The organism is Terrabacter sp. 2YAF2, from assembly GCF_052114705.1.
Taxonomy (GTDB): Bacteria; Actinomycetota; Actinomycetes; order Actinomycetales; family Dermatophilaceae; genus Terrabacter.
In genome coordinates this window covers 1-56,033 of sequence record NZ_JBFRFG010000010.1, presented here as the reverse complement: position 1 = coordinate 56,033, position 56,033 = coordinate 1, and the positions used below count along the sequence as shown (strand labels likewise).

At 71.9% G+C, this 56,033-nt stretch carries 53 protein-coding genes and 2 tRNA genes (1 of these 55 running past the window's edge); 27 read left to right on the top strand and 28 right to left on the bottom strand.

Features of this window, described 5'->3' with window-relative positions:
- From AB4030_RS13000 to AB4030_RS12970, 7 genes are all read right to left on the bottom strand, one after another.
- On the bottom strand, window positions 1-909 hold the 5' portion of the coding sequence (locus tag AB4030_RS13000; protein WP_442279642.1) for a UDP-N-acetylmuramate dehydrogenase. 165 nt of this gene lie to the left of the window's left edge; 909 of the gene's 1,074 nt are visible here — the first part of the coding sequence; its start codon is at window positions 907-909; the stop codon falls past the left edge of the window.
- Between the two features lie 17 nt (window positions 910-926).
- Window positions 927-1,382 (bottom strand): MaoC/PaaZ C-terminal domain-containing protein, encoded by a 456-nt coding sequence (locus AB4030_RS12995; RefSeq protein WP_442279641.1) that lies wholly within the window; start codon window positions 1,380-1,382, stop codon window positions 927-929.
- Entirely contained in the window at window positions 1,382-1,828 is a 447-nt protein-coding gene (locus AB4030_RS12990; RefSeq protein ID WP_442279640.1) for an FAS1-like dehydratase domain-containing protein, read from the bottom strand. Before AB4030_RS12990 ends, AB4030_RS12995 begins: the two co-directional genes overlap by 1 nt.
- Before the next feature lie 122 nt (window positions 1,829-1,950).
- Window positions 1,951-2,121 (bottom strand): 50S ribosomal protein L33, encoded by a 171-nt coding sequence (gene rpmG / locus AB4030_RS12985; protein ID WP_020143294.1) that lies wholly within the window; start codon window positions 2,119-2,121, stop codon window positions 1,951-1,953.
- 165 nt (window positions 2,122-2,286) lie between these two features.
- Window positions 2,287-2,363: transfer RNA gene (locus AB4030_RS12980), tRNA-Met, on the bottom strand.
- Between the two features lie 61 nt (window positions 2,364-2,424).
- Window positions 2,425-2,497, bottom strand: a tRNA-Thr gene (locus AB4030_RS12975).
- A 192-nt stretch (window positions 2,498-2,689) separates the two neighbouring features.
- A complete protein-coding gene (locus AB4030_RS12970) occupies window positions 2,690-3,571 on the bottom strand; it encodes a hypothetical protein (RefSeq protein WP_442279639.1) in 882 nt (293 codons plus the stop codon).
- Between the two features lie 59 nt (window positions 3,572-3,630).
- Here AB4030_RS12970 and AB4030_RS12965 point away from each other — a divergent pair, with 59 nt between their 5' ends.
- Window positions 3,631-4,452, top strand: a complete 822-nt coding sequence (locus AB4030_RS12965; protein ID WP_442279638.1) for a hydrolase — start codon at window positions 3,631-3,633, stop codon at window positions 4,450-4,452.
- A 9-nt stretch (window positions 4,453-4,461) separates the two neighbouring features.
- Here the strand turns inward: AB4030_RS12965 and AB4030_RS12960 are convergent, their stop codons facing one another.
- A complete protein-coding gene (locus AB4030_RS12960; RefSeq protein WP_442279637.1) occupies window positions 4,462-4,665 on the bottom strand; it encodes a DUF2945 domain-containing protein in 204 nt (67 codons plus the stop codon).
- Between the two features lie 111 nt (window positions 4,666-4,776).
- On the opposite strand from AB4030_RS12960, the gene AB4030_RS12955 reads away from it, so the two are divergent.
- Window positions 4,777-4,980: a BatC protein gene (locus tag AB4030_RS12955; RefSeq protein ID WP_442279636.1), complete on the top strand. Its 204-nt coding sequence runs from the start codon at window positions 4,777-4,779 to the stop codon at window positions 4,978-4,980.
- Window positions 4,981-5,003: 23 nt separating this feature from the next.
- Window positions 5,004-6,227, top strand: a complete 1,224-nt coding sequence (locus AB4030_RS12950; protein WP_442279635.1) for a cupin domain-containing protein — start codon at window positions 5,004-5,006, stop codon at window positions 6,225-6,227.
- A gap of 182 nt (window positions 6,228-6,409) precedes the next feature.
- Here the strand turns inward: AB4030_RS12950 and AB4030_RS12945 are convergent, their stop codons facing one another.
- Together AB4030_RS12945 and icmF are read right to left on the bottom strand one after the other, a co-directional pair.
- Window positions 6,410-7,165 carry a helical backbone metal receptor gene (locus AB4030_RS12945; protein ID WP_442279634.1) on the bottom strand — a complete coding sequence of 252 codons (756 nt, stop codon included), beginning with the start codon at window positions 7,163-7,165 and terminating at the stop codon, window positions 6,410-6,412.
- A gap of 106 nt (window positions 7,166-7,271) precedes the next feature.
- Complete coding sequence (gene icmF, locus AB4030_RS12940; protein ID WP_442279633.1) at window positions 7,272-10,541, bottom strand: fused isobutyryl-CoA mutase/GTPase IcmF; 3,270 nt, start codon at window positions 10,539-10,541, stop codon at window positions 7,272-7,274.
- A 62-nt stretch (window positions 10,542-10,603) separates the two neighbouring features.
- Between icmF and AB4030_RS12935 the strand changes: the two genes are divergently transcribed.
- Window positions 10,604-11,164 carry a MarR family winged helix-turn-helix transcriptional regulator gene (locus tag AB4030_RS12935; RefSeq protein ID WP_442279632.1) on the top strand — a complete coding sequence of 187 codons (561 nt, stop codon included), beginning with the start codon at window positions 10,604-10,606 and terminating at the stop codon, window positions 11,162-11,164.
- Between the two features lie 47 nt (window positions 11,165-11,211).
- Here the strand turns inward: AB4030_RS12935 and AB4030_RS12930 are convergent, their stop codons facing one another.
- A complete protein-coding gene (locus tag AB4030_RS12930; RefSeq protein ID WP_442279631.1) occupies window positions 11,212-11,406 on the bottom strand; it encodes a BldC family transcriptional regulator in 195 nt (64 codons plus the stop codon).
- A gap of 194 nt (window positions 11,407-11,600) precedes the next feature.
- Between AB4030_RS12930 and AB4030_RS12925 the strand changes: the two genes are divergently transcribed.
- Window positions 11,601-12,080: a MarR family winged helix-turn-helix transcriptional regulator gene (locus AB4030_RS12925; RefSeq protein ID WP_442279630.1), complete on the top strand. Its 480-nt coding sequence runs from the start codon at window positions 11,601-11,603 to the stop codon at window positions 12,078-12,080.
- A 24-nt stretch (window positions 12,081-12,104) separates the two neighbouring features.
- On the opposite strand, the gene AB4030_RS12920 is transcribed toward AB4030_RS12925, so the two are convergent.
- The 4 genes from AB4030_RS12920 to AB4030_RS12905 all read right to left on the bottom strand — a co-directional run bounded on the left by AB4030_RS12920 (window position 12,105) and on the right by AB4030_RS12905 (window position 14,549).
- The gene (locus tag AB4030_RS12920) at window positions 12,105-13,349 is read right to left on the bottom strand and encodes a D-arabinono-1,4-lactone oxidase (protein WP_442279629.1); all 1,245 of its coding nucleotides are present in this window, start codon (window positions 13,347-13,349) and stop codon (window positions 12,105-12,107) included.
- A 199-nt stretch (window positions 13,350-13,548) separates the two neighbouring features.
- On the bottom strand, window positions 13,549-13,875 hold the full coding sequence (locus tag AB4030_RS12915) for a hypothetical protein (protein WP_442279628.1): 327 nt from the start codon (window positions 13,873-13,875) through the stop codon (window positions 13,549-13,551).
- 75 nt (window positions 13,876-13,950) lie between these two features.
- The gene (locus tag AB4030_RS12910) at window positions 13,951-14,274 is read right to left on the bottom strand and encodes a hypothetical protein (RefSeq protein ID WP_442279627.1); all 324 of its coding nucleotides are present in this window, start codon (window positions 14,272-14,274) and stop codon (window positions 13,951-13,953) included.
- Between the two features lie 59 nt (window positions 14,275-14,333).
- Window positions 14,334-14,549, bottom strand: coding sequence for a hypothetical protein (locus tag AB4030_RS12905; protein ID WP_442279626.1), 216 nt, complete (start codon window positions 14,547-14,549; stop codon window positions 14,334-14,336).
- Between the two features lie 75 nt (window positions 14,550-14,624).
- Between AB4030_RS12905 and AB4030_RS12900 the strand changes: the two genes are divergently transcribed.
- Complete coding sequence (locus AB4030_RS12900; RefSeq protein WP_442279625.1) at window positions 14,625-15,116, top strand: MarR family winged helix-turn-helix transcriptional regulator; 492 nt, start codon at window positions 14,625-14,627, stop codon at window positions 15,114-15,116.
- A 3-nt stretch (window positions 15,117-15,119) separates the two neighbouring features.
- Here the strand turns inward: AB4030_RS12900 and AB4030_RS12895 are convergent, their stop codons facing one another.
- Complete coding sequence (locus AB4030_RS12895) at window positions 15,120-16,841, bottom strand: thiamine pyrophosphate-dependent enzyme (protein WP_442279624.1); 1,722 nt, start codon at window positions 16,839-16,841, stop codon at window positions 15,120-15,122.
- Complete coding sequence (locus tag AB4030_RS12890; protein ID WP_442279623.1) at window positions 16,838-18,361, bottom strand: FMN-binding glutamate synthase family protein; 1,524 nt, start codon at window positions 18,359-18,361, stop codon at window positions 16,838-16,840. Before AB4030_RS12890 ends, AB4030_RS12895 begins: the two co-directional genes overlap by 4 nt.
- 244 nt (window positions 18,362-18,605) lie before the next feature.
- Between AB4030_RS12890 and lysX the strand changes: the two genes are divergently transcribed.
- The 3 genes from lysX to AB4030_RS12875 are packed head-to-tail and all read left to right on the top strand — an operon-like array spanning window position 18,606 to window position 24,176.
- The gene (gene lysX / locus AB4030_RS12885; RefSeq protein ID WP_442279622.1) at window positions 18,606-22,010 is read left to right on the top strand and encodes a bifunctional lysylphosphatidylglycerol synthetase/lysine--tRNA ligase LysX; all 3,405 of its coding nucleotides are present in this window, start codon (window positions 18,606-18,608) and stop codon (window positions 22,008-22,010) included.
- Window positions 22,001-23,116, top strand: coding sequence for an alpha/beta hydrolase (locus AB4030_RS12880; protein WP_442279621.1), 1,116 nt, complete (start codon window positions 22,001-22,003; stop codon window positions 23,114-23,116). The genes lysX and AB4030_RS12880 overlap by 10 nt, the downstream gene beginning before the upstream one ends.
- A gap of 13 nt (window positions 23,117-23,129) precedes the next feature.
- Window positions 23,130-24,176, top strand: a complete 1,047-nt coding sequence (locus AB4030_RS12875; RefSeq protein ID WP_442279620.1) for an SGNH/GDSL hydrolase family protein — start codon at window positions 23,130-23,132, stop codon at window positions 24,174-24,176.
- A gap of 12 nt (window positions 24,177-24,188) precedes the next feature.
- Here the strand turns inward: AB4030_RS12875 and AB4030_RS12870 are convergent, their stop codons facing one another.
- Window positions 24,189-25,265: an SDR family NAD(P)-dependent oxidoreductase gene (locus tag AB4030_RS12870; protein ID WP_442279619.1), complete on the bottom strand. Its 1,077-nt coding sequence runs from the start codon at window positions 25,263-25,265 to the stop codon at window positions 24,189-24,191.
- A 53-nt stretch (window positions 25,266-25,318) separates the two neighbouring features.
- Between AB4030_RS12870 and AB4030_RS12865 the strand changes: the two genes are divergently transcribed.
- Entirely contained in the window at window positions 25,319-26,500 is a 1,182-nt protein-coding gene (locus AB4030_RS12865) for a zinc-dependent alcohol dehydrogenase (protein ID WP_442279618.1), read from the top strand.
- A 52-nt stretch (window positions 26,501-26,552) separates the two neighbouring features.
- Window positions 26,553-26,921, top strand: a complete 369-nt coding sequence (locus AB4030_RS12860) for a hypothetical protein (protein WP_442279617.1) — start codon at window positions 26,553-26,555, stop codon at window positions 26,919-26,921.
- A 9-nt stretch (window positions 26,922-26,930) separates the two neighbouring features.
- Here AB4030_RS12860 and AB4030_RS12855 read toward each other — a convergent pair whose 3' ends face one another.
- Window positions 26,931-27,692, bottom strand: coding sequence for an ANTAR domain-containing protein (locus AB4030_RS12855; protein WP_442279616.1), 762 nt, complete (start codon window positions 27,690-27,692; stop codon window positions 26,931-26,933).
- 126 nt (window positions 27,693-27,818) lie between these two features.
- On the opposite strand from AB4030_RS12855, the gene AB4030_RS12850 reads away from it, so the two are divergent.
- From AB4030_RS12850 to AB4030_RS12830, 5 genes are all read left to right on the top strand, one after another.
- A complete protein-coding gene (locus AB4030_RS12850; RefSeq protein ID WP_442279615.1) occupies window positions 27,819-29,210 on the top strand; it encodes a cation:proton antiporter in 1,392 nt (463 codons plus the stop codon).
- Window positions 29,211-29,390: 180 nt separating this feature from the next.
- Window positions 29,391-30,494 carry a glycosyltransferase family 1 protein gene (locus AB4030_RS12845; protein ID WP_442279614.1) on the top strand — a complete coding sequence of 368 codons (1,104 nt, stop codon included), beginning with the start codon at window positions 29,391-29,393 and terminating at the stop codon, window positions 30,492-30,494.
- On the top strand, window positions 30,482-31,564 hold the full coding sequence (locus AB4030_RS12840; protein WP_442279613.1) for a glycosyltransferase family 4 protein: 1,083 nt from the start codon (window positions 30,482-30,484) through the stop codon (window positions 31,562-31,564). The genes AB4030_RS12845 and AB4030_RS12840 overlap by 13 nt, the downstream gene beginning before the upstream one ends.
- Window positions 31,561-32,655 carry a glycosyltransferase gene (locus AB4030_RS12835; RefSeq protein ID WP_442279612.1) on the top strand — a complete coding sequence of 365 codons (1,095 nt, stop codon included), beginning with the start codon at window positions 31,561-31,563 and terminating at the stop codon, window positions 32,653-32,655. Before AB4030_RS12840 ends, AB4030_RS12835 begins: the two co-directional genes overlap by 4 nt.
- Complete coding sequence (locus tag AB4030_RS12830) at window positions 32,652-33,611, top strand: glycosyltransferase family 2 protein (protein ID WP_442279611.1); 960 nt, start codon at window positions 32,652-32,654, stop codon at window positions 33,609-33,611. Before AB4030_RS12835 ends, AB4030_RS12830 begins: the two co-directional genes overlap by 4 nt.
- Before the next feature lie 7 nt (window positions 33,612-33,618).
- Here AB4030_RS12830 and AB4030_RS12825 read toward each other — a convergent pair whose 3' ends face one another.
- The gene (locus tag AB4030_RS12825) at window positions 33,619-34,119 is read right to left on the bottom strand and encodes a universal stress protein (RefSeq protein WP_442279610.1); all 501 of its coding nucleotides are present in this window, start codon (window positions 34,117-34,119) and stop codon (window positions 33,619-33,621) included.
- 193 nt (window positions 34,120-34,312) lie between these two features.
- Between AB4030_RS12825 and AB4030_RS12820 the strand changes: the two genes are divergently transcribed.
- The 6 genes from AB4030_RS12820 (at window position 34,313) to AB4030_RS12795 (ending at window position 41,046) form a co-directional block, all read left to right on the top strand.
- Complete coding sequence (locus AB4030_RS12820; RefSeq protein ID WP_442279609.1) at window positions 34,313-34,987, top strand: hypothetical protein; 675 nt, start codon at window positions 34,313-34,315, stop codon at window positions 34,985-34,987.
- Between the two features lies 1 nt (window position 34,988).
- On the top strand, window positions 34,989-35,492 hold the full coding sequence (locus AB4030_RS12815; RefSeq protein ID WP_442279608.1) for a pyridoxamine 5'-phosphate oxidase family protein: 504 nt from the start codon (window positions 34,989-34,991) through the stop codon (window positions 35,490-35,492).
- 53 nt (window positions 35,493-35,545) lie between these two features.
- Window positions 35,546-37,336: a GAF domain-containing sensor histidine kinase gene (locus AB4030_RS12810; RefSeq protein ID WP_442279607.1), complete on the top strand. Its 1,791-nt coding sequence runs from the start codon at window positions 35,546-35,548 to the stop codon at window positions 37,334-37,336.
- On the top strand, window positions 37,312-38,097 hold the full coding sequence (locus AB4030_RS12805; RefSeq protein ID WP_442279606.1) for a response regulator: 786 nt from the start codon (window positions 37,312-37,314) through the stop codon (window positions 38,095-38,097). Before AB4030_RS12810 ends, AB4030_RS12805 begins: the two co-directional genes overlap by 25 nt.
- A 316-nt stretch (window positions 38,098-38,413) precedes the next feature.
- On the top strand, window positions 38,414-38,998 hold the full coding sequence (locus tag AB4030_RS12800) for a copper chaperone PCu(A)C (protein ID WP_442279605.1): 585 nt from the start codon (window positions 38,414-38,416) through the stop codon (window positions 38,996-38,998).
- A gap of 242 nt (window positions 38,999-39,240) precedes the next feature.
- Complete coding sequence (locus tag AB4030_RS12795; RefSeq protein WP_442279604.1) at window positions 39,241-41,046, top strand: SLC13 family permease; 1,806 nt, start codon at window positions 39,241-39,243, stop codon at window positions 41,044-41,046.
- A gap of 53 nt (window positions 41,047-41,099) precedes the next feature.
- Here the strand turns inward: AB4030_RS12795 and AB4030_RS12790 are convergent, their stop codons facing one another.
- The 3 genes from AB4030_RS12790 to AB4030_RS12780 form a co-directional block, all read right to left on the bottom strand.
- Window positions 41,100-41,306 carry a hypothetical protein gene (locus tag AB4030_RS12790; RefSeq protein ID WP_442279603.1) on the bottom strand — a complete coding sequence of 69 codons (207 nt, stop codon included), beginning with the start codon at window positions 41,304-41,306 and terminating at the stop codon, window positions 41,100-41,102.
- A gap of 95 nt (window positions 41,307-41,401) precedes the next feature.
- Window positions 41,402-44,305 carry a LuxR C-terminal-related transcriptional regulator gene (locus AB4030_RS12785; protein ID WP_442279602.1) on the bottom strand — a complete coding sequence of 968 codons (2,904 nt, stop codon included), beginning with the start codon at window positions 44,303-44,305 and terminating at the stop codon, window positions 41,402-41,404.
- A 408-nt stretch (window positions 44,306-44,713) separates the two neighbouring features.
- Entirely contained in the window at window positions 44,714-45,553 is an 840-nt protein-coding gene (locus AB4030_RS12780; RefSeq protein WP_442279601.1) for an aldo/keto reductase, read from the bottom strand.
- 114 nt (window positions 45,554-45,667) lie between these two features.
- Between AB4030_RS12780 and AB4030_RS12775 the strand changes: the two genes are divergently transcribed.
- The 3 genes from AB4030_RS12775 (at window position 45,668) to AB4030_RS12765 (ending at window position 47,484) form a co-directional block, all read left to right on the top strand.
- Window positions 45,668-46,636 carry an aldo/keto reductase gene (locus AB4030_RS12775; RefSeq protein ID WP_442279600.1) on the top strand — a complete coding sequence of 323 codons (969 nt, stop codon included), beginning with the start codon at window positions 45,668-45,670 and terminating at the stop codon, window positions 46,634-46,636.
- A 141-nt stretch (window positions 46,637-46,777) separates the two neighbouring features.
- Entirely contained in the window at window positions 46,778-47,146 is a 369-nt protein-coding gene (locus AB4030_RS12770) for a YidH family protein (RefSeq protein WP_442279599.1), read from the top strand.
- Window positions 47,143-47,484 (top strand): DUF202 domain-containing protein, encoded by a 342-nt coding sequence (locus AB4030_RS12765; RefSeq protein WP_442279598.1) that lies wholly within the window; start codon window positions 47,143-47,145, stop codon window positions 47,482-47,484. The genes AB4030_RS12770 and AB4030_RS12765 overlap by 4 nt, the downstream gene beginning before the upstream one ends.
- An 18-nt stretch (window positions 47,485-47,502) precedes the next feature.
- Here the strand turns inward: AB4030_RS12765 and AB4030_RS12760 are convergent, their stop codons facing one another.
- Both AB4030_RS12760 and AB4030_RS12755 read right to left on the bottom strand, forming a co-directional pair.
- Window positions 47,503-47,913 carry a DUF7144 family membrane protein gene (locus tag AB4030_RS12760; protein WP_442279597.1) on the bottom strand — a complete coding sequence of 137 codons (411 nt, stop codon included), beginning with the start codon at window positions 47,911-47,913 and terminating at the stop codon, window positions 47,503-47,505.
- A 103-nt stretch (window positions 47,914-48,016) separates the two neighbouring features.
- Window positions 48,017-49,993, bottom strand: a complete 1,977-nt coding sequence (locus tag AB4030_RS12755) for an alpha/beta-hydrolase family protein (RefSeq protein WP_442279596.1) — start codon at window positions 49,991-49,993, stop codon at window positions 48,017-48,019.
- Window positions 49,994-50,172: 179 nt separating this feature from the next.
- On the opposite strand from AB4030_RS12755, the gene AB4030_RS12750 reads away from it, so the two are divergent.
- Entirely contained in the window at window positions 50,173-51,594 is a 1,422-nt protein-coding gene (locus AB4030_RS12750) for an ATP-binding protein (RefSeq protein ID WP_442279595.1), read from the top strand.
- 4 nt (window positions 51,595-51,598) lie between these two features.
- On the opposite strand, the gene AB4030_RS12745 is transcribed toward AB4030_RS12750, so the two are convergent.
- Genes AB4030_RS12745 through AB4030_RS12735 form a run of 3 tightly spaced genes read right to left on the bottom strand, consistent with a single transcriptional unit; the run spans window position 51,599 to window position 55,351 of the window.
- Complete coding sequence (locus AB4030_RS12745) at window positions 51,599-52,759, bottom strand: ABC transporter ATP-binding protein (RefSeq protein WP_442279594.1); 1,161 nt, start codon at window positions 52,757-52,759, stop codon at window positions 51,599-51,601.
- Entirely contained in the window at window positions 52,756-54,303 is a 1,548-nt protein-coding gene (locus AB4030_RS12740) for an ABC transporter permease (protein WP_442279593.1), read from the bottom strand. The genes AB4030_RS12745 and AB4030_RS12740 overlap by 4 nt, the downstream gene beginning before the upstream one ends.
- A 7-nt stretch (window positions 54,304-54,310) precedes the next feature.
- Window positions 54,311-55,351, bottom strand: a complete 1,041-nt coding sequence (locus AB4030_RS12735) for an iron ABC transporter substrate-binding protein (RefSeq protein WP_442279592.1) — start codon at window positions 55,349-55,351, stop codon at window positions 54,311-54,313.
- 174 nt (window positions 55,352-55,525) lie between these two features.
- On the opposite strand from AB4030_RS12735, the gene AB4030_RS12730 reads away from it, so the two are divergent.
- On the top strand, window positions 55,526-55,891 hold the full coding sequence (locus AB4030_RS12730) for a histone-like nucleoid-structuring protein Lsr2 (RefSeq protein ID WP_442279591.1): 366 nt from the start codon (window positions 55,526-55,528) through the stop codon (window positions 55,889-55,891).
- The last annotated feature ends 142 nt before the right edge of the window (window positions 55,892-56,033 follow it).

Here is a 56,033-nt window from a genome sequence, read left to right as displayed (position 1 = left end):
GGGCAGGCCGAAGCCCTTGGCGAACCCGGCGTGCTCGATGAGCCAGGCCGCGCTCGTCTTGACCCGACCGTCGGGCTCGGGGAAGCGCGGCGCGGTCGGCCCCTCCCACCCGAGCCGCTCGCCGACCCGCTCGTCGAGCCCGTCGAACTCCCGGCGGGTGAGGATCGGGTTGGTGAAGAACGACCCGCAGGACCACGTGTCGGGGTCGGCGTCGTCGATCACCATGCCGCGGGCCCGACGCTGCTCGAGGACCGCGTCGCGGGCGTCCGAGAGGGGGACGCGCGTACCGAGCTCGACGCCCAGACCCTTCGCCAGGGCGGCATACGCCACCGGGCGGCTGAGGTCGGCCACCTCGAACTGGAAGAGCACGTCGAGCACGACGTAGCGCGAGTGCCCCTTGAAGCGCGAGTGCCGGTAGGTGAAGGCGCAGTCGGCGTTCATGAAGGTGCGCACGGCCTGCTCCTGCCGGTCCCACGTGCGCACCTGGGCGATCGTCTGTGAGACGTCCTGGCCGTAGGCGCCGACGTTCTGGACGGGGGTGGCGCCCGTGCACCCGGGAATCCCGCTGAGCGCCTCGACACCGGCCCAGCCCTCAGCGACCGCGCGGGCCACGACGTCGTCCCACACCTCGCCGGCGGCGACCCGGACCACCGCACCGCCGCAGTAGTCGGCGGACTCGGGCGTGATGCCGGAGGTGGCGACGTGCACGACCGTGCCGTCGAAGCCGTCGTCGGACACGACGAGGTTGGAGCCGCCGGAGAGGACGAGCAGGGGCTCGTCGGCATCGTCGACCTCGCGGACGGCGTCGACGAGCTCGTCGGTGGTCTCGACGGTCACGAGCCGGGCCGCCGGGCCGCCGACCCGCATCGTCGTCAGCGTGGAGAGGGGGACGTCGTGTTGCTCGCGCACGAGGTGGACCTGCCGGCTCAGTCGAGGACGGCGACGGCCAGGGCGCGGCCGAGGACCTTCTCGCCGCCGCTGGTCGCGGTCAGTTCGACCGTGACGCGCTTCGTCTCCGGGTCGGCGGCCTTGACGACGCCGGCGACCTCGATGTCGGCGCCGGTCTCGTAGGGCACGACGACCGGCTTGGTGAAGCGGACGCCGTACTCGACGACGCGCCCGGCGTCGCCGACCCAGTCGGTGACGAGGGTGACCGCCGAACCCATCGTGAACATCCCGTGGGCGATGACGTCGGGCAGACCGACCTGCGTGGCGAACCGCTCGTCCCAGTGGATGCGGTTGCGGTCGAGCGAAGCTCCGGCGTACTGCACGAGGCGGGCACGGTCGACATGAACGGTCATCGGGGGCAGCGCCTCGCCGACCGTGACCTCGGAGAAGGCCCGGACTGTCGCGGGCCTCGGGGTGCTCTGCTGGGTGCTCATCACTCGCCTCCCCGGATGACGATGGTCGACGTGGCCGTGCAGACGGCCTCGCCCTGCTCGGTGGCGAGCTCGGTGCGGGTCGTGACCATGGCGTGGCCACCGGCCTCGCGCACCGTGTCGACGTGCAGCGTGCCGACGACGGCGTCGCCGGCCGTCAGGGGCCGGTGGTGGGTGAACCGCTGCTCACCGTGGACGACGCGGGAGAAGTCGATGCCGGCCTCGGGGTCGCGGATCAGCTGCGCGTCGCACTGCTGGGCGATGAGCACCGCGAACGTCGGCGGCGCGATGACGTCGGCGTAGCCGTGCGCTCGCGCCACGTCGGCGTCGACGTGCACCGGGTCGGAGGAGCCGACCGCCTCGGCGAACTCGCGGATCTTGGCGGCACTGACCCGATAGGTCTCGGTGGGCGGGTAGACCCGGCCCTGGAAGTCTGCGTTCACCGGCATACGGGCACCCTATCGACCCGCGCCGACGACAGGCCGCGGTGCCCACCACGCCCGCTGACGTCAGGAACGACAACGCTCCCCCGGCCCGGGTGGGCCGAGGGAGCGGTCGACGTGCGTCGGGCTCAGCGGGTCTCGCGGTGCTCCGTGTGCTTGCCGCACTTCGGGCAGAACTTGTTCATCGCGAGACGGTCAGGGTTGTTCCGTCGGTTCTTCTTGGTGATGTAGTTGCGGTCCTTGCAGTCCACACACGCCATCGTGATCTTCGGACGGACGTCGCTGCTCTTGCTGGCCACGGCAACCTGCTCTTTCGGAAACGTACTCGGGTGTTCGGTCGTCTTGCGACGGGTGTCGCGCGGCGCGTCACGCGTTCCGGGCTCCCGGGGTGGCACGCAGGCGCGACGTCCAAGGTTACGCGACACCCCGATGATTCGAGAAATCCGTCCGGGTGCACGCGGAAGTGGTAGCGGGAGCGGGGCTCGATCCCGCGACCTCACGATTATGAGTCGTGCGCTCTAACCAGCTGAGCTACCCCGCCATGGGCTGTCGCCCTCCGGCCCTGCCGCGACTGCGACCCGGACCGGAGACCGACCGACCAGAGCCCCAATAGGGAATCGAACCCTAGACCTTTTCCTTACCATGGAAACGCTCTGCCGACTGAGCTATTGGGGCACGGCCGACACGGAGAAAGCGTCACGAGAACGCCTTCAGGTCGACCTGTTGTGCGACGGCGAGACTACACGGTCGGCGGCGCGGATACGAAATCGGGGAGGCGTCTGGCGACCGCTCGTCGGGACGCCGGCGTCGCCCCTCCCGCGGGCAGCCTCGACACCGTCCCGCCAGAGGTGGAAATCGTCGTAGCGGTCAATCGGCGTCGTCGTGGGCGTCGAGCGCCTCTTGCGCCGCAGCCTCCTCCCGCTCCCGCCGATCGCGTATGCCGCCTGCCTCGTCGAGCTCGCCCGTCACCTTCTCGAGGCGCGCTCTGGCAGTAGCCAGGCGACGCTCGAGGTCGGCGATGCCCTCCGTGACCTCCTCCTGGCGGGCGGTGAGCACGGCGACCTGACGGTCGGCGGCGCGCAGCTCGGCCCGGGCGGTCTCGAGGGCCGACTGGAGGCGCGCCCGCTCCGCGGTCCGCCGGTTGCGGCGCCGCTCCTCCAGGTCGACGGGATCGCCGCCGCCGCCGGGCAGCACGGACAGCGACGGGCGCGGGGATGCGTCGTCGGACTCGCCGCCGAGGTCCCCGAGGGCGACGACGTCCGCGACGTCGACGGAGCCGAACCCGGAGTAGCTGAGGGACTTGACGAGGGACCCGGTGACGACGGACGCCTCGGCCTCCTCGTCGGCGATGAGGGCCGTCAGCGTCTCGCGCACCTCCTGGGCGACTCCGGCACCGAGCTTCTGACCCTCCTGCGCCGCGACCTCGGCGATGCGGTCGGCGAGGGCGTCGACGCGCTTGGCCCGCTCGCGCCCGAGGAGGCGCAGCTGGTCGGCGTCCAGGGTGCGCTGCGCCTCGCGGAGCAGGGCGGCGAACGACCGGAGCTCGTCGACCTCGTCGCCGTGCTGGCGCACGAAGTGGTTGACCGCCCACGCGGCCACGGTCGGCTTGCGCAGGGCACCGATCGACGACGCAAGATCCTTCTCACCGGCCGACTTCGCCTCGGCCACCAGCTCGGAACGCAGCGGGGTGAAGCGAGCGGGCGGGACGGCATACAGCTGCTCGACGGCGGCGCGCAGGTGCAGGATCACCCCTGCATCCTCCCGCAAACCTGCTGGTGCAGCCCGCCGCGAGCGGGCAGTCTGGGCGCGTGATCTGGATCTGTGCCACGTGCGCCGTCGAGACCGACGACCTGCCCGCGCCGCCCGTCGAGTGCGCCGTTTGCGAGGACGAGCGGCAGTGGGTGCCGGAGGACGGGCAGCGCTGGACCACCTTGGAAGAGCTGCGGGAGGCCGGGACGCGCATCACCGTGACCGAGGTGGAGGCGGGACTCTGGGGCCTGCGTGCGCAGCCAGCCGTCGGGATAGGCCAACAGACGATGGTCGTGCGCACTCCCGAGGGCGTGCTGCTCTTCGACTGCGTCGGCTACGTCGACGAGGCGGCGCTCGACTTCGTGCGGTCGCTCGGGCCGACGCTGGCCGTGGCCGCCAGCCACCCGCACATGTACGGCGTCCAGACGGAGTGGGCCCGGGCGCTCGGCGACGTGCCGGTCCTCGTCGCGGCCCCGGACGCCGAATGGGTGCGCCGGCGGGACTGCCTTGTCGAGCTCTACGACGAGCGGCGCGAGCTCGCACCCGGGCTGACCCTCCATCGGGTGGGTGGGCACTTCCCTGGACAGGCCGTCGTCGAGTGGGCGGCGGGGGCTGATGGCCGGGGGGTGCTCCTCGCGGGCGATGCCGTCTTCCCCAACCCGGATCGTCGGTCGGTGAGCTTCATGCGTAGCTATCCGAACCGGATTCCCTTGTCGGGCAACGTGGTCCAGCGCATCGCCGGGCACCTCGAGGGGCTGCACTTCGACCGGCTCTACAACAACTTCGGCGCCGTCGTGCCGTCGGACGCCAAGGCGGTGCTGCGCCGATCGGCGGACCGCCACGCGGCGTGGGCACGGGGCGACTTCGACCACTTGACGTGAGTGCCCGCGTCACCCGGCGTCGAGGGAGGACTCCTTGTGCGCGGCCTTCGCTCCGGTCTTGCTCGACTCGACGATCCAGTAGGGCTCGTCCTTCGACGCCTTGAACTTCTGTCCGTCGAAGGTGAACTCCGAGACGCGCTTCTCGACGGCCGTGCCCGTGGTGCGGCCCTGTGAGGTGTTCCAGTGGACGGTGTCCCCCTTGCTGATGGCCATGGCACCGATCAGAACACGCCTGCCGCGTCTGTGCCAGAGGTGCCGCGACCGGGTAGGTGCACGAGCGACGGCGTCGTCCGGCGCCGCCTCACACCCGTTGGAGGAGCAGCCATGAGCGACAACCCGCTGGACCCGGTGAGCGACGACCCGACGACCGAAGGCCCCGCTGACGGCGGTGCCGACACGAACGCCGAGGACGGTGGCGCCGACGGCGGTGCCGACACCGAGGGCCCCGCTGACGGCGGTGCCGACACGAACGCCGAGGACGGTGGCGCCGACGGCGGTGCCGGAGCGGACCCGAGCATCTCGATCTGATGCCCGCTGGCACGACGAGCCGAGTGTCCGCGCGACAGCGTGGGCACTCGGCCCTCCAGTCTCTGGTCGCCCTCGACACGGACGCGTTCGCCCGCCATCACTGGGCGCACACGCCGGTGGTCACGGAAGCCGCCGACCTGCCCGGAGGGCTGCTCGAGCTCTTCGATGAGAGCTCCGTCGATGAGCTCGTCTCGCGGCGCGGCCTTCGCGCCCCCTTCCTCCGGGTCGCACAGAACGGCCGCACCCTCGGCGACCGCGAGTTCACCCAGGGCGGCGGGGTCGGCGCCTCGATCGCCGACCAGGTGAGCGACGACAAGCTGCTCGGCCTTTTCGCGAGCGGGGCGACCCTCGTCCTGCAGGGCCTGCACCGCACTTGGGGTCCGCTCATCGACTTCACCCAGCAGCTCGCGCAGGAGCTGGGCCATCCCGTCCAGGCCAACGCCTACGTCACCCCGAGTCAGAACACCGGCTTCAGCGACCACTACGACGTCCATGACGTCTTCGTGCTCCAGATGGCCGGTGAGAAGCGCTGGCAGGTGCGCTCCCCGGTGCACGACTCACCGTTGCGCGACGAGCCCTGGACCGACCACCGCCCCGAGGTCGAGGAGGCCGGGCGGCGCGAGCCGGACCACGAGTTCACGTTGCGTCCCGGTGACGTGCTCTACCTGCCTCGCGGGTGGATCCACTCGGCCACCGCCCTCGGCGGTGTCAGCACGCACGTGACCCTCGGAGTCCACGTCTGGACCCGGCGCCACGTCGCGGACGAGCTCGTGTCGATGGCCCTGGCCGCCGCCAGTCGGGACGAGCGCGTGCGAGCCTCGCTCGACATCTCACCGACGGGCTTCGACCACGACGCCGTCGGCCCGGACGTCGAGCTCGTCCGGGCCGCCCTCGTGCGCGCGCTGGACGCGATCGAGCCTGCCGCCGTGGTCGACGCCCTCGAGGCGCGAGCGCGTGGCACCCAGCGTCCCGCTCCCATCGGGCCACTGGCCCAGGTGGCGGCCGCCGAGGCCCTGCGCCCGGATGCCTCCCTCGTGCTCCGGCCCTACGTGGGAGCTCGACTCGTCCCTTCGGGCGACGGCCCCGCGACCCTGCGCACCCGGCTTGCCGATTTCCCCGTCGAGGCGCACGACGTCGGCACGTTCGTCGCGCTCGTCGCCGGAGGGGTGCTGCGCGCCGACATGATCGGGCTCGACCTCGCTCGGCGTCTCATGCTCGCCGGCCTCGTCGTCGCCACCGACGACTGACGGCAGACCTTGGCCACTCGACGTGGCCGAGGCGGCCACACGTGGCCTCTCGACGGTTCACACCGTCGAAAGGCCACGTCTGGCCGGGTCACGACCGTCGAAAGGCCACGTCTGGCCGGGTCACGACCGTCGAGGGGCCACGTCTGGCCGGATCAGACCGTCGACAGGCCACGTGTTGCCGGTCAGACGGGGACGGCCGCGGTCAGGGCCGCGGTGGCCCCGACGAGACTCGGTCCGTACCACGTGAGCAGTCGGCCGCTGACGAGTGCGGTCCGCGCGTGCGCGAACGCCTCGGGGCCGTCGTCGGTGGTGAAGACGTAGGGCTCGTCGGGCAGCAGGACGACGAGGCCGTCGCGGTCGAGATCGACCACGTCGACGTGCGGATAGCGGTCGGCGTGGGCGGCCAGGACGTTGCGCCAGCCGAGCCGGGCCACGAGGTCACCCGTGAACGTGTCGCGCCCGACGGCCATCCACGGGTCGCGCCAGATCGCCACGGCGACGTCGAGGCACGGCTCGGGCACGGGTTGGTCCCACTCGTTCCGGGCGGCCGCGAGCCAGTCGGGCGTCCCCAGGTCCAGCACCTCGGCGAACAGGCGGCCCAGGGAGTCGAGCGCGCCCGGCACGGTCTCGATGTCGGTCACCCACACGGGTATGCCGTCGGCGCGCAGCCGCCGCACGTCGAGCTCGCGATTCTCCTCCTTGTTGGCCACGACGAGGTCGGGACGCAAGGCCGCGATGGCCTTGAGGTCAGGATTCTTGGTGCCGCGAACCCGTTGCACCGCAAGGTCGCTCGGATGGGTGCACCAGTCCGTCGCCCCGACCAGACGCTCCGGGCAGCTCGTCGCGAGAGCCTCGGTGATCGACGGCACCAGCGACACGACCCGCCGTGGCGCCCTCGGCAAGGACACGGCATACGCCAGGTCGTCAGCGAGTGTCACGGGCGGCACCACGTGGCCTCTCGAGTGCGCACAGGCGACAAGACGTGGCCTTTCGACGGTTGAGAGGCGACAAGACGTGGCCTTTCGACGGTTGAAGGGGGTGGGGTCAGACGTTGCGGCGGTACTGGCCGCCGACCTCGAAGAAGGCCTCGGTCACCTGCTGGAGCGAGCACACCCGCGCCGCGCGCATGAGGACGTCGAAGACGTTGCCGCCCTCGATCGCGACGGCCTTGAGCTCCTCGAGCGCCGCCGTCGCCTCGACCTCGTGCTCCTTGCGGAACGCACGGACGCGGGAGAGCTGGCCCTGCTTCTCATCCTCGGTGCCGCGGGCGAGGACGACCTTGCGGGGCACCTCACCCTCGTGCGGGTTGCGGAAGGTGTTGACCCCGATGATCGGCAGGCTGCCGTCGTGCTTGCGGTGCTCGTAGAGCATCGACTCGTCCTGGATGCGGCCGCGCTGGTAGCCGGTCTCCATCGCGCCGAGCACGCCGCCGCGCTCGGTGATGCGGTCGAACTCCTTGAGGACGGCTGCCTCGACGAGGTCGGTCAGCTCGTCGATGACGAAGGAGCCCTGGAGCGGGTTCTCGTTCATCGCGAGCCCCCACTCACGGTTGATGATGAGCTGGATGGCGAGGGCGCGGCGCACCGACTCCTCGGACGGGGTCGTCACGGCCTCGTCGAAAGCGTTGGTGTGCAAGGAGTTCGCGTTGTCGTAGATCGCGATGAGCGCCTGCAGCGTGGTGCGGATGTCGTTGAAGTCCATCTCCTGCGCGTGCAGGGACCGGCCCGACGTCTGGACGTGGTACTTCAGCTTCTGCGACCGCTCCCCCGCGCCGTAGCGCTCCTTCATCGCGACGGCCCAGATGCGACGGGCGACCCGGCCGAGCACGGAGTACTCGGGGTCCATGCCGTTGCTGAAGAAGAAGCTGAGGTTGGGCGCGAAGTCGTCGACCTTCATGCCACGGGCGAGGTAGCTCTCGACGTAGGTGAAACCGTTGGCGAGGGTGAACGCGAGCTGGCTGATGGGGTTGGCCCCGGCCTCGGCGATGTGGTAGCCGGAGATCGACACGGAGTAGAAGTTGCGCACCTGGTGCTCGATGAACCACTCCTGGATGTCGGCCATCATCTTGAGCGAGAACTCGGTGCTGAAGATGCAGGTGTTCTGGCCCTGGTCCTCCTTGAGGATGTCCGCCTGCACCGTGCCGCGGACGTTGGCGAGGGCGTATGCCGTGAGCTCCTGGCGCTCGTCGGCGCTCGGCTCCCGAGCCTCCCGCGCCGTGAAGGCGTCGACCTGCTGGTCGATGGCGGTGTTGAGGAAGAAGGCGAGGATCGTCGGGGCGGGACCGTTGATCGTCATGGAGACGGACGTCGTCGGCGACACGAGGTCGAAGCCGTCGTAGAGCGCCTTCATGTCGTCGAGGGTCGCGACGGACACGCCGGACGTGCCGACCTTGCCGTAGACGTCGGGTCGCGGGTCGGGGTCCCGGCCGTAGAGCGTCACGGAGTCGAACGCCGTCGACAGGCGCGTGGCGGGCTGGCCCTCGGAGAGCAGCTTGAACCGCCGGTTGGTGCGGAACGGGTCGCCCTCGCCGGCGAACATGCGGGCGGGATCCTCCCCCTCGCGCTTGAACGGGAAGACACCGGCGGTGAAGGGGAAGTAGCCCGGCAGGTTCTCACGGCGCAGGAAGCTGACGAGCTCGCCGTGGTCGCGATAACGGGGCAGTGAGACACGAGGGATCTTGTTGCCCGACAGCGACTCCCGCGTCAGGACGTTGCGGATCTCCTTGTCGCGAATGCGCACGACCTGCTCGTCGCCGGAGTAGGACTCGACGACCGACGGCCACGCGGTGAGGGCACCGGCGACCTCGTCGGGAAGGTCGGTGCGCGCCTCGTCGAGGAGGGCCTCGACGGCGTCGACCGCGCTCTCGGCGCTGCCCACCTCGTCGGCGGCGGCGGCAGCTGCGAGCTCGCCGCGCACGGACTCGAGCCGCTGCACCCGACTGGCGGCTGCGGCATACCGCTCGGTGGTCTCGTGGTAGCCGCGGACGGTGTCGCTGATCTCCGCGAGGTAGCGCACCCGCGAGGCGGGCACGATCGTCGCGATGCGCGTCGACTGCTTCGTGGCGACACGCGGCAGCACTCCCTCCTCGAACGGCATCCCCTTGTCGGACAACAGGTCTCGCAGCTCCTGGTAGAGCGCGGTGACGCCGTCGTCGTTGAAGGTCGCGGCCGACGTGCCGTAGACGGGCATGTCGGCGGGGCTCTTGCCGAAGGCTTCGCGGTTGCGCACCATCTGGCGGCCGACGTCACGCAGGGCGTCCTCGGCGCCGCGGCGCTCGAACTTGTTGATGGCGACGACGTCGGCGCGGTCGAGCATGTCGATCTTCTCGAGCTGGCTGCTCGCGCCGAACTCGGGCGTCATGACGTAGAGCGAGACGTCGGCGTAGTCGACGACGGCGGCGTCGCCCTGGCCGATGCCGGGAGTCTCGAGGATGACGAGGTCGAAGCCGGCCGCGCGCACGATGTCGAGGACGTCGTCGAGGTGCGTCGGGACCTGGGAGCCACCTCGCGTCGCCAGGCTGCGGAAGAAGACCCGGTCCCCGTCGAGGGAGCTCATCCGGATGCGGTCGCCGAGGAGGGCGCCGCCGCCGCGGCTGCGGGTGGGGTCGATGGCGAGGACGGCCACGCGCAGCTTGTCCTGCTGGTCGAGGCGCAGACGACGGATCAGCTCGTCAGTGAGGCTCGACTTGCCCGATCCGCCGGTACCGGTGATGCCGAGGACCGGGACGCGCCGACGCCCGGCGGCCTCGTGGAGCTGCGCGAGGGTCGCATCGTCGATGTCACCCTCCTGGGCGCCGGTGATGGCTCGCGCGACCGCAGCCCGTTCTCCGGCGAGGACCGCGTCGAGCGACGCGGCACTGGTCTCCCAGGGGTCGAAGTCGCAGTCGGCGACGACGGTGTTGATCATGCCGGCGAGCCCGAGCCGCTGCCCGTCCTCGGGGCTGAAGATGGTGACCCCGGACTCGCGCAGCCGCGCGATCTCCTCGGGGACGATGACGCCGCCACCACCCCCGACGACGCGGATGTGTCCGGCACCGTTCTCCTTGAGCAGCTGCACGAGGTACTCGAAGTACTCGACGTGGCCGCCCTGGTAGGAGCTGACGGCGACGCCCTGCACGTCCTCCTCGATCGCCGCGTCGACGACCTCCTGGACCGAGCGGTTGTGCCCGAGGTGGATGACCTCTGCGCCCTGCGTCTGCATGATGCGCCGCATGATGTTGATCGACGCGTCGTGCCCGTCGAAGAGACTGCTCGCGGTGACGAGCCGGACGTGGTGGGTCAGCTGGTGCAGGTCGCGCTTCGGTGCGTCAGACATGGGAAAATACTAGGACTTCCTACTAATGGACGTCAACGCGTCCGCGACCCTACGATGGCGCCATGAGTGCGCAGACCAGTGCGGCAGACGGGGTGAGCGGCGCGGCGCCGGCCGGTGTCGCGGCAGGGTCCGGCCTCGGGTTCGACCCGATCGCCCGGGCGCGCGAGCAGTGGGTCGAGCAGGGTTGGAGCCCGGCCGCCGACGGCATGGCCGCCATCACCTCGCTGATGCGGGCGCACCAGATCGTCCTGGCCCGGGTCGAGGCGACCCTCAAGCCGCTCGGTGTCACCTTCGCCCGGTACGAGGTGCTCATGCTCCTCTGGTTCAGCCGCCGCGGGTCGCTGCCGATGAAGGTCATCGGCAGCCGCCTGCAGGTGCACCCGACGAGCGTCACCAACGCGGTCGACCGGCTCGAGGACGCCGGGCTGGTGACGCGCTCGACGCATCCCGAGGACCGACGGGCCATGCTCGTGGCCCTGACGGCGACGGGACGCGAGCTGGCCGAGCAGGCCACCAAGGCGCTCAACACCGAGGTGTTCGAGCAGCCGGACCTCGGCGCCGAGGACGTGCGCTCGCTCGTGGACGTGCTCACCCGGCTGCGACGCGGCGCGGGCGACTTCTGAGCCCGCGGGACCGCCTCCGTGCCCACTCCGGGACGGCGGGTGCTGTCCTAGTGGTCCTGGTGCTGGTCGAGCAGCGCCCAGATCTCGCTCTCGGGGTAGCGCCGGTGACCGCCCAACGTTCGCCGGGCGTTGAGCTTGCCGGACCTGGCCCACCGACTGACGGTCTTGGGGTCCACGCGGAAGATCGTCGCGACCTCCGCCGGGGTGAGGAGTCTCTCGACCGCCGTGTCGTTGCCGTTCATCTGAGCCGCCTTGCCTGAAACGCAGCACCGGTGGAGGGGTTCGGACTCGGCGCTGGCTGCTCAACGCCGAGTCCGACGATCCCGCGGGCGGCCGAGCGGCGCGTCCGGAAGGCCGCATCCATCACGGTACGGGTACTTCATTCGACAATCAAGCGATCAGACTGACGAGCGACTGCACTCACTACATTGGGCGCATGAGACCGCCCACCGCCGCTCGCGACGCTGCGACCGCCGCCCTCCGGGAGCTGATTCTCGCCGGCGAGCGCTACCGCATCGCCGTGGCGAGCCACCTCGACCTGACCGTCAACGAGAGCCGCGCCATCAGCCACCTGCTGGCCCGCGGTCCCATGGGGCAGACCGACCTCGCCACGGCTCTGGGGCTGACGACGAGCTCGACGACGACGCTCGTCGACCGGCTGGTGGAGCGCGAGATGGTCGTGCGGGTCCCCCACCCTGACGACCGTCGACGCAGCACCGTCGAGATTCCCGAGTCGGCGATGCGCCGGCTCGGCGAGGTCCGCGACTGGATGCCGCAGGCCTTCGACCCCGTCGCGACCGCCGACCTACCGGGGGTCGCGACCCTGCTCGACGCCATCGCGACCGGGCTGCGCGGGGTGACGAGTGACATCGAGGCCGCCCGGCCGCCGCGTCCTGGTCGACGCAAGCGTCACTGAGACCGTCCCGCGTCGCACCGCGCCTCAGCCCAGGACCCGGTCGAGGAAGGCGTTGCCGAAGACGCGGTCGGGGTCGACGCGGTCGCGCAGCGCGCGGAAGTCGGACATCCGTGGATAGAGCGCGTCGAGCTCGCGGACGTCTGCGACGAAGCACTTGCCCCAGTGTGGCCGCGCCCCGAGCGGCAGGAGGGCCTCCTCGATGGCGGGTAGGACGGCATACACCTGCTCCTCGTCGCGCAGCCAGGTGAAGTGCACGCCGACGACGTCGTGGCCGTAGGCACTGCTGAGCCAGTGGTCGTCGGCGGCGACGGTGCGCAGCTCGGAGACCTGGAGCACGGCAGCCAGCCGCGGGCCCAGGCTGCGCAGTCGTTCGATCGCGGTCAGGGCGTGCTCGCGCGGGAGGAGGTACTCGCTCTGCAGCTCCTCCCCGCGGCTCGGGGTAAACCCCATGCGGAAGTGCGGCAGCCGGTCGAGCCACGGACCGGGGATGCCACCCTGCTCGGTCACCGCCTCCACCGCGGCACCCTCGAGCATGTGCAGCGCCGTCGTCGCGGCCACCGCCCCCTGGGGCTCGCGTGGCGCCTCCGGGGAGCGGCTCTTAAGCCAGACCTGCTCGATGCCCGCGCCGCGCCAGCGGGTGAACAGGCTGACGCTGTAGGTGCTGCCCGTGATCGCGTCGAGCTCGGCTGCCAGGGCCTCCCACGACAGGCCCGTGTAGACATCCTGCCGCACGTCGTAGGTGGGTTCGACGTCGAGTGTCACCGCAGTGACGACCCCCAGGGCACCGAGCGCTACGACGCTGCCTTCGAAGTCGGCGTCGCCACGACGCACCGTGCGCAGCTCGCCGTCGGGACCGACGATGTCGATCGAGCCGACGGCCGTTGCGAGAGAACCGTTCTCGACGCCAGAGCCATGGGTGCCCGTCGCGACGGCGCCTGCGACGGAGATGTGCGGCAACGAGGCCAGGTTGCCCAGGGCCCACCCGACTCGCTGCAGCTGCGTCGCCACGTCGCCGTATGCCGCGTGCCCCGTCACGCGAGCCGTGCGCGTCCCCGGGTCGACCTCGACCGTCGTCGGCAGGTCGACCAGCGACACGAGCACGCCGTCGTCGGCGTCGGTGATGTCGGTCAGGTCGGTGAAGCTGTGCCGGGATCCGAGCGCGCGCACGCGCGGCGCCGCGGCCACGACCTCCTGGAGGTGCTCGACCGACCGGACCCGCTCGATGCGCGCCCGGTACGTGTGGTTGCCCGCCCAGTTCGTCTCCGCCATCGTGTCAGTCTGCCGTGCGCCGGGTGGGCACGAGCCGGCACGGCACGCGGCCCCCGGGCGATCGCTCTGGAAACACAGGGATTTCCTGACGCCCCAACCATCCGAACTTCCCGTCGGCGAGACTGCGGGCTGGCGACCGCTGCGCGAGCACGAGGACCTGGCGCCTCGGTCAGGAGTGAGCGATCTGCGCAGGCGGCGCCTAGTGGCGTCGGTGGCGTCCTCGCTGCTCGTGGAGCTCCGGGTGGACGTCCTCGGGCAGCTCCTCGGGCTCGGCTCCCTCCCCGGGCCGCGCCACGCCCCACCCGTCCGCGGTGATGGTGTCGACCGGCGGGTTGCCCACCAGGTGCGACCGCTCCGCGCCCTCGGGGTGGTCGCGCCGAGCCCGCTCGGTCTCGTCGGGGTGGGCGTTGAGCGTCTCGCTGGTGTCGCGCCCGCGGCGGCTGTGCCGGGGTCCCACCAGGACGAGCCCGATCAGCAGGATCACGACGACGGCCAGCATGACGAACAGACCTACACGATCACCCATGGCACCTCCCGGGTCCGGTCCCCCGCACTCGACGGTACTCCGGTGCGGGAGGTGGCGGACGCGAAAGGGACGAGGTCAGGCCTGGTCGGGAGAGTTGCCCACGTCGTTCGGCGGTGCGCGCAGCGGGTCGCGCACGTCAGGCGTTCGCCCACCCGCACCCGCGCCTGCGACGGCACTGCCCTCACCGGACGCCGAGAGCGTGTCGATGGGCGGGTTGCCGATGAGCCGGTCCGGGTCGGGAGGCGCCACCGCGCCTCCGTCGGCAGCCTCGACCTCGGGATTCAGGGTCTCGTGCTCGACGCTGTCCTGGGCGCGACGGCGCGGGCGCATCACCCACAGGATCGAGCACAGCAGGACGACGACGCCCAGCATGACGAAAAGCCCTACCCGGTCACCCATGTCTCTCCTTCGGTCGGTGTCTCATGGGACGTACCCACACCGACCCCGGCGAGACGTGCTCAGCTGTCGCGAGAGCGCGGCGCCGCCTTGGACCTGGCCGCCTTGGACCTGGCTGCCCCGGCCACCCTGGCCGCGCGCTCACGCTCGAGGCGGGCCTTGGGGTCGTTGGCCTCCCCGAGCTGGGCCGGCCCGAAGAGGGTGAGTCCGATGAGCCGAAACCGGTAACCGATCCGGTAGCCGATGGAGAGTCCTGCGCTGGATCCCGACCGAGACACGATGACTCCTCCAAGTGATTAGGGCACTAACTGTTAGTGTACACATCAATGACGACAGACCGGAGGACCAGCGCCATGGCCACCCGCCCCACCATGCCTGCCGCGGCGGCGACCACCTCCCCCGACGACCTGCTGCGGCTCGACCGCCAGGTGTGCTTCGCCCTGGCGGTGGCCGCTCGCAACGTCATCGCGCTCTACCGCCCGGTCCTCGAGCCACTGGGCCTGACCCACCCGCAGTACCTCGTCATGCTCGCCCTGTGGGAGCGCTCACCGCTGACGGTGCGCGAGATCGGCCAGCTCATCAGTCTCGAGCCGGCGACACTGTCCCCGCTGCTGAAACGCCTCGAGAGCGCCGGCCTCGTCACGCGCGACCGCCACCCCGAGGACGACCGGGCCCTCGCCATCACGCTGACCGAGCGCGGGCGCCTCCTGCGCGAGCAGGCTCTCCAGGTCCCACCCCGGATCGTCGCGACCCTGGGCATGGACGTCGAGGAGCTCCAGGCCCTGCACGCCTCACTGAGCCGGGTCATCGCGGCCTCGACGCCCGCTCACCAGCCCCGGCGCTGAGCGCTACCGGCTCTCCACGACCTCCTTGGCCTTGGCGATCGCGAAGCCCCAGCCCTGGGCGAGCTTGGGCTTCGGCGGGATGGCGACCTCGTCGGGGTTCGTCACGACGTCGAGCAGCACCGGCCCGTCGGCGGCGAGCGCCCAGGTGACGGCGTCGTCCAGCTGGTCTGCCTCCGTGACGCGGCGGCTCGTCAGCCCCATCGCCGCTGCGACGGCGGCGATGTCCGGGTTGTCGAGCTCGGTCCCGAACTCCGGCAGCCCGCCCTGCTCCTGCTCGAGCTTCACCATGCCGAGCCGCCCGTTGTCGAAGACGACGACGACGACCGGGAGCCGGTAGGTCACGGCGGTGCGCAGGTCACCGAGCAGCATCATGAGTCCGCCGTCCCCGGCGAAGGCCACGACGGGACGGGTGCGGTCGAGGGCCTGCGCGCCGAGCGCCATCGGCAGCGCGTTGGCCATCGATCCGAGGTTGTAGGAGCCGACGAGCCGTCGAGTGCCTCGCATCGTGACGAAGCGCGCGAGCCACGCCGTCGACATGCCGGTATCGCTCGTGAAGATCGTCGTGTCCGGTGCCAGCCGGTCCACGGCTGCGGCCACCGCCTCCGGCCGGATCCGCTCGTCGGGGTTGTCCAGGACGGCGCGGGCCCGCCCGAGCAGCGTCTCGTCGTGGTTCGGGTCGAGCAGCGAGCGCTGCCGCTCGTGCCACTTCTGGTATGCCGTGCGGGCCGTCTCGAGGTGGGCGCGGTCCGCGCGCCGGTCGAGACGTGGGACGAGCCGGTCGAGCGTCGCCGCGGCGTCACCGACCAGGGCGTGCTGCACGGGCGTGCGTCGGCCGACGTGCTCGCCGCGCGCGTCGAGCTGGATGACGGTCTTCCCCGTCGGGTACCAGTCGCGGTAGGGGAAGTCGGTGCCGACGAGGACGAGCACGTCGCAGTCGTCCATCGCCTTGGCGGCTGCGGGGTTGCCGATGAGCCCGGACTGGCCGACCTCGAACGGGTTGTCATGCTCGAGCCCCTCCTTCGCCTTGAGCGTCAGCACCATCGGGGCCGCGAGGACGTCGGCCAGCTCGAGCACCTGCGACCTGGCGTCACGAGCCCCGCAGCCGACGAGGAGAGTCACCGGTGCGTCGCCCGCCAGGGCGGCGACGGCTGCCTCGACCTGGGCGTCGGGTGCCGGCGCGGGCACCCCTGCGGGCGCGAACGTGGCGGGCCGCACCGACTTGTCGACCGGGAGGTCGCCGACGTCACCGGGCAGGGTCAGCACGGCGACACCGCGCATCGACTGGGCCGCGTTGACGGCCTGCTCGAGCAGGTAGGGCAGCTGCTCGGCCGACGTCAGGGTCTGGCTCCACACGGACACGTCGGCGAACAGGGCGTTGTTGTCGACCTCCTGGAAGAAGTCGGTGCCGATCTCCGGGCTCGGGACCTGTCCGCAGATGGCCAGGACCGGCGCGTGCGACTTCTTCGCGTCGTAGAGGCCGTTGAGCAGGTGGATCGAACCGGGACCGACCGTGCCCATGCACACCCCGAGCGTGCCGGTCAGCTGGGCCTGCGCGCTGACGGCGAAGGCCGCGACCTCCTCGTGCCGCACCCCCACCCACTCGATGCGCTCCTCCGTGCGGATCGCGTCGGTCAGCGGGTTGAGGGCGTCGCCGACCACACCCCAGACCTGGGTCACTCCCGCGTCGGCCAACGAGGTGATGATGTGCTCGGCGACGGTGGTCATGACAGCCTCCCGCCGAAGTGGTCGGCGCTGGCCGCGGCCCAGTCGTGGGCCCAGTCCCGTGGGGGCTCCGTGAGCAGCTGCCCCGGCTCGAGCCAGTCGTAGAGCTCGGCGTAGGACTGGTTGCGGGTGGCCGAGATGTTGAGCCGCAGGTGGTGCGGCGTCAGGTCCGCCGGGTCGGTGATCCCCATCGCAGCCATGATCCGCATGGCCTCGTCGACCGTCGCCTCCTGGTAGCGGTGCACGCGCTCGCTCTTGTCCCCGACGTCGAGCGCCCTGGCTCGACGGGCGTTCTGAGTGGCGACGCCGCTCGGACACTTGTCGGTGTGGCAGCGCTGGGCCTGGATGCACCCCGCGGCCATCATCATCGCCCGGGCGGAGTTGGTGTAGTCGGCGCCCTGGATGAGCCGCTTGACGACGTCGTTGCCGGCCGCGACCTTGCCGCTCGCCCCGACGCGCACGCGGTCGCGCAGTCCCACCCCGACGAGCGCGTTGTGCACGGTCATCAGGCCGTGGGTGAGCGGCATGCCGACGTGGTCCTCGAACTCCAGTGGCGCGGCGCCCGTGCCACCCTCGGAGCCGTCCACGACGATGAAGTCCGGAGTCGTGCCCACCTCCACCATCGCCTTGCAGATGGCGAGGACGTCGACCCGCGAACCGACGCAGAGCTTGAAACCGGTCGGCTTGCCGCCGGCCAGCTCACGCATGCGGGCAATGAACTCGATGAGCTCGACGGGTGTGTGGAAGACACGGTGGCTCGGCGGGCTGACGCACTTCTCACCCTGCGGCACCTGCCGGATGTCAGCGATCTCCCGGCTCACCTTGGCCGCGGGCAGCACCCCGCCGATGCCGGGCTTGGCACCCTGGCTCAGCTTGAGCGAGACGCACTTGACGGACTCCCCGGACGCCTTGTCCGCGAAGGAGGCCGGGTCGAAGTCGCCATCCTTGGTGCGGGCGCCGAAGTAGCCCGTGCCGATCTCCCAGACGATGTCGCCACCGTTCTCGAGGTGGTAGGGCGACAGGCCACCCTCGCCGGTGTCGTGCGCGAACCCACCGAGCGCCGCACCCTTGTTGAGGGCGCGGATCGCGTTGGCGGACAGGGCACCGAAGCTCATCGCCGACACGTTGAGCAGCGCCATGGAATAGGGCTTGGTGCAGTCAGGACCGCCGACGAGGACGCGGGCCGGAGCGTCGGGCGGGTCGGCCGGGGCAGCAGAGTGCAAGAGGTACTCGTAGCCGACCGCGTTGACGTCGAGCTCGGTGCCATAAGGGCGCTCGCCGTGGATGCCCTTGGCCCGCTCGTAGACGACCGAACGCGTGTCGCGGTCGAAGGGTCGGCCGTCCCAGTCGCGCTCGATGAAGTACTGCTGCAGCTCGGGGCGGATGTCCTCGAGCAGGTAACGCAGGTGGCCGACGACGGGATAGCGCCGCAGGATCGTGTGCTTGCGCTGGAGGAAGTCCCACGCCGCCAACCCCGCCGCCCCCGCGCCGGCTCCCCCGACCACCCATCTGCTGCGACCCACGGCTTGCCTCCTGCTCGATCGGACGGGCCGAGTGCCGACCCGCGTACAGGTCGGGAGCGCGCGCTCGGGCAGGCGCACTCCGTCGTTCGCGTCCCCCAGCGACCTACCCGCGAGGCCGGGCCGGCTACCTGAGAGGTTCCTGAGTCAACGTCTCGTCGGGGGTTCACCCCATGCTCGGGCGAGGGCCGATTCGTCACAGGGACCATCCAGCAAACAACCAGCCGGATCGGGGATCGTCGGGCTCATGGGGACCCGAATCTTCCGGACGCCGGCTTCGCACCGTCCTGCTCGGCTGGTCACCGGTCTCTACGCCGTCGCCACCGTCGTGGCGCTCGCGCTCACCCTCTTCGCGCGTTCCCACACCCACCCGACCCTTGCCGAGGAGGTCTTCGGCCTGCTCAACGTGCCGGTCGGGGCGACCTTCGTGTCGGTCGTCGTGCTGGCCCTCGCCACGCGGGCACTGTGGGGTCGCAAGCGCATCGGGCTCTGGTTCGTCGCCGTCTTCCAGGCGTTCGGGATCTACCTCGGCGTCGCCGAGATGCTCCCCCGCGTGCGGCTGCCACTCAGCGAGATGTGGGAGACCCGGGGGGATCTGGGCCGTGGCCTCGACACCGTCTCCATGGTCGTGGCCGTCATCGCCCTCTGGTGGCTGTGGCGCATCCGTGGCGAGTTCACCGGTCGCCTGCAGCGCGGCTCATGGGGGCTGGCCGCTGCTGCCCTCGCGGTCGGCTCGGCGGTCACCACCGTCGTCGCCTGGCTGCTCGTCGGCGCGGTCAACGCACCGCGGTCCCAGGTGCGAGAGCTCGTCGGCACGGTGCTCGCCGCCTTCGGAGGCGTCGGGCGCCGCAACCTCGCCGGCATCCCACCCTGGGTCGTCGACGTGGTCGCGGCCTGCGCGGCGCTGACGATCCTCGCAGCGGTCACCCTCTTCCTCGCCTCGGCCCGTCCCCGCAGCCGGTGGTCGCAGGACCGCGAGGTGGCCCTGCGCGGCCTGCTCGCCCGGCACGGCTCCGAGGACTCCCTCGGCTACTTCGCGACCCGCCGCGACAAGGCCTCGGTGTTCTCCCCCGACGGCCGCGCGGCCGTGACCTACCGCGTCATCGCAGGAGTGTCGCTCGCGTCCGCCGACCCCGTGGGGCACCGCGACAGCTGGCAGCCGGCCATCGAGGCCTGGCGGGCCGAGGCCCGCGAGTTCGGCTGGGTGCCCGCGGTGGTGGGCGCCAGTGAAAGAGGAGCCCGGGCGTATGCCGCCACCGGGGGCATGCGCGTGCTGCTCCTCGGGGACGAGGCGATCCTCGACCCTGCGCACTACGACCTGCGACGAGCCTCCCTGTCACCGGTACGGCACGCCGTCAGCCGGGCCGCCCGCGCCGGGATCGAGGTGCAGGTACGCCGCCAGCGCGAGCTGCGTGCTGACGAGCTCTCCGAGCTCTCGGATCGCGCGGAGGCCTGGCGCCGGGGAGAGACCGACCGCGGCTTCTCCATGGCCTTGGGCCGGTCGGGCGACCGCGCGGACGACGAGGTCCTGCACGTGACCGCGCACGGGCCCGACGGGTCTCTCGTCGGACTCCTGTCCCTCGTGCCCTGGGGACGTGCCGGAGTCTCCCTCGACGTCATGCGCCGGTCCCCCGAGGCGCCCCACGGCGTCACCGAGCTCATGGTGAACGAGCTCCTCACGCGCTCGCGCCAGCTCGGCCTCACCCGGGTCTCGCTCAACTTCTGCATGTTCAGGGCGGTCTTCGAAGACGCCGAACGCCTCGGGTCGCGGTCGCTCACGCGGGTCGGCGCCTCGGTGCTCGGTCTGCTCGACCGCGTCTGGCAGCTCGAGCGGCTGTACCGCTCGAACAAGAAGTACGAGCCGTCGTGGCAGCCCCGGTTCCTCTGCTACGACGACGCGGTCTCGCTGCCCCAGGTCGCCGTGGCGGTCGGCGCCGCGGAGGGCTTCGTGCGCTATCCCTCCCTGCGGAGCTCCTCGACGGAGCTCGACCCCGAGCACCTGGCGCTGGCCGCCGAGATGGCTGCGACCAGCGCCGACGTCGAGGCGCTCGGTCCGCGGCGTTCCGACCAGTTCCGCCACCGGGCCGCGACCGTCGAACGGATGCGCGAGGCCGGTCTCGACGCCTACCCCGTCGGCGCCTCGTCGGTCGCCACGACACCGCTCGCCGACCTCGACGCGCAGGACTGGGACGGGCGGCGCACGCTCTCGGTGGTGGGGCGCGTGCGCCAGGTGCGTGACCACGGCGGCGTCGTCTTCGCCACCCTGGTCGACGGCGACGCCCGGGTGCAGGTGCTGCTCGACGCGGCGCGCCTCGGTCGCGAGGGCCTCGACCAGTTCACGGCGTTCGTCGACGTCGGCGACCTCGTGCGTGTCGACGGCACGACCGGCCTCTCCCGCTCCGGCACCCGGAGCCTTCTCGCGCAGACCTGGCGGATGGAGGCCAAGTCCTTGCACCCCATCCCCTTCGACGCCTTCGAGGACCCCGCTGCCAAGGCCCGGCAACGCTCGACCGACCTGCTCGTGCACCCGGGCAGCGTCGAGCTGCTGCGCCGCCGCTCGGCGGTCGTCGGCGCGATCCGTCGCAGCCTCACCGACGCCGGCTTCCTCGAGGTGGAGACGCCCATGCTCCACACGACGCACGGCGGAGCGAGCGCTCGCCCCTTCCGGACCTTCATCAACGCCTACGGCGTCGACCTGTCCCTGCGCATCGCGCCCGAGCTCTACCTCAAACGGCTCCTCGTCGCCGGCCTCGGGCCGGTCTTCGAGCTCGGTCGGAACTTCCGCAACGAGGGCGCCGACGCGACGCACAACCCCGAGTTCACCTCGCTCGAGGTCTACCAGCCCCATGGTGACTACGTGACGATGCGCCTGCTCGCGGAACGTGTCGTCCGGGAGGCGGCCCGCGCCGTGCACGGTCGTGAGGTGATCCCCGTCCCGGCTGCCGGCCAGGTCCGCGCCGGCCTCGACGGTGTCGAGCTGCTCGACATCAGCGGTGAGTGGCTCGTCGTCCCCGTGCTCGATGCCGTCTCGGAGGCGGTCGGGAGCACGGTGACGATGGGCACCGACATCGACGTGCTCCTCGGCATCGCCGCGATGCACGGGGTCCGGGTGCGTCCCGAGATGGGGGCCGGCGCCGTCATCGAGGAGCTGTATGCCGCTCTCGTCGAGCCGACGACCCTGCAGCCGACCTTCTACGTCGACTTCCCGCGGGAGACCTCTCCGTTGACCCGTCCGCACCGCCGGGAGGACGGGCTCGTGGAACGCTGGGACCTCGTCGTGGCCGGGATGGAGATCGGCACGGCATACAGCGAGCTGACGGACCCCCTCGACCAGCGGACCCGGCTCACGGAGCAGTCGCTCAAGGCCGCCGCCGGTGACCCGGAGGCGATGGAGGTCGACGAGGACTTCCTCCTGGCCCTGGAGACCGGCATGCCGCCGAGCGGAGGTCTCGGGCTCGGGGTCGACCGGCTCGTCATGCTGCTCACCAACACCCCGATCCGCTCGGTGCTCACCTTTCCCTTCACCCGCCCGGCGCCCGGCGCCCTCGCCGCCCGAGAGGCCGGTTCCGCCCGCCCCGCCCGCGAGGCCGGAGACGCTCGGGTCACCACACCCACCCCAGCCCCTCGAGAAGCGAGCCCTGCATGGAGCTGACCGATGCCAGCCTGCTCGCCCTGCTGGGCGTCATCGCACTCGCCCTCTTCGGCCTGCTCGTCGCGGGACTGCCCCGCTCCCGGCGTCCGGTCGTGGCCGGGGCGGTGCGGGGTGCCCAGGTGCTCCTGCTCAACGTGATCGTCGTCGCCGTGGCCGGAGCGGCGCTCAACGACCAGTACCTCTTCTACTCCAGCTGGGGCGACCTCTTCGGGTCCCGCTCCTCCTCCGTCCAGACCCACCAGGGCGGCACGGTCCCCGAGGTCGTCGCGGCGCCGGTGCACGGTCCGGGCCTCGGCGGCGCCGTCACCCCCGGGGTGCTGCCCGGGCTGCCACAGCCGTCCACCCGACTGCAGACCTACACCGTCGTCGCGGCGCGCTCGAACGCCAAGGCGCAGGTCTACGTCTACCTCCCGGCCGGCTACGACCCACACTCGCCGCGGACCTACCCGGTCATCGTGGGCCTGCACGGCTTCCCGGGGAGCCCGAGCACCTTCCTGGGGCTCAACTTCATCAGCACCATCGACCTGTTGACGTCGCAGCACCGCATGGCGCCGTCGATCGTCGTCGTGCCGCGCATCGACACCCCGGCCAGCCTCGACACCGAGTGCGTCAACGGCGGTCCCGGTCAGCCGCAGACCGACACCTGGCTCGCGCACGACCTCCCGGCGTGGACCGTCCACCACTTCCGGGTCCAGCGCAAGCGCACCTCCTGGGCCACGGTGGGCTACTCCTACGGCGCCTGGTGCGCGGCGTCGTTGACCATGCGTCACCCGGATGTCTACGGCGCCGCGGTCGTGCTCCAGGGCTACTTCCGCCCCGACTTCAGCGCGGCCTACGACCCGCTGACCACGGACGGCCTGCGCAACTACGACCTGGTCGCCCTCGCGCGCAACGCGCCACCACCCGTGGCGATGTGGGTGCTCACCTCGCGAGAGGACTCCCTGTCCTATCCGACGACGTCGAAGTTCCTCAGTGTCGCCCGGCCACCGCTCGACGTCACGGCCACCGTCCTCGCGCACGGCGGGCACCGTCTCGACGTGTTCACCCCCTACGTGCCGAACGCCCTGACCTGGCTGGCCCAGACCCTGCCCGGGTTCCGTGCCTGAAGGAGGAGGGCGTATGCCGTCCGGCGACCTGCCGAGGGCGCCGCGGCCCGACGCCCCAGCGCGGTCTCGCGCACGTGGTCGCCCTGCCTCCCACCACGTCATCGCGGTGCTGCTCGGTCTGGCGGCGCTCGTGGGCCTCGTCGTGAGCGGGATCGTCCCGGGACTGCTCCCGTCTCCCACGGTCGAGCCCGCGCCCGGCCCAACCCCGACCCTCGCGAGCGGTCCCGCGGGAGCCTCGGGAGCCTCGGGAGCCTCGGGAGCCTCGGGAGCCTCGGGAGCCTCGGGAGCCTCGGGAGCCTCGGGAGCCTCGGGAGCCGACCCTGCGACACCCTCGGCAAGCCCGTCCGTTGCCAAGGGGCCCCTGACCCTGGTCGGGCTCGGCGACTCGGTGCCCTCGGCGGAGACGTGCGGCTGCACCGGCTACGTCGAGCAGACGGGCAGCAGGCTCGGGCAGCTGACCCACCGCGGCTGGGTGGTGCACAACGACGCCAACGGCGGCTGGACCACCGCTGACGTCGTCTCCGACCTCGACTCCGCACCGACCCGCGACCACCTCGCCAGTGCCGACCTCGTGGTCGTCGAGGTGGGCGCGAACGACTTCAACCTCGACCGCGTCGAGGACAGCAGCTGCTTCCCGGCCGCGGGGTCGGCCTGCTGGTCCTCGACGGTGGCCGGACTGCGCGACGGGCTGACCCAGATCATCCAGACGGTCCGCAGCATCGACCACCGCCCGGACCTGCGCATCGCCCTGCTCGGCTACTGGAACATCACCGTCGACGGGTCGGTCGGTCGTGCGCTGGGCGAGAGCTACGTGCTCGGCAGCGACGCGCTCACCCGGCTCGTCAACGAGACCATCCAGCAGGTGGCCACCACGACAGGGACCGTCTACGTCGACGCGTACAGCCCGCTGAAGGGCCCGACCGGCACGCGCGACCCCACGGACGACCTGCTCTTCGACGGCGACCACCCGAATGCCGACGGCCACGCCCTCCTCGCCGGGGCCGTGGTGGACCAGCTCCTCACGACGGGAGCGGTGCCCGCCTGGACGGCGGCGCCCTGAGATCGTCCGCCGTCACGTCACGGTGTCGGACGCTCGACGCGCTCCCTCGTTGTTGCGCCGTGCCGCCCGGTCGCCGAGGATCGTCAGCCGGTCGACGAGGGGGGACCCGAGCCGGCGTCTCGCCTCGTGGCCCGGGGCCGTCCGGGCCCCCTCCCGCCCGGGCGCGTCGGGCAACAGCCGACCCATCAGCCCCATGAGGCGCGTCGTCGTCGCCGGGGCGAGCCCACGGAACCGGATCCCGAGCCAGGCCAGCGGCGTGAGGACGACCATCGGGCGGCCGGCGAGCACGGCATCGACGATCCGCCGGGCGGCACGATCGGCGTCGACGGACAGGAGGGGGAGCGAGGCGGCCGACGCGAACCACGCGTACTCCGCCGCGGCGTCACCGCCGAAGCGCGCATGCTGGTGACCACCGGTCCGCATGAGGCCGGGCACGATGGTCGTGGCCGTGACGCCGCTCCCGCTGAGAGCCGCCGCGAGGCCGTCCGAGAAGCCGACAGCGGCGAACTTCGCCGTGGCATACGGCAGCAGGTGCGGCGGCGACACCATGCCCCCGATGGAGGTCACCGTCCCGATCCGCCCGCGTCCGCGACGACGCATGTGGGGCAGCACCGTCATGGCGGCATGGATGGGACCCCAGGCCATGGTGTCCATCGCGTCTTCGAACTCGTGGAGAACGAGTGACTCGACGGGAGCGGTCTGGATGACCCCGGCCACCGTGACGAGGACCTCGATGGGGCCGACGACGTGCTCGACCCGGCCCACCAGCTCCCCGACGTCGTGACGGTCCCGGACATCGCACCGCTCCCCCGACACGGGTCCCCACTCGCTCAAGGTCCGTGCCGCGCCCTCGATCTCCTCGACGTCCCGGGCCGCGACCACCACGCGGTGCCCGCGGGTCAGCAGCTCCCGGGCGATGAGCAGTCCCAGCCCGCGAGACCCGCCGAGGACGACGGCCACCGGCCGCTCGGCGGAGGTCTCGGTCGTCTCGGTCGTCTCGGTCGTCTCGGTCGTCTCGGTCGTCTCGGTCGTCTCGGTCGACGCTGTCGCGTCGGACAGGGCCCGGTCGCTCGGTCGGGTCGGGTGCATGCTGCGCCTCCTGGCGGGTTTTCCCTCGTGCCGCCATGGGTAGGAGCCACGACATGAGGGCTCTCACCTGGCACGGCATCGAGGACGTCCGTGTGACCGACGTACCCGACCCCGTCATCGCTGACACCACTGACGCCATCGTGCGAGTCACATCCACCGCCATCTGCGGCTCGGACCTGCACCTCTACCGGGTGCTCGCCCCCTACCTCCAGCCGGGGGACGTCCTCGGCCACGAGTTCATGGGCATCGTCGAGGAGGTCGGCCCGGACGTCGCCACGCTGGCCGTGGGTGACCGGGTCGTCGTGCCCTTCAACATCTCCTGCGGACGGTGCTGGATGTGCCAGCGCGGTTTCTTCGCGCAGTGTGAGACCACTCAGAACACCGCGTCGGGCAAGGGCGCCAGCCTCTTCGGCTACACGAGCCTCTACGGATCCGTGCCCGGCGGCCAGGCGGAGTACGTCCGGGTGCCGCATGCCGACTTCGGTCCGATCGTCATCCCCCACGAGCGGCCGGACGAGCGCTTCCTCTACCTGTCCGACATCCTGCCGACCGCCTGGCAGGCGGTGGAGTACGCCGACGTCAGCGCCAACGACACCCTTGCGGTCCTCGGGCTCGGCCCCGTCGGGCAGCTCGCCGTCCGGGCGGCCCGGCACCGCGGGGTCGGACGCGTCATCGGGGTCGACCTCGTGCCGGACCGGATCGAGAAGGCCCGCGCCCACGGCGCCGAGGTCATCGATGCGCGCGACACCGAGGTCGTCGATGCGCTCATCGAGATGACGGACGGCCGAGGACCCGATGCCGTGATCGACGCGGTGGGCATGGAGGCGCACGGAAACCCCTTGTCGGAGATGGTAATGGGAGCAGCCAGCCGCCTGCCCAAGCCCGTCGCCCGAGGAGCCATCGAACGCTTCGGCATCGACCGTCTGGCCGCTCTGCACACCGCGGTCGCGGCCGTCCGCCGTGGCGGCACCTTGTCGATCAGCGGCGTCTACGGCGGCTCCGCCGACCCGATGCCGATGATGGAGCTCTTCGACAAAGGCCTGACGGTCCGGATGGGCCAGTGCCACGTGCGCCGCTGGAGCGACGAGCTGCTCGACATCGTCCGGACCGACGACGACGTGCTCGGCCTCGAGGGCCTGGCCACGCACCGTGCCGGCCTCGACGACGCACCGGACCTCTACCGAGTCTTCCAGGAGAAGCAGGACGAGTGCCTCAAGGTCGTCCTCACGCCCTGAGACACGCGCCGACCCCGCACGCAGCCCCCATCCACCGAGCAAGGAGAAGCCGATGAGTGTGACCAGCTTCCAGGACCTGCCCCTGGCCGACCGCGACCGGGAGTGGGACGGCGACGCCGCGGAGAAGCGGGTCCGCGAGTGGGCCGGCGCCACCGACGAGCCGAACGAGAAGTACCGCGACGCCCACGTCTGGTACGACGCCGAGCACAAGACGAACTTCACGGCATACAAGCTGCTCGTCGCGGATGTCGTGGACGGTCGCCTCCGGGCCGTGCCCCGCGGGGTCATGGCCGCGGCCGCCGTCATGCAGGGGTCCCGTGGGGGCGTGGACCTGCCCGAGAAGGACCGCGACCGCGTCCGCAGCCACCTCGCGAAGTACTACGCGAAGATGGGCGAGGACGCGCCGTGGGAGCGCGACTGAGCGTCGCCGTCAGTCCGTGGCGTCCTCGAGCCGCGGTCGGCCGCCGCCGATCGTCGGCAGGACGCCGGTGTCGGCGACCTCCCGGGCCACCTCGTGCAGCTTGCGGTTGGTGTTCTGGCTCGCCATCCGCAGCAGCCCGAAGGCCTGGTCACGCGTCACCTGGTGCCGGGTCATCAACACGCCCATGGCGACCCCGATCTCGCGGTTGCTGACGAGGGCCTTCCGGAGGTTCTCGACCTGCTGCTGGTTGGCCGACAGGGCGACCGCCAGGGCCCCGTGGGTGGCGAGCATGAGACCGACGAGCTCGGCGTGCTCGTCGAACGCGGCCACCTCGTCCGCATAGATGTTGAGGCCGTCGATGCTGTCGTCCGTCTCGTGGCCGAGGCGGTAGCTGAGCATGCTGAGCAGACCGAGCTCCCTCGAGACCCGCTCGCCGTACTCCGGCCACCGTTTGTCGTGACGCAGGTCGCGCGGGCGATAGAGCGCGTCCTCGACGATGGCGTCGAGGCAGGGACCCGAGCCCAGGGCGTACTGGATGTCGTCGGCGCGACGGGCCCGGTCGTCGGTCGCCGCGACCGTCCGGAAGCGGCCGTGCTCGTAGGTCGTGATGCTCGCGCAGACGGAACCTGGCACGCGGTCTACGGCCATCCGGACCACGGCGTCCAGGGTGTCGGCGGGCTCCATGGACTCGAGCTCGGCACCGAGCTGGCCGAAGGACTCGGCGACCACGCGCAGCTCGTCCTCGGCCTGCTGGAGCTCGTCAGCGCCCATCCGCTCACCGTCCCTTCTCCCGTCGACCGTAGACCTTGGCGAGTACCGAGGCGAGAGCCGATCGGAGGGCCACCGTCCCGGGTAGGTCATCAGGAGGCCAACCCCGAGGAGCACCTGCGTGTCGTCATGTCCATCAACCTGATCTACCTCATCGCCGGAGCGGCGATGTTCCTCGCAGCGGTGCTCCCCTCCGTGCTCGACCGGTATGCCGTGTCGGCAGCGATGGTGCTCCTGCTCCTCGGCATGGCCATCGGCCTGCTCCCACTGCCCGAGGGGATGCGCCTCGACCCGGTCGTCATCCGACCGCAGGTCGAGCGGGTCACCGAGTTCACGATCCTCGTCGCCCTCATGGGTGTCGGCCTCGCCATCGACCGCTCGTTGGACTGGCGCAGCCGTGCCTCGTGGGCCGCGTGGTCCCCGACGTGGCGACTGCTGGCCATCGCGATGCCCCTGACGATCGCCTCCGTGGCGTTGCTCGGCTGGGGGCTCGGCATCGCGCCCGCCGCCGCCCTGCTCCTGGGGGCGGCCCTCTCCCCGACCGACCCCGTGCTGGCCAGCGACGTCCAGGTCGAGGGCCCACGCGTCGACACCACGAGCACTCCTGACGATGCCGCGGACGAGGGTGCGGGTTCTCCTCCCGACGACGACCAGGCACTGGGCGAGCCTGTCGACGAGAAGGACGACGTGCGCTTCGCGCTGACCTCCGAGGCAGGTCTCAACGACGGTCTCGCCTTCCCGTTCGTCACCGCGGCCCTGCTGCTCGCCTCCGCCGGAGGACTGTCCTCGGTGGGTTCGTGGGGCCTGCAGTGGTTCGCGTGGGACCTCGTCGGCAAGGTCGTCATCGGCGTCGCGGTGGGCATCACGGTCGGCTGGGGCCTGGCCCGCATCGCCTTCCGGTCCTCGCGGCGCTCACTGCGTCTCGCTGAGCAGGGTGAGCCCCTCCTCGCCCTGGCGGCCCTCGTCCTGACGTACGGCGCCAGCCAGCTCGTGGGCGGCTACGGGTTCCTGTCGGTCTTCGCGTGCGGGATGACCCTGCGGGCGGCCGAACGCAACCACCACTACCACCGCTCCATGCACGAGGTGGTCCAGCGGCTCGAGCGTCTGCTGACGCTGATCATCCTGCTCATGCTCGGTATGGCGATGACCAAGGGCGTGCTCGGGCACCTCGACTGGCGCGGGGTGGTGATCGCCCTGGCCCTCGTCTTCGTCCTGCGCCCCCTCGCCGGGTGGGTGAGCCTGCGCCTGCGGGCCCGTCCCGCGAATCTGCCGGGGGGCCTCGGCCGCCGAGAGACGCTCGCGACCGCGTTCTTCGGGGTGCGCGGCATCGGCTCGCTCTACTACCTCGCCTTCGCCGCCGGCGAGCACGCCTTCTCCGACGAGCGCTGGATGTGGTCCACGGTCGCCTTCACGATCCTGCTGTCGGTCATGGTGCACGGGACGCTCGCGACGCCGGTCATGCGCTATCTCGAGCGCCGCCGTGAGCGCGCCGGCCGAGCAGAGGGCGCGGGCCGGGCATAGCGCGCCTGACGCATACGCTCCCCTCGGAACGGGCCGACCACGCAGGCACGGTCCGGCAGGTGTGCAGGCACCCCCGCGCGGGTATGAGTGCTGGGGAGGCTCCAGCCCAGCGGCCCCCGACCCCGCGCCGACGCCCCCTCGATCGGTGTGCGTCGGGCGTGCGCACCGAGAGGCAACCGGTTGAGTCCCGTCATCGCATCCGTTCCGTCAGGCCACGTCTACGTCCGGCACCTCGCGCCGCCGGACGGCCGGACGACGGTCACCCGCCTGCCCGACCCACGACCGCGCGCCGACGTCCCCGACGCGCAGTGGTGGCCGCCCCGGATGCTCGAGCCGGGTTGGGTCGACGAGCATGCCGACGAGTTCGACCTCATGCACGTGCACTTCGGCTTCGACGCCGTCTCGCCCGACGACCTCGCAGACGTCGTCTCGAGCCTGCGCCGTCACGGCCGCCCGCTCGTCGTCACGGTGCACGACCTGCGCAACCCGCACCACGTCGAGCGAGGACTGCACGACGCCCAGCTCGGCGTCCTCGTCGAGGCGGCGGATGCCGTCCTGACCCTGACTCCCGGGGCGGCGGCGGAGATCGCGGCCCGTTGGGGTCGTGAGGCGATCGTCGTGCCGCACCCGCATGTCGTCGAGGAGCCGCGGCTCTCGCAGGAGCGAGTGCCCCACCCCGGTTTCGTCATCGGCGTCCACGCCAAGAGTCTTCGAGCGGGGATGGACCCCCTCCCCGTCATCGAGGAGATCGTCGCCACGCTCCCCGACCTTCCGGGTGCGCGGCTGCGCGTCGACGCCCACACCGACGTCATGACGCCCGGGCATCCCCGTCATGCCGTCGAGCTCGAGCCGCGCCTGCGTGAGCTCGAAGGCCGCGGCCTCGTCGACCTCCACGTGCACGACTACTTCACCGACGGCGAGCTCTGGCACTACCTCCAGTCGCTCGACGTCTCCGTCCTGCCCTATCGCTTCGGCACCCACTCCGGGTGGCTCGAGGCGTGCTACGACCTGGGCACCACGGGGCTGGTCCCCGACTGCGGCTACTACGCCGACCAACGGCCCTGCATCGTCTACGGCGTGCCGGGGTCGACGCCCGAACGGAACGGGGACGGCGCCCCACCGCTGCGCGAGGGGCTCTTGCGCGCCTACCGCGAGCGCCCGACGTGGCGGGCCGACCCCGAGGCGCGCCGCCGCGAGCGCCAGGAGATCTCCCGCGTCCACGAGCAGGTGTATGCCGGCGTGCTGGCCGCGGTGGCCGACCGGGGTGCGACGTGCACGTCGTAGTCCTGGCTGCCTCGAAGCACCCGATCGCCGAGCCGTTCGCCGGCGGTCTGGAGTCCCTGACGTGGCACCTCGTCCGCGGCCTTCGCCGCCGCGGCGTGGACGTCACCTTCTTCGCCGGGCCCGGGAGCGACCCCACGCTCGGGGCGACCGAGCTCGACGTCGCGCCACTGCGCCTCAGCGACACGGCACGTGCCGACGTGTCGATGGTGCCGGAGGCGTGGTTGCGCGAGCACCACGCCTACCTGCAGGTCATGCTGTCCCTCCAGCGGCGCGACGACATCGACGTCGTGCACAACAACAGCCTCCACCACCTCCCGGTCGCCATGGCCGGCGCACTCCGCGCGCCGGTGCTGACGACCCTCCACACCCCGCCCACCCCCTGGCTCGAGCCGGCGATCGCGATCGACTCGAGTGCCCGAACATCGCGGCGGAACAGTCACTTCGTGGCCGTCAGCAGGCACACGGCGCAGTCGTGGTCGCACGTCGCCTCGCCGGACGTCGTGCACAACGGTGTCGATGTCCGGCGTTGGGTCGCGGGACCGGGTGGCGACGACCTGGTGTGGGTCGGCCGCATCGTCCCCGAGAAGGCACCCCACCGGGCCATCGCGATGGCGCGGGCGTCCGGGCGCCGGCTGCGCATCGCCGGACCCGTCGGTGACGCCGGCTATTTCTCCCGACACGTCGCAGGCGAGCTCGACGACGACGTCTCCTACGTCGGCCACCTCGACACGGACGGCCTCGTGGCGCTGGTCGGCAGCAGTGCAGCCATGCTCGTCACGCCGGAGTGGGACGAGCCCTACGGCCTCGTCGCCGCCGAGTCGCTGGCGTGCGGCACCCCGGTGGTCGCCCTGGACCGTGGTGGCCTCCGGGAGTTCGTCGTCCCCGGGGTCGGTGTCCTGCTCCCGCGCGACGCCGGGTCCGGCGAGGCGGCGCAGGCCGTGGCGACGGCCGTCCGTCTCGACCGGGCCGACTGCCGCGCGCACGCCGTCGCCGCGTGCTCGGTCGACGTCATGGTCGAGCGGTACCTCGAGCTCTACCTGTCGATCACCGGCCTCCGCGGTGCCGCGTGATCGGCTACTACGTCCACCACCACGGTCTGGGTCACCTGACCCGCCTGCAGGCGGTCGCCGAGCACCTGAGGTCTCCGGTGACGGGCCTCAGCTCGCTGCCCGCCCCCCTGTCCTGGGACCAGGAGTGGGTCCACCTCGAGCGCGACGACCGGATGCCGCCCGCGGCCGCCCTGCTCGCCGACCCCACCGCGCACGGGGTGCTGCACTGGGCACCCCGGCACGACCCCGGTCTGGCGGACCGCATGGCCGCAGTCGCCGAGTGGATCCGGCGTGCCCGGCCCTCCCTCGTCGTCGCCGACGTGTCCGTCGAGATCGCCGTGCTGAGTCGCCTCTGCGGCGTGCCTGTCGTGGTGCTCGCCATGCCGGGTGTGCGCACCGACCGAACCCACTCCCTCGCCTACGACCTCGCCGACGGGCTGCTCGCGCCGTGGCCCGAGACCGCGCACACCGAGGGCTGGCCCCAGTCCTGGCTGGCGAAGCTCTGGGCCGTCGGTGCGCTGTCGCGCTTCGACGGCCGAGGGCCGGCCCGGACGCCCGGTGAGAACTCCGGGCACGCGGCCGGGACCGATGCACTCGATGTCGACCGTTCCGTGAGCCGGGCAGGCGCCGCGGCGGCGCGGCGCGTCCTGCTCCTGTGGGGCGGCGGCGGCCGCGGCACCTCGGCCGCGYAGGTCGAGGCCGCCCGGGCCGCCACCCCGGGCTGGGACTGGGTCGAGCGCGGACCCGGCTCGCCCTCGCCCGACCTGTGGGCCGACCTGGCGGCCGCCGACGTCGTGGTCACCCACGGCGGCCAGAACGCCGTGGCCGAGGTGGCCGCCGCCCGACGACCCGCGGTCGTGGTCGCCCAGCCCCGCCCCTTCGACGAGCAGGTGGCCACGGCGCGGGCGGTCGACCGCCTCGGCATGGCCGTGGGGCTGGACACGTGGCCCGAGGCCGCCAGCTGGCCCGGGCTGCTCGACCGCGCACTCCGCCGGGGCGGTGAGGGCTGGGGTGCGTGGTCTACCGGCCACGGGGCGGAGTCCGCCGCAGCTCGGCTCGACGCGCTGGCCGACCGACAGTGCCCCGGGACGGCGACTCGGGCGGCGTCGTGACGGACCCGTTCGGGCTGGAACTGCCTCGCCCGCCGTGCCGGGCGCCTCGCTCCGGCGGGACGGGCACGCTGGCCGTCGTCACCATCGTGCACGGGCGCCACGAGCACCTCGAGCGCCAGCTGTGGGGACTGCGCCAGCAGCGACATCGCCCCGATGCGCACGTCATCGTCGCCATGGACGACCCACGCGTGGAGGCCGTCGCCCGCGAGCACGCTGGCAGCTGGGAGGTCCACGTCGCCTCGATCGGCCGTCGCGGCGGCCACCTCCCCCTGGCCGCCGCCCGCAACCTCGGCGTGGACGTGGCCGCGGCCACCGGCGCCGACCGGGTCGTGCTGCTCGACGTCGACTGCATCCCTTCGGCAGGGCTGCTCGAACGGTATGCCGGCGTGCTGGGCTCCGTGGCCGGCCACAGGCCACATTCGCAACACCCGGATCTCGTTGACGGCCCGGTGGTCCTTGCCGGGGAGGTCGCCTACCTGCCTCCCATGCCGCCCGGACGCGACTACCGCGACCTGGGCCTGGCAGCCCTGACCGGACTCGCGCCACCGCACCCGGCCCGTCCCGTGCTGGCCGCTGACGAGGCGAGCCCGGCACAGGACCTGCGTCTCTTCTGGTCGCTGTCCTTCGCCCTCACCGTGCCCTCGTGGAGGGCCGTCGGGGGCTTCGACGAGGGCTATGTCGGCTACGGGGGGGAGGACACCGACTTCGGGCAACGGGTCGGCGCTGCGGGCGGACGGCTCCTGTGGGTGGGGGGCGCGCTGGCCCACCACCAGCACCACCCGACAGCCTCTCCTCCCGTGCAGCACGTGCACGACATCGTCGCCAACGCCAACCGGTTCGCCGAGCGCTGGGGCTGGTGGCCCATGGAGGGATGGCTCGAGGTGTTCGCCGCGCGGGGACTCGCGTGTCGGTCAGCCGACGGCACCTGGCGGACGAACAGCGCCCCGTCCACCTGAGGAGGTGTCAGCGGGCGACGACCACCGTGCTGAGCGCGTGCTCGAGGACCGCCCGGCTGACCGAGCCGAGAGTCATCCCGGCGAAGCCGCCGCTCCCGGTCGCGCCGAGGACGACCACTTCCGCCCGGGCGGACTGGCGGATCAGCTCCTCGGCTGCGTGGCCCGACACCACCTGCTGCTCGACGACGACGTCGGGGAAGTCCGCGACGACCTCGTCCACGACCTCCCCGAGGTAGGCCGCCGTGGCCTCCTGCGGGTCGGTCGTGAACCACCACGGCGACGCACCGACACGCTCGGGCGGCGCCAGTGGGTAGAGGTGCCACACCGCGAGCGCGACGACCACGGCCCCCTTGGCACGCGCGTCGGCGCAGGCCCAGCGCAGCGCGATGCGACTCTGCTTCGAGCCGTCCACGCCCACCACGATCCGGCCCGTCTGCCCGGACGCACCCGCTCCGGGGCCTCCCTCGCCACGTGTCGCCGCGCGCGATCCGCCATCAGGGCGTGTCATCTCGTCCATGGTGCTCCTCACCTCTGACCCAGCCTGCCCCGCCACGAGGCGCGGCGGCAGGTGCAACGGTCCTGTCCGGTTCGGGACCTTGGTCCCACGGGGCGCCCGACCTTCGGCCATACCCCGGTCCTCGCTCGTGCGCGCACCATCGACGCAGCGCCGCACACCGACGGCTTCGACCAGGGAGAGCACCATGTGCACCGTCCTCATCACGTACTCCACCCCGCCGCCGCCGACCGAGACCACCGGTTCGGTCCACGGCGGCACGGACGAGGCGCGCACCACGCCCACGACGACGACGTCGTCCGACCCGTCGCTGTCGGCCGCGCCGACACCGCCCTCCTTCGCCGCGTTGACAGCCGGCATCGACGAGGCCATCGCCGCTGCCATCGCCGACGAGCTGACCTGCGCCGGTCACCGGGTGGCGTGCCGCCCCAGCGTCGCGGTCACCACGACCGACGGCTTCGACCTCGTCGTCGCGGTCCACGCCCTGCGGGTGAGCCACTCGCCCCGTGGGTCGCGCGCCACCCGTCCGGCCGGGCCCGAGCCGACCTCGGCGCTCGAGACGGACGGGCCGCCACTCGACGGCGACTCGACGATCCCGATGACCTGGTGCGCCGACTGGCGCGCCGTCGATGCCTGGGCACGGAGCGTCGGCGACCACCTCGTGCGCGAGCTCGAGCTGCACACCGAGCTGGTGCGGGTGCGCGCCGAGCTCGCCCGCTGCCGCGCGATGCTGCGCGCGGCGACACCCGAGCCTCGCCCCGCCTCCACCGTGGAGCTCGGACGTCCGGTCCCGTACGGCGCCGTACGGGAGGCACACCGCCCGCACCGGGTGGCCTCGACGCGTCAGAAGACGGGGTCGTGAGATGTCGGCGTCCGGTTACCGGGCGGGACCCGAGCGCACCGTGCCGTCGCACCCCCAGCGGTCGAACCGGCGGATCAACTACGTCGACCTGACTCTCGCGGAGTGCCAGACGCTCCTCGAGTCCCGCGACGTCGGCCGCATCGGGTGGAACGCCGGACACGGTCCGCAGATCTTTCCCGTCAGCTATGCCTGCGTGGCCGAGCTCATCGTCTTCCGCACCTCCCCCTTCGGGGTGCTCTCCGAGCTCGTGCGTCCGACGCAGGTGGTCTTCGAGGTGGACGACCTCGATGCGACCCAGCACACCGGCTGGAGTGTCATCGCCCGCGGACGGGGCCAGGCCGTGGCCTCGCCCGCCCTGCTCACCCACCTGTGGACCGTCGACGGGGCCGAGCCGTGGGCCGGTGGCGTGCGCAACGTCTTCATCGGGATCACCGTCGAGCGCTTGACCGGCCGTTCGTTCGGATCACAGAGGGTGCCGTCCGTGGCGCGACGAGGAGCACACTGACGCTCAGCCGACCTGACCACAACCGCCCCCCACCGGCCAGAGCAGGCCTAGCCTTGACGCATGACGTCGACTCGTGCGACGAACCCTCCAGCTGGAAACCCGACGTGCCCTGCCCGGGCGGGACGCTGATGGTCGAGCGCGCCGCGCCGGTGCCCGAACTCTCCGACCCGCCGGGTTCGGCGGAGGACCGCCTCCGTGGATTGCTCGCCGCCAGTAGTTCCGTGGTCTCGGAGCTCGCTTTGCCGGGAGTGCTGAGGCGCATCGTCGAGGCGGCGCGGGCCGTTGCGGGGGCACGCTACGCCGCCCTCGGGGTGCTCGGCGCCGACGGCCTGCTCGAGCAGTTCATCCACTCGGGCATGGACAACGACACGGTGGAGCGCATCGGGCACCTGCCCACCGGACGGGGGGTGCTCGGCGCGCTCATCGAGCAACCCCGGCCGATCCGGCTGCATGCCATCTCCGACGACCCGAGATCCGTCGGCTTCCCGCCGGGCCACCCACCCATGCAGGGCTTCCTCGGGGTGCCGGTGCGCTCGCGGGGTGAGGTCTTCGGCAACCTCTACCTCGCCGAACGGGTCGACGGGGCGGACTTCAGCTCCGACGACGAGGACCTCGTCGTCGCGCTGGCGGCCAGCGCCGGGGTCGCGATCGAGAACGCCCGCCTCTACGAGGAGTCGCGGCGACGGCAGGAGTGGCTTCGGGCGTCCGCCGAGATCAGCCGCGACCTGCTGAGGCCCGGGCTGGGCAACGAGGTGCTCGTCCGCATCGCCGACGCCGTGCTGCGCCTCGCCGACGCCGACGTCGTCACCCTCGACTTCCCGGCGGAGACGGATCCTGCTGCGCCCGACGCTCCCGTCCCCGCTCCGGACCATCCCGAGCAGCTCGTCGTCGAGGTTGCCCGTGGTGAGGGCACGGACTCGATCGTCGGGACGGCATACCCCGCAGAGCCGTCGCTCGCGGGCACGGCGATGCGCGACCGACGAGCCACCCTCGCCGACGAGACGGGACGCGCAGAGCCGGCACTGACCCCGGTGGTCTCGGACGGGACGTGGGGACCTGCGATGGCATGCCCCTTGGTGGGAGAGGCGGGCGTGCGCGGTGCGGTCGTCGTCGCGCGCTACGCCGGGAGCCCTCCGTTCAGTCGCACGGACGTCGAGATGGCCGAACAGCTGGCCCTGCACGCAGCGCTGGCGCTCGAGCTCGCGGACGGTCGGCGCGACGAGGCTCGGGTCGCCATGCTCGAGGACCGCCACCGGATCGCGCGTGACCTGCACGACCACGTCATCCAGCGGATCTTCGCCACGGAGCTGACGCTGGAGGCCGTCACGGGACGAGCGACCGACCCCGCCGTGCGTGAGGCGCTCGGCAGGGCCATCGAGGACCTCGACGAGACGATCCGGCGGATCCGGACCGCGATCTTCACGTTGCAGAAGCCGAGGTCGTCCCTGGACGCCCGGGCCGTGCTGCTGGAGGTCGTCCGCTCCTCGACCGCCGCCCTCGGCTTCGAGCCGACGCTGCGGCTCGAGGGGCCGGTGGCGACCGTGCTCGACCCCCCACTGCTCCACGACGTCACTGCCGTGCTGCGAGAGTCGCTGACCAACGTCGTCAAGCACTCCAACTGCTCGGCCGTCGACGTCCACGTGGCCGTCACCCCCACTGTCGTCAGGGTCGAGGTCATCGACGACGGGTCGGCGCCGGTGCAGACGAGCGCCCCTCCGGGTGGGCGACCCCACCGGGGCCTCGACAACCTGGCGAGCCGGGCACGGGCCCGACACGGCGAGTGCACGCTGACCACGGGCGAGAGGGGAACGGTGCTGTCATGGAGCGCACGACCGGGGAGGTGACGACGCCGATCACGGTCTTCCTGCTCGACGACCACGAGATCGTCAGGCGCGGCCTCATCGACCTGCTCGAGTCGCACGACGACTTCCGCGTCGTCGGCGAGGCGGGGACGGCCGCCGAGGCGCTGCGGCGCATCCCCACGCTCGCGCCGCAGGTCGCGCTGCTCGACGCTCGGCTGCCCGACGGGAGCGGCATCGACGTCTGCCGCGAGGTGCAGGTGACCAGCCCCGGCACCCGGTGCCTCATCCTCACCTCCTACGACGACGACGACGCCTTGTTCGCCGCGGTCATGGCCGGCGCTGCGGGCTACCTGCTCAAGCAGATCCGCGGCCCCTCACTGACCGACGCCGTCGCCCACGTCGCCGCCGGGCACTCCCTGGTAGACCCGGCCCTGGTCGAGCGGCTGCTGGAACGCATCCGCCGCCCCGACGCCGACTCGTCCTCCGACCGGCGTGACGGTCACGATCGACGCGACGGACGGCCGGGCCACCCGGGATACCCCGCACACCCGGGGCACCCCGGCCGGGCGGACCCCTGGCCCGGTGCCAACACCCTCACCGACCGAGAGCAGGAGATCCTCGATCTCATCGCGGAGGGCCTGACGAACCGCCAGATCGGCGCTCAGCTGCACCTGGCCGAGAAGACCGTCAAGAACTACGTCTCCGGGCTGCTCGCCAAGCTCGGCTTCGAGCGACGCACCCAAGCGGCGGTGTACGGCGCCCAGCACGCCACGGAACCCGCCGACGGGCACGGACGCCCGTGACGGCATACGCCGGCAGACCCTCTGTAACGCAGTGCCGGGAACAGCGATGATGGGAGTGAGACGGCACCCGATCCCCCGAGCGGGTGCCGTCTCGCCGTCCGCGGAGGTCCCGCGCCACGCGAGTGGACGCCACCGCCGCCCCTGACTGGTTGAAGAGCGACGATGCCGCCACCTGCCCAGTACCCACCCGGGCGCAGTCGAACGGTCTGGTCCTCATGACGGTCGCCCTCAGGCCCGGGTGGCGGGCGGCGCCCCTGACCCGATCACCCACGACGGGGGAGTCGCCCAGCCGCCTCGCGACCTAGCCTGACGGGGCATGAGGACCAGACCGATCGTCGTCGCCGCGCTCTTGACCATCAGCCTCGCGCCGCTGGCCGCGTGCACGTCGCAGCCCGATCCGGTGCAGGAGCGCATCACCAACCCGGCCCGGGGCACGAGCGTCAACGCGCAGGTCGGCGACATCCGCCTCCTCGCGACCCGCATCGACGCCCCCGAGGAGCGCAAGCTGCTCGGGGGCAGCAACACGGGTCTGTTCACCACCCTCGCCAACGACGGTGGCACGGCCGACCGACTGGTGGCCGTGAGCACGGTCTACGCGCGGCAGGTGGTCATGCGGCAGGGCACCGACGGGGCCGAGGAGCCGGTCCGTATCGATCTCCCCGGCGCAGGCGTCGTGTCCCTCCAGTACCCCGGCGGACTGCACCTCGAGATGGTCGACCTCAAGGTCGACGTTCGGGCCGGGCGGCTGCTGCCGGTGAGCTTCCGCTTCGAGAAGGCCGGCACCGTGACGGTCAACGTCTTCGTCGACGGCTTCGGCCTTCCCACGGTCTCCCCCGTCTCCCCCGTCTCCCCCGTCTCCCCCGTCTCCCCCGCCTCACCGGTCGCGCCGAGCACGAGCTGACCCCGGCACGCGCCCGTCCCCGTGTGCCGGCCGCTCGAAGGCGCAGGCGAGCTCGACGAGCAGGCGGCTGCCGAAACCGGCGGCGACCTTGTTGCGCCAAGCCCGGGGCCTCCGGCAGCTGCGCCACCTCGCCGATGCGGGCCGCCGTGAGCACGGCAGCAGGGCATGGCCGCCCTGCGGTTCATCCCGATTCACCCGTCGCGGGTGACCGCACCAGAGGCGGCTGCGCGGACGATGAGACCGTGAGCCCGGCCACCACGAGCCTGGTCGTCCTCGGGGCGACGGTCGTCCTCTTCGTGTGGGACCGCCTGCCAGTGGGTGCGGTGGCCGTCCTGGCCTGCCTGACGCTCTACGCCACGGGCCTCGTCGACGCGAACACGGCACTCTCCGGCTTCGGCGACCCCGTCGTCGTCTTCATCGCCTCCCTCTTCGTCGTCAGCGAGGCCATCGACTCGGCCGGTGTGACGACGTGGGCTGGTCAGCGGCTCATCGACATCGTCGGAGACGGCGCGGTACGGCTCATGGTCGCGGTGCTCGGCCTGTGCGCGGTCCTGACGGCCGTCATCACTCTCAACGGGTCGGTCGCCGCCCTGCTGCCCCTGGTGCTCGTCCTGGCCACCCGCATCCGCCGTTCGCCGTCACTGATACTCATGCCGATGGCCTTCGCCGGCAGCGCCGGCTCCCTGCTCGCCCTGACGGGCAGTCCCGTCAACGTCATCGTGTCCCAGGCGTCCGTCGAGGCGGGGTCGACGCCGTTCCGGTTCTTCGACTTCGCGGTGGTCGGCCTGCCGCTCGTCGTGTCCACGATCGCCCTCGGGGTGCTGCTCGCACCGCGGGTGCTCCCGCACCGGCCCTCGTCGCAGCCCGTGCGGGACCTCGGTCACCACGCCAACCGCCTCGCCGCGTACTACGAGCTCAACGACGGTTTCTACCGTCTCCGCGTGCGTCCCGGCTCGCCCGTGGTCGGGGTGCCAGCAGGACGGCTCGACCTCGCGGCATACCCCGGCGTGACCCTCATCGGCGTCCAGAGCGCCGGTGGACAGGCCGTGACGGGAGCGACCCCGGTCGGCGACGACGACGTGGTCATCGTCAGCGGCATGAGCGACGCGGTGAGCCGTCTGGTGCCGGAGCTGCGCCTCGCCGTCGCGATGCGGCCCATCACGGTCGGGACGGCCGGGATCATCAACCGTGAGGTCGGGGTCGCGGAGGTCGTCGTGCCGCCTCGTTCTCCACTCGTGGGCGAGACGTCCTTCCCGGGCCAGATGCGAGGTGCTGACCTCGTCGTGCTCGGCATCCGCCGGCTCGGCAGGGACGTAGGCGCCACCCGGCTCGAGCTGGCGCCGGGCGACAGCCTTCTCCTGCACGGCACCTGGGACTCCATCGAGGAGCTCGTGCACGACCGCGACGTGCTGCTCGTCGACTCCCCCGATCTCGTTCGCCGACAAGCGGTTCCGCTCGGACCGCGCTCCGGGAGAGCCATCGTCGTGCTGCTTGCCATGGTGGTGGTGCTCGCGCTGGGCCTCGCGCCCCCGGCGATCGCCGGCCTCGCAGCGGCGACGGCGATGGTGCTGACGAAGGTGGTCAGCGTCAACCAGGCCTACCGGGCCGTCTCGTGGCAGACCGTCGTGCTCATCGGTGGCCTCATCCCGCTGTCGACCGCGATCGAGACGAGCGGCGCCGCCGACCTCGTCGCCAGGCGCCTCATCGACGTCGTCGGCAACGGCCGCCCCTACCTGCTGCTCGTCGCGCTCTTCGCCCTCACCGCCGTCGTGGGGCAGGTGGTCAGCAACACGGCGACGGTGCTCATCGTGGTGCCGATCGCCGTCGCGGCCGCGCAGGAGACCGGGGTCTCGGTGCAGCCGGTGCTCATGCTCGTGGCCGTCGCCGGCGCCGCGTCGCTGCTCACACCGATCGCGACGCCGAGCAACATGATGATCATGGGTCCCGGCGGCTACCGCTTCAGCGACTACTGGCGACTCGGGCTTCCGGTCATGCTCGTGTGGCTGGTGGTCGGCGTCGCGGTCATCCCGCTCGTGTGGCGGTTCTGACGGCCTCCGCCCTCGGCGGCGTGCTGCCGAAGGCGGCCACGGGACAGCGGTCGTCAGTCCGGGAGCCGGCGCAGCTCGAGCAGCGTGAACCCGAGGTCCTGGAAACGGTCGAGGATGCCGTGCAGGTGCGGTGCGTCGACGACGTCGCCGAACATGACCGACCCGGTGGTGCCGGTCGCGACGGTCGACTCCTCCAGCTCGGGGAACGCCGCTCGGGCGACGTCGGGGATGTGCTCGACCAGGATGAACTCGTAGCGCACGCCGCCTCCCTGCGTCGATCCGATGCCGAAGCTCCTGTCTCGATCGTGCCGCTCCCCGCCGACCCGGGCGTCACCCCGGACGGGTGAGCCGTGCGTTACAGCAGCCCGAGGCGGCGCGCAGCGGCCACGGCATCGCGTCTGGACCCCACGCCGAGCTTCTGGAAGAGCGATCGCAGCTGGGTCTTGACCGTGTTGCGGCTCACGGCCCGTGCCTCGGCGATCTCGGCGACGGTGAGCAGGGAGGGCAGCTCTCGCAGCAGACTCAGCTCGCGCGCACTGAGCGCCACATCGAGGACCGGGCCGGCCCGCAGGCTGCCGACAGGGCGCGCGTGCGCGCGCAGCTCGAGGACGAACGGCTCGAGCTCACCAAAGCGACCGGCTCCAGCCGCGAGGATGTCGGCGACCTCGGGTGCGACCTCGAGCACCAGGCGGAGGGCACGCTGGGGCGCTGCCCGGGTCAGGGCGAGGACGAGCTCCTCGTGGGCGACGGCCGGCTGGCCGTTGCGCTGGGCGGCCGCCGCCACGACGAGGTGCGCGGTGAGCGATGAGCGCAGCGTGGACGTCGAGGGGTCGGCCCCGAGGATCCGGGAGACCGCCGTCCGCGCCGCGGCATCGTCACCGGCGTACAGGTGACGCAGACCCGACATCGACGCGACCTCGGTCTCGGCCCCGGGCAAGCCCGAGCAGAGCTGCTCGACCTCGAGTGCGAGCCGGGGAAACCCTGCCTGCAAGACGATCCGGTGGGCGCGGGACAGCTCTGCCACGGCCATGTGCGGAGTCATCGCCACACGCGCCACGGTGCGGGCACCTGCCATGACCCTGGCCACGACGTCCTGTCGGGCTCCCGGCTGGTCGGCCGCCTCGACGAGGTCGAGGTTGGCCTCGAGCATCCTTGCCAGTCGCCCCAGCTGCTCGAGGCCGCGAGCCGCCGTCGACATCCCGTCGGACGCGTTGCTCGCTTCGACGTCGGTCAGGGCTGCGCCCTGCGTCGACGCGACTGCTGTCAGCAGCTCGAGCGCTGCCCGGTTGCGCTCACGCGCGGTGGCGTGGTCGAGGACGTTGAAGGCCCCCCAAGCAGCCAAGACGTGGGCGGGGAGCAGCCGGGGCGCCGCCACCCACGGCGTCCCCTGCGCGTCGACAAGAACACGCTCGGACCACGCCGTCATCTCGACGAGGTCCTCCCGACCGGCCGCCACCGACGCCAGACCCACCATGGCCTGCAGCGCCGGCAACGGGTGGCCGGACCCTTGCGCGGTCCTGAGGGCTGACCGGTAGGCGGCCCGCGCCTCGTCCAGACGTCCGGCACCGAGGAGGACGTCGCCGCTCGTCAGCTCGTCGAGCAGGGTCAGGTCGGTCTGGGCATGGGGCACCCGTCCGGCCGACAGACCCTGCTCCGGCAGGTTCTGCACCGTGACGGCGGCGGACGGAAGGTCGCCGCCGACCGGCGGCGACGCGCTTCCCGCTGGTGCCGACTCCTCGGACCACGCCGTGAAGGTCGAGCTCAGCTCGGCGGCGAGCCCGGCGGCGAGGCCGTCTGCGAGGCCGGCTGCGAGCGTCTCGGCGAAGCTCGGCTCGGCACCGGGGACGGGGCCCTGCCGGCGCCCTGCTGGGGTGTCGCCCACGAAGGCGAGCCACCGCAGACCCACGGCCAGGAGCCGCTCGAGCGGCAGCATCGACGGGTCCGCCGCCGTCGCGGGCTGATCACGCAACGGCTCGGAGCACCACGTCCCCGGCTGGGTCACGAGCGATGCGAGCTGGTCACGGGCCGCCGAGGGGTCGGAGAGGTCGAGGCTCGCCAGTGCCGCGACTGCGGTCATGACGGGGTCGTCGGCGCGGACCGCGCGGACCGCGGCCTCCACGTCGGAGGCGCGACCGTCGAGCAGCAGGTGCAGGGCGTGCTGGTGGATGACGTCGCTCATGAGGTCGAGGTCGCCCGCTGCCTCTGCGTGACGCAGGGCCTGCCCGGGAACCTCGTGGGCGGCATACCACTGGGCGGCCCGGGCGTGGACGTCACGTGCGCCTCGCGCGCTCCTGGCCTCGAGCATCGCGCTGAGGTAGCTGCGCAGGAGCACGTGGTAGCGGTAGGTCGGCGTCCCCACCCGGTCGACGGTCACCATGGCGTTGTCCGCGGAGAGGGACTCGAGCAACGCACCCGCATCGTCCCGCCCGGTGACCGCGGCCCCCAGGTCTGCCGTCAGGTCCTCGAGGACGGAGGTCGAGAGGAGGAACTCGCGCGTCGACTCGTCGAGGCTCGCCAGCACCTCTTCGACGAGGTAGCCGGACATGGCCCGGTTGCTCCGCGCGAACTCACGCAGGAAGACGTCTGCGTCGCGGCCGCGGGCCAGCGAGACGGCGGCGAGTGCGACGCCCGCGGCCCAGCCCTCGGTGAGCTCCTGGAGGTAACGCACCTGGTGGTCCTCGAGCGCGAGGTCGTGCCGCGACAGCAGCTCGCGGGTGTCGTCGAGCGTGAAGCGCAGGTCCCGCTCCCGCACCTCGACGAGTCGTTCCTGGAGGCGCAGACGTGCCAGGTGCAGGTCCGGCTCGGCCCGCGTCCCGATGACCACGTGCAGGTGGGTCGGCGCCCAGCGCACCACCATTTCGACGAGCTCGACGCAACGGGGGTCCCGGACGAGATGGAGGTCGTCGAGGACGAGCCACATGTTCTCGGCAGCCGCCCCGGCGAGCTCGAGCAGGCGGGTGACGAACGCGGTACCGACCCGGTCCGGCGCGGTCTGGTCGTCCAGCCCCGCCACCGTGCCGGGAGCAGCGGCGCGGACGGCTCCGAGCAGCGTCGCGGCCATGACCTGCGGGTCGTTGTCCTCACGATCGAGCGACGCCCACCCGACGAGGTCGCCGCGCCGCTCCAGCTCGCGAGCCCAGTCGGCGAGCAGCGTCGTCTTGCCGGTGCCGACGGAGCCGGCGACGAGCACCGTGGTGCCGCTCCCGCGCTCGGACGCCGACACCAGAGGCGTCGGCACGTGGATCGCGCTCCGGCTCACGGTTCGCCCGGTCAGGCCCGGAACCCGGTGCTTGGGCGAGGGGCGGGACGGCGCCGGATCGTCACCCTCGGTCCGCCGGTCCCTCGCGCCAGCGGTCCCGACGGTCCTGGCCGTCCCCGAGCGCACGACGGTCAGCGCCCGCCGCGGGACCCGACGGGTCTCCTCGACTCGTGGGCACGTCCGGTCGACCGACGGATGAGGGGCAGCTGCGGTGACGAAGTCATACCGGTGCACTTTCGCGAGGGGTCACGTCTGCGGCACGTTCCGGACTGACCGCTCGACCGCCGACGACCGCGGTCACCGGCCGCTCAGCCCAACTTCACACTAACGCCGGGAAAGGCGGGAACCACCCGAATGCCCAACGTCCGTCGTTGCGTCCACGGGCACGCGGGGTCCGGGACGCCTACGTCACATCTCCTCGTGGGTGTCCGGGTCGCCGCCGAACAGCCGACCGTCCGCGCGCCCGAGCGCGGTGATCGCGGCCATCTCGTCGGGGGTCAGCTCGAATCCGAAGACGTCAAGGTTGCTGCGCTGCCGGGCGGGGTCCGACGACTTCGGCAGCGGAACGACGCCGAGCTGCACGTGCCAGCGCAGGATCGCCTGGGCCGGCGTGACGCCGTGGGCCTCCGCTGCTGCAGCCACCGGGTCGGCGGCGAACGGCGCGTTGCGTTTGCCGAGGGGGCTCCACGCCTCCGTGACGATGCCGAGCCGCTCGTGGACCGAGCGCAGGGGCTCCTGGGGGAAGAGCGGGTGCAGCTCGACCTGGTTGAGCACCGGGGTCACGCCCGTCGCCTCGATGACGTCGGCGAGGTGCTCCTCGGTGAAGTTGCTGACGCCGACGGACCGCACGAGGCCCCGTTCGCGGCACTCCACGAGCGCGCGGTACGCATCGACGTAGAGCCCGACGCTCGGGTTGGGCCAGTGGATGAGGGCGACGTCCACCTGCTCGAGGCCCAGGCGCTCGAGGGACCCCTCGATCGAGGCGACGGCCCGGTCGAACGCGTGGTCCCGGCCGGGCACCTTCGTCTGCACGACGATCTCGTCACGCGGCACGCCGGACCTGCGGATCGCCTCGCCCACCTCCGCCTCGTTGCCGTAGTTGACGGCCGTGTCGAGCAGCCGGTAGCCGCCCTCGAGCGCGGACACCATGGCGCGTATGCCGTCCTCGCCGGTGAGCGGGTACGTGCCGAAGCCGAGGGCCGGCAGGGCGGCGCCGTCCGTGAGCGTGCGTGTCGGGAGAGTCACCATGCTCCCCAACCTACGCAGGACCGGCGCGTGCCGGCGGATCCGGACCACCCGCGACGCATCCCGCAGCAACGGGTACGGGCAGGGCTGGTGACCGAATCTCCGGAAGGACACACCATGGAGTACACCCGTCTGGGCCAGTCAGGCCTCACGGTCAGCCGGATCGCCCTCGGCTGCATGAGCTTCGGCGACAGCAGCCGCGGCAACCACGCCTGGTCCCTCGACGAGACCGAGAGCGAGCCGCTCTTCCGTCAGGCCGTCGAGCTCGGCATCACCTTCTGGGACACGGCCAACGTCTACAGCGCCGGGTCGTCCGAGGAGATCGTCGGCCGCGCCATCAAGGCTTACACGCGCCGCGAGGACGTCGTGCTCGCCACCAAGGTGCACGGCCGCATGCACGACGGTCCGGGCGGGGCAGGCTTGTCCCGCAAGGCGATTCTCGAACAGGTCGATGCCTCGCTGGCGCGCCTCGGGACCGACTACGTCGACCTCTACCAGATCCACCGCTTCGACCCGGAGACTCCGGTCGAGGAGACGATGGAGGCGCTCCACGACGTCGTCAAGGCCGGCAAGGCGCGCTACATCGGCGCCTCGTCGATGTGGGCGTGGCAGTTCGCGACGATGCAGCACGCCGCCGACCTCGGCGGCTGGACGCGCTTCGTGTCGATGCAGGACCAGTACAGCCTCATGCAGCGCGAGGAGGAGCGCGAGATGTTCGGGCTGCTGGCCACCCAGGGCGTGGGCGCCGTCCCGTGGAGCCCGCTGGCCCGCGGTCGTCTCGCTCGCCCATGGGGCACCGAGACGAAGCGCACGGGTAGCGACGCGTTCGGGCAGACCCTGTTCTCCGACCGGGACAAGCCGATCGCCGACGCCGTCGAACAGGTCGCCGGAGCCCGCGGCATACCGATGGCGCAGGTGGCGATGGCCTGGGTGTTGCGCCAGCCCGTCGTCAGCGCGCCGATCGTGGGCCCCACGAAGGAGCACCACCTGGCCGACGCCGTCGCCGCGCTCGAGGTCGACCTGAGCGACGACGAGGTCGCCGCCCTCGAGGCGCCCTACACCCCGCGCGAGCCGTCGGGCTTCTGACGGGGCGCACGTGACCGGACCGGGGCGTCACGGCGGGCGCCCCACGGTGGGTCACGCGTGCCGCTACCGGAGGCGCCCGCCGTCTGGGGGATGATCGGGACGTCGCACTTCCGCGACGGGCTTCGATGAGGAGGTGGACCCATGCCGACCGACGGCCACCGGCGCTTCCCGCGCTCGGTCTTCGAGCACGGCGAGGACCCGGACCCGCGCTTCAGTCTCGCGAACGAGCGCACCTTCCTCGCGTGGATCCGCACCGGGCTCGCCTTCGTCGCGGCAGGCCTTGCGGTGGAGGCGCTGCAGGTGCCGCTGACCCCGTGGCTGCGGGAAGCGATCTCGGTGCTGCTCGTCCTCGCCGGCATCGCCGCCACCGCGCAGGCATGGCTCTCGTGGATGCGGACCGAGCGCGCCATGCGCCACGTGGCGCCGCTGCCGTCCTCGGGTCTCAAGCTGCCCATTGCCGTCATGCTCGGACTCGTGGCCCTCGCCGTCATCGTGGGTCTGCTGCTGTGACCTCTCCGGCCGACCGGGGCATGCAGGCCGAGCGCACGGCGCTGGCCTGGCGCCGCACCGCCCTGTCGGTCGCGGTCGGATCACTCATCGGCCTGCGGGTGCTCCCGCCGCAGCTCGGACCGCTGGGGTATGCCGTGGCCGCCCTCGGCCTGGTGTGGAGCGTCGACCTCGCACTGACCGCTCGTCGCCGCTACCGCGACGGGAGCCGCCACGTGCGCGCGGGGGACGTCGTCCCTGCGCGTGGTGTCCCTGCGCGCACGCTCGCCCGCACGGCCGCGACGACGGGAGTCGTCGGGCTGGCCGCGCTGGCGTTCGTCGTCGTCATCGCGCTCCGGTGACGCGTGCCCGCGTCCGCATCAGGTCTTGCCGAGGTCCACGGTGCACAGGGCCCAGATGACGAAGACGTCGAGGGCGATGATGACGATCGCCCAGATCGGGTAGTGCGGCAGCCACATGAAGTTGGCGATCGCCGAGACTCCGGCGAGCGCGATGCCGACCGAGCGCGCGAAGATGTTGCCGGTGAAGATGAAGCCTCCGGCCACTGCTGCACCGAGACCGACGATCATGTGGAACCAGCCCCACGCCGTCGCATTGAAGGTGAAGACGTAGTTCGGCGTGCGGACGAGGAAGTCCGTGCCGTTGACCACGGTGACAAGGCCCTCGACGAACTGGAAGAGTCCGACGACGATCATCAGGGTGGCGGCGAAGGTGCTCAAGCCGGCGGCCCAGAGCGTGCGGGTGCGGTGGGTGGTGCTGGTGCTTGCCATGGGGTCCTCCGAGACGAGTTGGAGCGTTCTCGACGTGTTTCGATGCTACGAAGCTCGACCCGCGGGCGGCTCATCCGGAGAGGATGATCCGCAGCCGGCCGAGTCAGGCGAAGGCGTCCTCGCGGTAGGCCTCCCGTCGGCGCACGGCGTCCTGGATCGCGTCCATCTGCGCGTCGGTGCAGTGGAGGTCGTAGATGTCGCGGATGAACTCCGGCAGGTCGGCGCGGTAGTCGTGCGCCCAGGCCCTGAAGGACCCCGGCAGCTGCGCGTTCTTCATGTCGATGAGCGTCTGGAAGAACGTCGTGACGGGACGCCACCGCATGCCGGGCGGTATGCCGCGGGGTGACCTCCCGGGGACCTGCTCGGGCTGCGGCCGGTCCGGACCCAACCACGGCGGCCTGCGGTTGAGCAGGTCGAGTCCGAACTTCGTGACGCCGTCGTTGTCGTGGCTGAGCAGCACGTAGCGCACCCGGGCCCGCGCGGCCTCGTCCAGGGCCATGAACTGTTCGTGGTCGTTGACGACCGCCACGAGCGCCGGGTCGACGTCGAGCCGGGGGGCGCCGGTGATCTCGTGCATCCACTTGCTGCCGTCGGGGGTCCCGATCCACAGGGCCCGGTCGATGCCGAGCGCCTGCGGCCCGAGCGTCCCCCATCCCAGCAGCACGTCCTGGCTCGTGTGGGCGCCGAGCGACTCCCCGAAGAGCACCACCTCGGGCCGCGCGTCCGGGGGCATGGTGCGCACGCGCTCGAGGATGCGCAGCCACAGCAGACGGTTCTGCTCGCGCGCGTCGCGGACCTTGCCGAGGGAGAGCGGTGACGGCCGTCGGGAGTACTGCATCGTCACGCTCGCGATGTCGCCGCGGGTCAGGTACTGCGCGGCGGCGATGGCCACGTAGTTGACGTAGCCGGTTCCCGTCGGGGAGACGAGCATGAGCAACGAGCGGGACCAGGCGTCGGTGCGGTCCATCTCGGCGATGGCGAGCTCGACACGTTCGGCCGGGGTCGCTGCGCTGTCGAGGCCGACGAACACCTGCACCGGGTGCGCCATCGCCGGCTCGCCCATCACGGTCGGGATGGAGAGGTCGGCCGGGACCGTGCCGTCGGGCAGGGGCGGCGGGCTGACGATCGGTGCCGGCCGCACGAAGGTCACGGCGTGCCGTCGCCCCTCGCGCCCGAGCGAGTCCCACGAGACGAGGCTCGCCGGGTCGCCGCTCACCATCGGGTCCGTCCACACGCCGGACGCAGCGCTCATCCACGGGTCCACGGTGGTCGTCACGGCCTCGATCCGTTGCATGGCCCGGGTCCACAGGGCACTGACGACGACGCCGGCTCCGGCCGCGAACGCCGCGTGCGAGACGACCTGCCACGCGAGGCCCACACCGGGGGCTGCGCCAGGGGCGAGCCGGCGCACCTGCTCGGCCGTCCACCGCTCGAACCAGCCGGCGCCGTAGAGCACCGCGAGGACGCCGCCGCCGGCGGCGAGCCCACCGATGGTCGGGACGTCACCGGCCGCGTCGACACCGCCGTCGGTGCCGACGCGGCGAGCGCGTTCGATGACGGCGGACGTGGCAAGGCCCACGGGGATCGACAGGGGCAGGGCCGCGAGGCGTCCGTCGGCCCCGACGGCGCGGTCGAGCCGGCGCATCGCGGCGGTGGCACCGATGAGGATCGTGCCGCACAGGGCCGTGGAGCCCATCCGCCAGGCCGCCTGGCGCACGAGGCCGTCCCTGGCCGTGGCGACGCCACGACGGTCGAGGTATGCCGCGAGGCCGAGTCCCAGCGGCGTCATCGCCAGCTCGCAGCCGAGGGCCGCAACCGAGCGGCGCCGCTCCTCAGGCCAGTCGTCGGGGAACAGCGACCAGGTGGTCGCTGCCCCGGCGACGGCAGGGGTCACGACGTCGATGACGTCCTGCGAGAAGAGGGTGAGGAGGTAGCTCGCGCCTGTCGACAGCCCGGTGATGAGGCCTTGGTCCTGCCAGGAGCGCTTCGACAGCGACGGCGCCAGGGTCGACGGCGTGACGACGGAGGCCATGACGAGACCGACCTTCTGCCCCGTGTGCACGAAGTCCGACTGCTCCATGAGCCCTCCCGCCAGTGAACCGATGGACGCGCTGTCCCGGCGGCGCACGCCCTCCTGCTCCGAGCATGGACACGACGGTGCGCCCAGCGCTCACCCTTCGAGGGTGAATGTGCCCCGAGGTGGGGAGCGTGTGGCCCAGGACGGCCCCCTGGCCCGGCCCAGGTGGCCATCATGGAGCCATGGCAACGAACGTCGACGTCGTCCCGCCCCCCGGTCCGCGTCCCGGCCTGACCCGCCTGGAGTCCGTGGACGGGAGGTCGTTCGTGGCGCGCGGCCCGTCGAACGAGCAGCCGGTGCCAGGCGACTACCTCGAGCCCGAGGGCGAGGGCGGCGTCCTCGCGTTCGTCGAGGAGGTCACCGGTGACGGGTCCGCAGCGGGCTTCTCGGCCTCCGGCACCCTCGTGCAGTTCGGTGGCGGGTCCGGCGCCTCGGGACGACCTGCGGGCGCGCCGTGGCACGACGTCGCCGTCCGGCCGACGCGGCCCGACACGGTGCAACACCTGCTGTCGGCGGCCGACCCGGAGCTGCACCTCGGCCACCTCGCGGGGCAGGACTCGGTGGGCGTCGCGCTCGTGCCCAACCGCCTCAACCGGCACACCTTCTGGTGCGGCCAGAGCGGCTCCGGGAAGACGTACGCCCTCGGCGTCCTCCTCGAACGCATCCTCCTGACGACCCGGCTGCCCATCGTCGTCTTCGACCCCAACAGCGACTTCGTGCGGCTCCACGAGCGGGCCGTCGAGGCCAACGCGCTCCAGGCGGGAGCCCTGGGCGGCCGTGACGTCGTCATCCTCCGTCCTGACGACGAGCAGACCCCGCTGCGGGTGCGCTTCACCACACTCACCTCGCGGGCCAAGGCCGCCGTGCTGCGCCTCGACCCGATCGTGGACCGGGCGGAGTACAACGCGCTCCTGCGCCTCTTCTCCGGAGACTTCGACACCGTGGACGCCGGGCAGATCCTGCCCTACCTGCGCTCCCTCGGCGACCCGGATGCCGAGGCCCTCGCCCAGCGCATCGAGAACCTGGGGGTCATCGAGTGGACGAGGACGTGGGCCCTCGGCGCGGTGCCGGTGACCGACGTCATCGCCCGCCGGCCGGCCGCGACCGTGCTCGACCTCGGCGGCTACGAGCGACCCGAGGAGCAGCTGACCGTCGCCCTCGCCGTCCTCGACGACCTGTGGGCGCGGCGGGCCGAGCGACGGCCCCTTCTCATCGTCGTCGACGAGGCGCACAACCTCTGCCCGCCCGAGCCCGAGACCCCGCTCGGCGTCGCGGTGCGTGACCGCCTCATCCAGATCGCCGCCGAGGGCCGCAAGTACGGCCTGTGGCTGCTCCTGTCGACGCAGCGCCCCTCGAAAGTGCACCCCGGCATCGTGTCGCAGTGCGACAACCTGACCCTGATGCGGATGAACTCGCGCGAGGACCTCGAGCAGCTCGCGTCTGCCTTCGGGTTCGTGCCTCGGGGCCTGCTGGCCCAGGCGGCGCGTTTCCGGCAGGGCGAGGCGCTCCTCGCAGGCGGGTTCGTGGCGATGCCGAGCATCGTCCAGATGCGCACGCGCGTCACGCCGCAGGGTGGCACCGACGTCCCGGTGCCGATGCCCTGACGGCTCAGGCGTCCGGCGGGAAGGCGATGGCCTCGCCCTCGATCCGCAGGCGGAGCTCGGTGCCCTTGGCGGCGATGAACGCGTTGGAGTGACGGATGCTGATGATCTCTCCCCCACGGGCGAGCGCCGATGTCTCGCAACCAGGTTCACGCCCCGAGGTCAGCTCGAGACGGACGGTGCTCTCGGGCCCGAAGTAGTCGGTGTCGACGACGACGCCGCGGATCGGGCCGTTCTCGTCGACGCGGATCTGCTCGGGGCGGAGCATGAGCTGGACGCGGCCCCGACGGGTCGTGGGCGCCAGCCGGACCGTTCCGAGAGAGCACGTGGCGGTGTCGCCGTCGACCCAGGCCTCGAGCATGACGGCGTCGCCCAGGAACTCCGCCGTGGCGCGGTCGACCGGCCGGGTGTAGACCTCGAGGGGGCTGTCGACCTGGGCGAGGAGACCGTCGCGCATCACGGCCACCTGGTCGGCGAAGCTGAGCGCCTCGGCCTGGTCATGGGTGACGAGCACCGTGGTGATCCCGGCGTCGTGGAGCACCTTGGCGACCGTGCGCCGGGTCGCGACCCGCAGCCCGGCGTCGAGCGCGGAGAAGGACTCGTCGAGCAGCATGAGCTCGGGCTCGCGGGCGAGCGCCCTCGCGAGCGCGACGCGCTGCTGCTGGCCGCCCGAGATCTCGTGCGGACGGCGGGCCGCGAGTGCCGCGTCGAGCGAGACCATCTCGAGCAGCTCCACCACCTTGGCCTGCGTGGCCTTGCGCCCCTTCGGCAGCCGCGCGGTGTCGATGCCGAAGGCGACGTTCTGACCGACGGTGAGGTGGGGGAAGAGGGCCCCGTCCTGGGCGACGTAGCCGACGTCGCGGTGGTGCGCCGCCACCCAGGCGCCCTCGCCGGCGAGCGCACGCCCGCTCAACGTCACCGAGCCCGCCTCGGCCCGCTCGAAGCCGGCGATGAGGCGCAGCAGGGTCGTCTTGCCCGAACCGGACGGGCCGACGATGGCCGTCGTGCTGCCCGGGTCGACCGACAGCGTGACCCCGCGCAGCACCTGCTGGCCTCCGAAGCTCTTCACGAGTCCGCCCACCTCGAGACGACCGCGCGCGGCCGGATCGTGGTAGTCGACCGTCGTGGCCGCGGAGGTCTGCGGGCTCGTCAGGGGTGTCGGTGTCATTGTCCGGCCGCTTTCTTCGACTGCTGGAAGAGCAGGTAGGTCATCGGGGCCGAGAGCACGACCATGAGCAGCGCGTAGGGGGCGGCGCCGGCATAGTCGATCTCGCTGCTCTTGGCCCAGAACTGCGTCGCGAGGGTGCGCGTGCCGTTCGGTGAGAGCAGCAGGGTCGCCGTCAGCTCGTTGACGATGGCGAGGAAGACGAGCGCCGCTCCCCCAGCGGCCGCCGGCGCCGTCAGGCGCAGGGTGACCCGGGCGAAGGCGGCCAAGGGGCGCACGCCCAGCGCCTGCGCGGCCTCCTCGAGCTCACGGGGGGCCTGGGCGAGCCCCGAGCGAAGGCTGACGAGCGCGCGGGGCAGGAAGAGCAGGACGTATGCCGCGACGAGCACGAACGCCGTCTGGTAGAGCCCGGGAAGCAGGCGGATGCTCACGGTGACGAAGGCGAGGCCGACGACGATGCCGGGCATCGAGCTCGTGACGTAGTTGGAGAGCTCGAGGGACCGCGTGAACCAGCTCGGCCGGCGCACGGCGAGGAACGCCATCGGGAACGCCACGAGGGTCGTCGCCACCGCACCGGCCACGCCGTAGAGCAGCGTCTGGAGCAGGGCCGGGACGAGCTCGTCCGGCACCCAGATCGCCGAGCCGCCGACCACGACCCACCGCACGACGAACCACATCGGGACGCCGACGGCGAGCACGACGAGGAGCAGGAGCGAGAGCTGCGCAGGGGCGTGGAGGTGGCCCAGCGGCATACGCCCCGGCACGGCCTGGCCACCGGAGCCGACGCGGGCGTAGCGGGCGGTGCCCCGGCTGCGCACCTCGGCGACGAGCAGCAGCAGGCACAGGACGACGAGCACGCTCGCGAGCATGTTGCCGGCGGCGCCGTTGAACGTCGACTGGTACTGCACCATGATCGCCGTCGTGAAGGTGTCGAAGCGGATCATCGCGAAGGCGCCGTACTCGGCCAGCAGGTGCAGGCCGACGAGCAGCGCACCACCGGTCATCGCGAGCCGCAGCTGAGGGAGCACGACTCGGCGGAACACGTGCCACGGCCCGAGCCCCAAGGAGGCCGCCGACTCCTCGAGCGCCGGGTCGAGGCGGCTCAGCGTCGCCGCCGCCGGGATGTAGACGAGCGGGAAGTAGGACAGCACCGAGATGAGCACGCCCGACCAGAGACCGCCGAGGGACGGGACGGCCGACACCCAGCCGTAGCTGTTGACGAACGCCGGGATGGCGAGCGGCGCGGCGAGGGCGAGCGCCCAGAACCTGTTGCCGCGCAGCCGGGTCCGTTCGACGAGCCAGGCACCGCCGACGCCGAGCACGAGGCACAGCGGCACCGAGAACAGCATGAGCAGGACGGTGTTGAGCAGCAGCTCGCCGACGCGGGCCCGGAAGATCAGGCCGACGGCGGTGTCCCAGCCGGTCGCGACGGTCATCGCCAGGACGTAGCCGAGGGGCATGAGCGAGAACAGCGCGATGAGCACCGCGAGCACCGCGAGCACCGGCGGTCGCCGGCGCTCCCGGAGCGCAGTCAGTTCGGTGGTCACCGGCGAACTACAGCAGACCGGCCTGGGTCATCAGATCGGTGACCGTGGCGGAGTTGAGCTTGGCGGGGTCGACCGTCGGGGCCTGGAGGTCCTTGAGGGGCACGAGCACCGGGTTGGAGGGCACGTCCGAGCCGACGGCGTACTCGAAGGACGTGCCTTGTCGGAGCACCTCCTGGCCGGCCTTGCCCGTGATGAACTTCAGCAGCGACTGGGCGGCCGCGGCGTTCTTCGACGACTTGAGCACCCCGCCACCGGACACCGACACGAAGGCGCCCGGGTCCTGGTGCTTGAAGTAGTGGGTGCCGACGTTGGCCGAGTTCTCGCCGGTCTTGGCCTGGTCGCCGTAGTAGTAGTAGTGGTAGATCAGCGCGGTCTCGACCTCGCCCGAGTTGACCGCCTTCATCGCGGTGCTGTTGCCCTTGTAGACCTTGGCGTTGGTCTTCATCGCCGTCAGCCACTCGTTCGTCGCGGCCTTCCCCTTGAGCGCGGCCAGCGCGGAGACGATCGCCTGGAAGTCGGCTCCCGACGGCGACGCGGCCCAGCGGCCCTTCCACTCGGGCTTCGCGAGATCGAGCATCGACGCCGGAAGCTGGTTCTCCTTGAGCTTGCGCTTGTCGTAGACGAGGACGGTCGAGCGGGCCGCGATGCCGGTCCACTTGCCCGTGGACGGGCGGTACTCGGCGGGCACCTGGTCGAGCGTGGCCTTGTCGACGTCGGCGAAGAGGCCGGCGTTCTCGACCTGCGTCATGGCGGGGCTGTTCTCCGTGAGGAAGACGTCGGCCGGCGACGCCGCGCCCTCCTGCACGATCTGGTTGGACATCTCGGTGTCGTCACCGTTTCGGACCGTGACCTTGATCCCGGTCTGTTTCGTGAACGCGTCGAGCCACTCCTTGGTGAGGCTCTCGTGCTGCGCGTTGTAGACGGTGATGCTGCCCGTGCCGGCGCTCGATCCGCCGCTCGCGGACGATCCGGAGCCGCAGGCCGCCAGGGCGAGGGCACCGGCCGTCGTCATGGCGACGCCGATCAGGGTGTGGGGGCGGGAGGTCATGTGAGCTGCCTTCGTGATCCGGAAGGGACGTGCCGGTCTCGCGGCCGGCACGTCCTGGTAGGTAAGCCTTACCTTACATGCCGTTCCGGACGCACTTGACCATCCTGCCGGATCGCGCGGGACACGGCTGACGCTGCGCGGTACTCGTGCCGGCACCCCACTACGCTCTCGGTCATGCGTCAGACCATCGTGTCCCTCGTCGACGACCTCGACGGGTCGGACGCCGACCAGACGGTGACCTTCGGCATCGACGGCCGGACCTACGAGATCGACCTGTCCGCAGCCAACGCCGGACAGCTCCGCTCGTCCCTGGGCGGCTGGGTGTCCAGGGCCCGGCGAGCCGGTGACGAGCGCAGCGCCGATCCCGGCCTCGTCGACACCCTGGTCCCCCGCGCGCGCCTCACCACGGTGCTCCCCGCCGTGGGCGAGTCCCGCAACGCGCTCATCCGTGCCTGGGCTGCGGAGAACGGACACCACGCCCCCGCCCGCGGCCGCATCCCGCAGCCGGTCGTCAAGGCCTACAAGGACGCCCACCGCTAGGTGTACTCGGCCTGGACGTTGGTGACACGTAGGCGTTGACGACGAGGAGAACCTCCGGGTGAGGTGTGGATTGTCGAAGTCACACACCGTCCGGAGGTTCTCGTGCCCCACGCTAACGCCCGTCTCAACGTCCATGGTCGTT

Excerpts from the sequence above, each read along its gene's own strand:
- AB4030_RS12995 (WP_442279641.1), bottom strand. The coding sequence starts at position 1,382 with ATGAGCACCCAGCAGAGCACCCCGAGGCCCGCGACAGTCCGGGCCTTC.
- AB4030_RS12990 (WP_442279640.1), bottom strand. The coding sequence starts at position 1,828 with ATGCCGGTGAACGCAGACTTCCAGGGCCGGGTCTACCCGCCCACCGAG.
- AB4030_RS12960 (WP_442279637.1), bottom strand. The coding sequence starts at position 4,665 with ATGGCCATCAGCAAGGGGGACACCGTCCACTGGAACACCTCACAGGGC.
- AB4030_RS12955 (WP_442279636.1), top strand. The coding sequence starts at position 4,777 with ATGAGCGACAACCCGCTGGACCCGGTGAGCGACGACCCGACGACCGAA.
- icmF (WP_442279633.1), bottom strand. The coding sequence starts at position 10,541 with ATGTCTGACGCACCGAAGCGCGACCTGCACCAGCTGACCCACCACGTC.
- AB4030_RS12935 (WP_442279632.1), top strand. The coding sequence starts at position 10,604 with ATGAGTGCGCAGACCAGTGCGGCAGACGGGGTGAGCGGCGCGGCGCCG.
- AB4030_RS12930 (WP_442279631.1), bottom strand. The coding sequence starts at position 11,406 with ATGAACGGCAACGACACGGCGGTCGAGAGACTCCTCACCCCGGCGGAG.
- AB4030_RS12925 (WP_442279630.1), top strand. The coding sequence starts at position 11,601 with ATGAGACCGCCCACCGCCGCTCGCGACGCTGCGACCGCCGCCCTCCGG.
- AB4030_RS12920 (WP_442279629.1), bottom strand. The coding sequence starts at position 13,349 with ATGGCGGAGACGAACTGGGCGGGCAACCACACGTACCGGGCGCGCATC.
- AB4030_RS12915 (WP_442279628.1), bottom strand. The coding sequence starts at position 13,875 with ATGGGTGATCGTGTAGGTCTGTTCGTCATGCTGGCCGTCGTCGTGATC.
- AB4030_RS12910 (WP_442279627.1), bottom strand. The coding sequence starts at position 14,274 with ATGGGTGACCGGGTAGGGCTTTTCGTCATGCTGGGCGTCGTCGTCCTG.
- AB4030_RS12900 (WP_442279625.1), top strand. The coding sequence starts at position 14,625 with ATGGCCACCCGCCCCACCATGCCTGCCGCGGCGGCGACCACCTCCCCC.
- AB4030_RS12895 (WP_442279624.1), bottom strand. The coding sequence starts at position 16,841 with ATGACCACCGTCGCCGAGCACATCATCACCTCGTTGGCCGACGCGGGA.
- lysX (WP_442279622.1), top strand. The coding sequence starts at position 18,606 with ATGGGGACCCGAATCTTCCGGACGCCGGCTTCGCACCGTCCTGCTCGG.
- AB4030_RS12880 (WP_442279621.1), top strand. The coding sequence starts at position 22,001 with ATGGAGCTGACCGATGCCAGCCTGCTCGCCCTGCTGGGCGTCATCGCA.
- AB4030_RS12875 (WP_442279620.1), top strand. The coding sequence starts at position 23,130 with ATGCCGTCCGGCGACCTGCCGAGGGCGCCGCGGCCCGACGCCCCAGCG.
- AB4030_RS12870 (WP_442279619.1), bottom strand. The coding sequence starts at position 25,265 with ATGCACCCGACCCGACCGAGCGACCGGGCCCTGTCCGACGCGACAGCG.
- AB4030_RS12865 (WP_442279618.1), top strand. The coding sequence starts at position 25,319 with ATGAGGGCTCTCACCTGGCACGGCATCGAGGACGTCCGTGTGACCGAC.
- AB4030_RS12860 (WP_442279617.1), top strand. The coding sequence starts at position 26,553 with ATGAGTGTGACCAGCTTCCAGGACCTGCCCCTGGCCGACCGCGACCGG.
- AB4030_RS12855 (WP_442279616.1), bottom strand. The coding sequence starts at position 27,692 with ATGGGCGCTGACGAGCTCCAGCAGGCCGAGGACGAGCTGCGCGTGGTC.
- AB4030_RS12850 (WP_442279615.1), top strand. The coding sequence starts at position 27,819 with ATGTCCATCAACCTGATCTACCTCATCGCCGGAGCGGCGATGTTCCTC.
- AB4030_RS12825 (WP_442279610.1), bottom strand. The coding sequence starts at position 34,119 with ATGACACGCCCTGATGGCGGATCGCGCGCGGCGACACGTGGCGAGGGA.
- AB4030_RS12820 (WP_442279609.1), top strand. The coding sequence starts at position 34,313 with ATGTGCACCGTCCTCATCACGTACTCCACCCCGCCGCCGCCGACCGAG.
- AB4030_RS12815 (WP_442279608.1), top strand. The coding sequence starts at position 34,989 with ATGTCGGCGTCCGGTTACCGGGCGGGACCCGAGCGCACCGTGCCGTCG.
- AB4030_RS12805 (WP_442279606.1), top strand. The coding sequence starts at position 37,312 with ATGGAGCGCACGACCGGGGAGGTGACGACGCCGATCACGGTCTTCCTG.
- AB4030_RS12800 (WP_442279605.1), top strand. The coding sequence starts at position 38,414 with ATGAGGACCAGACCGATCGTCGTCGCCGCGCTCTTGACCATCAGCCTC.
- AB4030_RS12780 (WP_442279601.1), bottom strand. The coding sequence starts at position 45,553 with ATGGTGACTCTCCCGACACGCACGCTCACGGACGGCGCCGCCCTGCCG.
- AB4030_RS12775 (WP_442279600.1), top strand. The coding sequence starts at position 45,668 with ATGGAGTACACCCGTCTGGGCCAGTCAGGCCTCACGGTCAGCCGGATC.
- AB4030_RS12770 (WP_442279599.1), top strand. The coding sequence starts at position 46,778 with ATGCCGACCGACGGCCACCGGCGCTTCCCGCGCTCGGTCTTCGAGCAC.
- AB4030_RS12760 (WP_442279597.1), bottom strand. The coding sequence starts at position 47,913 with ATGGCAAGCACCAGCACCACCCACCGCACCCGCACGCTCTGGGCCGCC.
- AB4030_RS12755 (WP_442279596.1), bottom strand. The coding sequence starts at position 49,993 with ATGGAGCAGTCGGACTTCGTGCACACGGGGCAGAAGGTCGGTCTCGTC.
- AB4030_RS12750 (WP_442279595.1), top strand. The coding sequence starts at position 50,173 with ATGGCAACGAACGTCGACGTCGTCCCGCCCCCCGGTCCGCGTCCCGGC.
- AB4030_RS12745 (WP_442279594.1), bottom strand. The coding sequence starts at position 52,759 with ATGACACCGACACCCCTGACGAGCCCGCAGACCTCCGCGGCCACGACG.
- AB4030_RS12735 (WP_442279592.1), bottom strand. The coding sequence starts at position 55,351 with ATGACCTCCCGCCCCCACACCCTGATCGGCGTCGCCATGACGACGGCC.
- AB4030_RS12730 (WP_442279591.1), top strand. The coding sequence starts at position 55,526 with ATGCGTCAGACCATCGTGTCCCTCGTCGACGACCTCGACGGGTCGGAC.